The sequence below is a fragment of the Streptomyces sp. NPDC048637 genome, from assembly GCF_040650675.1.
Classification (GTDB): domain Bacteria; phylum Actinomycetota; class Actinomycetes; order Streptomycetales; family Streptomycetaceae; genus Streptomyces.
In genome coordinates, this window is sequence record NZ_JBEZHQ010000012.1 from 114,549 (window position 1) to 170,996 (window position 56,448).

Sequence of the window (56,448 nt, forward strand, 5' to 3'; positions counted from 1 at the left end):
CCAAGGGACTCGGGGACCACAACACCGGGCGCGCCGGTTTTCTGCGGCCCGCCCGAGTGAGGTGAACACCATGCAGACTCTGTGGACCGTGGTCGTGCTGCTGGCGCTGGTGGCGCTGGGGGCCCTGTTCATCGCCCGGGTCAACGCCCAGGGGGCCGGGCGGATGCCCACCCATCGGTACGCGGACTGGAAGCAGTCCGTACGGCAGCGGATGCACAAGCGGCCCCATGACGAGGCCCACCCCGAGACGCCTGCGGCCGGCCCGCCGCCGCCCTCCGGCAAGGCGGGAAACGACCTGTGACGTCCACGGCCCGCACCGTCCCGTCGTCCCAGGACTACGACGGGACCTCCCCGTTCCCCGACAGCGGCACGGTGTCCCCGCCGACCAGCGGCCGGCGGATGTATGTCACCGTGACCGGCATCATCGTCGTCGCCCCGTTCGTCGGGCTGGCCGTCGCGATCCCCCTCCTCTGGGGCAGCGTCGTCCACCTCACCGACCTCGTCCTCCTGGCCGTCTTCTACGTCCTCAGCGGTCTGGGCGTCACCGTCGGCTTCCACCGCGGCCTGACCCACGGCAGTTACACGGCCGCCCCCGCGCTGCGCATCGCGCTCGCCGTAGCCGGCTCGCTCAGCTTCCAGGGCGATGTCATCGACTGGGTCGCCACCCACCGCCGCCACCACGCCTATACCGACCGCCCCGGCGATCCGCACTCCCCCTACCGCTACGGCACCAGCCTGCGCGGTCAGCTGCGCGGACTGGTCCACTCGCACATCGGCTGGCTGTTCGGCGACGACCCCACCTCGCACCGCCGCTTTGCGCCCGATCTGCTCGCCGACCGGGGTATCCGCGCGGTGGACCGGGCGTTCCCCGTGCTCTGTCTGCTCACGCTCGGCCTGCCGTTCGCGCTGGGCTGGGCGCTCGGCGGCTCCTGGGTCACCGGGCTGACCGCCCTGCTGTGGGCGGGGTTCATCCGGATCGCGCTGCTGCACCACGTCACCTGGAGCGTCAATTCGCTCTGCCATGTCATCGGCGAACGGCCCTTCCGCACCCGGCGCCACGACCGGGCGACCAACCTGTGGCCGCTGGCCCTGCTGTCGTTCGGCGAGAGCTGGCACAACCTGCACCACGCCGACCCGACCTGCGCCCGGCACGGTGTCGACCGCGGCCAGCTCGATGTGTCCGCCGCCGTCATCCGGCTCTTCGAGCGCCTCGGCTGGGTCCGGGACGTGCGCTGGCCCGATCCCGAACGGGTGGCGGCCCGCCGGCTCAGGAGCACCGCATGACCACCGCCGGGGACCCTCCCCACCCAGGCCACGCCCAGCACCACGCGCCGCCCCCCGTCGCCCGTCTGACCATCGCCCCCCACACCGATACGGCCCGGCGCCTGGACGGTCTCTGGTGGCCGCACTCGACCGACCTGCTGGCCGAACTCCCGGAGCTGCTGACCGCGTTGCCCTTCGACTGGCCCCGGATCACCCATGCCACCGTGAACGGCGCGGGCTGGTCCGCCCTCCCCTCCCACACCCTCGTCGCCGGCCATGTCGTCCGCCTCCGCAGAACCACCGGCCGCCCCGGTCCGGACACCCTCTGCCTGGTCTCCGCCGGCAACGGCCGCTGGGACCTCCTGATCATCCCGCCCACCACCCCCGAGCCCGAGGCCGTCCGCATGATGGCGGAGATGGCCCGCACGGGGGAGCCGACACCGGCCTGAGCGGGGGCGCGGTGAAGGGGGCTACGACCTGCCTGCCGCCTGCCGCCTGCCGCCTGCCGCCTGCCCCCACGGCCCTCGGCTACTGCGGACGGGTGGTGTTCATCGGAAGAACGCCGATCCGGGGGCGTCGGTCCGTGAATCCGCTCATTACGTACTCATCATAAGAAAACGCAACAGAAGCGACGCCATCCCAGTGGTGCACCGGAAGCGGCGCAACTGAAGCGAAGCAACAGAGGAAGTGCAACGGAAGAAGACGCAACGGATCTCTCGGGGAGATCCCGACCGAAAGCGAGGGGCCATGGCTGCGACCAAGGTCATGAAGTTCTGGGCGGTGTGCCTGGTCATGCTGGGCAAGCTGCTGGCATCACTGGGGGTCTCCGCGGCGGCGTCGGCCGCGCGCCGGGACGCCGCACTGTACGAGCGGACCCTGGGCAAGGGGAACGCGGGCACCGAGGCCCCGGGTGGTGATGCCCCGGATGTGGGGCGCTGCGCGGTGCCGGATCACCAGCCGGATAGGGGGAGCCGTGCCGTACCTGCCCCCCGGACCGTGTCGCTGTACGGCCAAGCCGGCCCCGCCCGCCGGCTGTTCCCCCGCCCGGAGCTGCCGCCCACGATCAAGCAGCGCATCAGCGCCGAGGCTCATGGCACCTCGCCGGGGATGCGCAGCCGCATCACCTCCGGCGCCGAGCCGCTGACGGCCGACGGTCTCACCGCCAAGGCCGGGACCACGCCGGACGCCGACCGCGCCGACGCGGACACCGACCGGGCGCACGCCGACCGGGCGCACGCCGACCGGGCGCACGCCGACCGGGCCGGCGCGGACGCACGCCCCGCGGTTATTCCGGCGGCCCGCAATCGTGCGCACACCGCCCGCGTCGTCTGAACCGGGCGACAGCGCTTTCAGGCGTGATCCAGACGGCGGCGCACACCGGCGTGATCCACGCGGCAGCGCGCGCAGTGCACGCGACAGCACGGAGGCATGAGCCATCGCCGCAGCACGCAGCGGTGTTTCACCGGAGACGGACGCAGAGGCGGACGTAGACGCAGAGACGGACGCAGAGGCAGACGTAGACCCAGAGGCAGACCCAGAGGCAGACCCAGACGTAGACGTAGAGACGGAAGTAGTCGCAAGAGGCCGAGGCAGGTTCGGGCGCAGACCTGGGTGCAGGTGCGGACGAGGTGCAGAAGCCGACATGTTCCACGTGAAACGTACGTAGATGTGAATCACCTGAAGGCGCCGGGACGGACGCAGGCCCGCAGCAACGGGAGACCCGGCACAGCGACAGTTGCAGTAAAGGCGGCAGTGACCGCTTCAGCCATCGCACGAACACAGACCTGAACCACCCCCGCGTACCCCCGGAGTTCTACCGATCCGCCCCGACCGGGGCATCGGCTCCCGGGTCGCGACCTCGGGGCCCCACGACGAAGTGCAGTGCACTGCCACGTCGTTGGCCCTTGAGCGCCCGTGCTCTCCCCCGGGCGGGCGCATTACGCCGATGAGTGCCCCCGCGGGCCCCGGCGACCGTGTGGTGACGTATACCGGGCAACCGGTTTTCCGGTGCGGTGCGCCGGCTCCTTGTGGATGGTGTCCGCATTGCGCGCATCCCCTCGAAATGATCTCGGTGCGTCCGGCGAAGGCCGGCGAAGGCCGGCGAAGGAATCCGCATATTGGTCGACTTCTTCTTGACTGCTTGGTAAAGTCCCGAGCACTCATTGTGACTCGGCGATTTGAAGCAGCCGCCCGGGGTCATTCACCGTTCGAAATCCGGAGGGTTTGTGGAATGCCTGAGCTGGCGGACACCGGGAGGAGAATCAAAGAGCTGCGGGTCAGTGCGGGAATGACCCAGCACGACCTTGCCGGACCCGAAATGTCATCCAGCTACATTTCGTTGGTCGAGCACGGGAAGCGTATTCCCAGTGGCCGGGCACTCAAGATCCTTGCGGAACGCCTCGGGGTCGGTGTGGCGGAAATATCCGGAGCCGCCGCGCCCGCGGAAGAGACCGGCCGGGTCCGCCGGCTCGACCTGGTCGGACGATTGGTGGCGGCCCGCAGGCAATGGGACGGCGGCGACGTCGAAGGCGCCTTGTCCGAATTCCGTGCACTGGCCGAGGTGGAGCCGGCCCACCGGCAGGACGATGTTTTCACCGAGGCACAGCTCGCCATCGCGGAAATACTGGGCACGCTCGGCCGCGCCGATGAGGGCGCCGAGGTCCTGCAGCGGATGCTGGCGGCGCTCGCCCCCGAGCCGTACGCCGAGCCGCGGCTGCGCGCCCTGATCGCGCTCGCCGATCTGCTGGAGTCGGCCGGCCGGGTCCAGGACGGACTGCGCTACGCGCTGACCGGCCACCTCGAATGCGCCGGTCAGCGCCCCGGCACCGGCTTTCACTCACTGCTCGTCCTCGATGTGCTCACCCGCTGCGCCTACTGGAGCGGCTGCCCGGACTGGGCGCCCGATACCGACCACGGCCGGCCCTCGGCGGACGGTGTGCTCTCCGGGCCGCGCGCCTCCGTCGATCTGCACCGGGCGCTCGATCTGCGGGACCGGGGCGAGCCGGAGCGCGCCACCGAGCTGCTGGGCGAGTGTGCGCGCCGGGTCACCCCCGCCGCCGGGTTCCCGCTGTGGGAGAAGATCAACGGTCATTACGCGCTGCTGTTGCTGCGGTGCGGTGAGACGGCAGTGGCCCGCAGCATCGTCGAGCGCGGTCAGGTGGTCGCCTCGGTGGCTCAGGAGCCGGGTTTCCCGCTGTGGCTGACGACCGCGGACGCGGCCGGTGCGGAGGCGGCCGGTGACCCCGCCCGGCTCTTCTGCCTCGGCGAGGAGCTGGCCGCGCTCCCGGATACCGGCCGCAGCCATGAGAAGGCCGCCGCTCTCGGGGAGATCGCGGCGGCGTGTGCGCGGGCGGGCGACCGGGAAAGGGCCGTCGGGCACTTCCGGTATTCCGCGGAGCTGTTCCGGCGGGCCCAGGCGTACCGGCATGCCGAGCGGGCCCGGGAACGGCTGACGGAGCTCATCGAAAAGCGGGGCTGACGGCCGCCGGGTCAACGGCGCCGCCGCGGCACCTATTCCTTTGCTCCGCGCAAAGCGCGCTATTTCTTCGCCTTCTTTCCGAGCCCCAGTAATGCGAACAAGGCCTCCGCGGCGCCGATGATCGCCAGTATCATCCCGGCCTTGTGGAGTGAGATGACTGACGTCTCCACTTCCTTTGTGGTCAGCCAGAGGACCAGGCCTATGACCCCCACAACAATGCCTATGACAACACCCTTCATGGGTTTCCCTCGTTCCGTGTGATGGTGTCGGACTCCGTGTACGGACCAGCGTCCCGTCCGAGCGGCGCATTCGGATCATCCGCAGGTAGGCACTTTCCACCCGCCGACTGTCACTTTCTATGTACTCCCGGCCCTGTTCTCTGTACTCCCGGCCCTGTCAGGGGCGGCTAGGGGACGGTTAGGGGAGACCAGGAGGAAATCAGGGGCCGGTCGGGGCGGCCCCTGGGAGCGCTCCCCTTTACCCCCGCAGGGCTATCCCGTGCTGCTGCGCCAGAATCGCCGCCTGCACCCGGCTGCGCAGCTTCAGCTTCGACAGGATGCGGCTGGTGTGGGTCTTCACGGTGCCCTCCGCGAGATGGAGTCGCTCCGCGATGGCGCTGTTGCCCAGCCCGCCGGCGATACAGGCCAGCACCTCCAACTCCCTTTTGGTGAGGGCACCGAGGGCCTGCCCGGCGCCGTCCGGCAGGGTGGGGCCCGCCGGCGGTGGCAGCTCGGCGAACTCGCTGATCAGCCGCCGGGCGATGGCCGGGGCGAGGAACCCCTCCCCGTGCGCCACCTCCCGTACCGCGCCGACCAGTACGGCCGGTTCCGCGTTCTTGAGGATGAAGCCGCCGGCCCCGGCCCGCAGCGCTCCGAAGATGTACTCGTTGAGGTCGAAGGTGGTCAGCACCAGCACCTCGGCGAGGCCGCGCTCCACGATGGTGCGGGTGGCGGCGACCCCGTTGAGCTGCGGCATCTGAACGTCCATCAGGACGACATCGGGCCGCAGTTCGTCGGCCATACGGACCGCCGTCACACCGTCGCCGGCCTCACCGACCACGGTGATGCCCGGGTCGGTCTGCAGTAACAGGGCCAGCCCGGACCGCACGGCCGCCTGGTCGTCGGCCACCAGCACCCGGATGCCCGGGGGCCCGCCCGCCGGATGCTCCGCCGGCGCCGCTGCCGGCCCACCCCTCGGCTCGTCCGCCGCTAACTCCTTCACTGGCTGTGCCACCTTTCTCGTCTCCTAAGGGTTCTGGGTCAGCGGGAGCACCGCCCGCACCCGCCACCGCTCCGGGTCGGTGCGGTCGGGTCCCGCGGCGAAGCTGCCGCCGACCAGGGCGGCCCGCTCGGACATCCCGGTGAGCCCGGCGCCCGCCCCCGCCGTCAGCTGCTCCCCGGGGCGCTGCCGGGCCCGGCAGCCGGGGCGGGCCAGCGGGCTGTCGACCGAGAGGGTCAGCTGCTCGGCGCCGGCCTCACAGCGGATCCGCACCTGCCCCGCCGAGGCATGCTTGAGGACATTGGTCAGCGCCTCCTGCACGATCCGGTACGCGGTCACCTCGATCACCGAGGACACCTCGGGGAAGTTCTCGGGGAATTCGGTGTGCAGGGTCAGCGCCGCCGCGTCGGCGGCCGGCCGGGCCTGTTCGACCAGCGCGCCGAGCGCGTTCAGCTGCGGCCGGTCCCAGTCGTCGGACACCCCCCGGTCGGACCGCAACAGCACCACCATCCGGCGCATTTCGGCCAGCCCCTGCACACTGTTCTCCCGGATCACCGCGAGCGCCCGCAGCACCGGATCCTCCTCGGCCGCACCGTCCTTCGCCCGCTGTGCCTCGGTCAGGGAGAGCACGGCGCTGGAGTGAATGGCGATGGCACTGAGATGGTTGGCCACCAGGTCGTGCAGCTCACGGGCCATACGGGTGCGCTCGGTCTGCAGCACGGTCTTGCGGTCCAGCTCCGCCAGCCGGTCGATCTGTGCGGCGCGTTGCCGCTCGGCATCCGCCCGCTCCTTGTGGTTCCGGATCACCACCGCGGTCCATACGGGGGAGATGAGCAGCACCGCGATGATGACACCGGTCGTCACGCCCTCGGAGCGGTCGCCGACGAGGAGCAGCGTGACGGTGGTCGCCAGGGTGGCCGCCACGGTCCCGAACTGCAGGACCCGGCACAGCCACCGGGTTCCGTACAGGGCGGCCGCATAGAGCAGATCCGTATAGACGAGGACGGGGCCCAGGCCGCCGCCGGCGGTGAGCTCCACGGCGACGGTGAGGGTGCCGACGGCGAGCGCGGCCAGCGGCAGGACACTGCGGAAGGCGGTCGCGGTGCACAGCACGAGCACCGGCAGTACGGCCTGCCAGGCGGGGATGTCGCCCCCCATGACCGGTGGCCCGCCCAGGACATACAGGATCAGACAGCCGGCGAAGAAACCCACTGCCAGTCTGAGGTCACGGAGCGGTACGGGGCGGCGGCGCGCGTGCGTACTTGTGAGAGGACGTAACCACACCCAAGGACAGTACGTCGGCGGGTTACCCGTTCTCCTGGCCCTGGCGCCCGAATTCGGGGCGGTCCGTCGTACATCGAAGTATGTAGCCGTACATCAGCAGAAGGGATGACCCGAACGCTCCGGGGGATCTGCAAACTTGGGCTGTCCGTATCGGTCGGCGGAGGCGAAAGAAGGGGGAGGGGCCATCTGTATGACGGGTAGTCACTCACCCGGTATGGCCTCGGCACCGCTCAACTGCGGAGGACGGAAAGTACGTGGAAACGAACGCCGCTCTTCTCGATCTGTCTCCCCAATCCCTTGACCAGGACGTGGTGGACCCCGGGCACCACCCCGGCCGGGCCCGCCCGGCGCCGCCCGCTCGCGCACCCGGCCCCCCGGACTCCGCCGCCGTCCCCGTCCCGGTCTTCGTCGTCCCCGTAGGATCCGCCTCTCCCCACGGATCCGGCACGGGGCTCTCCCCCGACGACTGTCCGGGCCTCAACGGCCGTTCCCGGGCCACCCTCGACGGTGCGGCCCGCGGCCGGCTGCGCGCCCGGCTCCCCGGGCGGGTGAGCGCCGCGATGGCCGCCGCCGGCCACTGGGAACTGTACGGAACCCGTGGCCTGCTGGTCGTGGCATGCGGGGACGACGCCCGCCGGATGGGCTTCTCGGTGGAATCCGTCCGCCCTGAAACCTCCCCGCCGCACACCCCGTACGAGGTGCTGACCGCCCATGAGTCACGCCTCGCGGCCACCCGCCCCGCCGCCGAGCGCGACCGTCTCGTCACCCGCTTCTGGGTCCGCAAGGACGCCGCCCTGCAAGCCGTCGGCCGGGGGCTGTCCCTTGCGCCGGAGCGCATCGAGGCGGGTTTCCCCGGCGACCGCGGAACGGTCGCCGTGCCCGGCCCGCACGGCATCGAAGTCCCGGTATCGGTACGCAACTTCGCGTTCTCCCCCGCGTACGAGTTCGCCGTGGCTATCCCGGAACCCCTCGCGCTCACCCCGTCCTTCTCCTATTCGGCCGGGTAAGTGCCGGTTTCCGCAGGGCCGCCGGCGCCCGCACCGGCGGGCACGCGCCACTGCCTGCGCCACTGCCTGCGCCCACCCGGGTGAAACCCCCGCATGTCGCGGCTCCCCGGCACCGGGAAAACCATATTGCCGGGTTAGTTGGTGCGTGCCCACCGGTCGTGGCGAGTACGTGCGTCACGGCGTTGCCGGAGCACAGCGGAGGATTGCCGTCATGCCGTCGCCCCTCGCCAAACGGTCCGTCGAAACGCTCCTGTCCGTGCTGCTGGTCATGCTCAGCGTCCTGGGTGCGGCCGGCCCGAGTGCCGCGGCGGCCGGCCCGCCCGGCAGCCCGGGGCCGGACTGGGAGCGCATCGCCGCCTGCGAGAGCAACGGCCGCTGGCACATCAACACCGGCAATGGCTACCACGGCGGTCTGCAGATCGACCCCGCCACCTGGCGCGCCTACGGAGGCCGCCGTTACGCCCCGCGGGCCGACCTCGCCACCCGCGACGAGCAGATCGCCATCGGCGAGCGCATCGTCCGCGACCGGGGGCTGTCCGCCTGGCCCAACTGCGCCCGGACCACGGACAGCGGCGACAGCACCCCCCGTGCCATGGCGCAGACCTCGTCGGCCGCTCCGGCCCCGCAAGCGGCCCCTCGCACCCGCAGCCTCACCTCCCCCGGACACACCACGGCCCGCACTTATGTGGTGCAGCCCGGCGACTGCCTCTCCGTCATCGCCGAACGCGCCCACACCCCGGGTGGCACCACATCCCTGTACGACCTGAACAAGGACACCCTCGACCAGGGGCCGGACCACATCTACCCGGGGCAGCGGCTGCGGCTGCGGGCGTGATTCCGGCGCCGGCGTCCGCCCGGTCCGGTGCTCCTGAGGGCCGTCACGGTGAATCCGCTGATCGGTGCGGGTGAATGCGCGGGACGGGCCGTTGCTCAGGCTTGGTGGATGGGGGCGTGGCCGGTAGCAAGACCGCGGGGTACCAACCGCGAGGTGCAGGAGCACACAGTGAAGAACATGGCACGCATCAATGTGGTGATCGCAGGAGCTTGCGGCCTGCTCCTGGCGGTCGGCGGGGCGTCGCCCGCACAGGCCTGGGACGGGCCGTTCGACGGGGACGGCGTGTGGAACAGCGACACCTTCGCCAACTTCCATGCCGGGTTCAGCTGCCGCAACCGCGCCAGAATCTGCATCAACGGGCCGCTGAACAGCGGAAACGTCCGTAACTCGCAGAACGTCCACCTGTCCGGCAACAACAGCAACAGCGGCAGCCCGACCAACGTCAACGGCAACACCAACGACGATGCCGGCGGCACGACCGGGGCCGAGAACAAGACCAGCAACAACCAGCAGCACATCGGCCGCGGCGGCAAGCAGAAGCTGTGACCCGACACTGATCCGCCTCTCCGGCCCCGGCACATTCCGGGGCCGGAGTCGTGTCCGGGTGAGGCGCCGCCGGGCCTGGGGAACGGCAGAGCGCCCGGCGGAATCCGCCGGGCGCTCGGGGACGGCTGTCGAAGAGGCCGTGGGCCGTAGCCGTGTCGGGAGCGGGCCGGTATCAGTGGAGGAAGCCTCCCAGGATGCGCTGCACGCTGTTGGCGCTGCCCTGCGAAGCGCCCGTGACGGCGTTGCCGCTGTTGGTCGACCCGTTGGTGTTGGCGATATTGCCGCTGCTGTTCGGGTTGCCGCGGTTGATGAAGTTGCCGCTGTTCAGGCTGTTGCCGCTGCGCACCGGCCCGTTGATGCAGGGGTGCGGTGACCTGAAGACCGGCGAGTTGTAGTTGAAGTCGGCGAGGCGGTTGTTGCAGACCACTCCGGAGACCATGCCGGCCACGGTGCCGACGTCGGCGCCCGCGACGGCTGCGAGCAGGGAATCGCTCGGAATCACCTGGGCCTGGGCGACACCGCTGCCGAGCAGCACCAGCCCACACGCCCCGACGACAGTGCCCGCCTGCGCAATTCTTCTCACGTCGCTCCTCGCCTCGTCGTCCTTCGGATGCCAGACGTATCGTGCTGCCGCGGTCGGCCCGCAACGGCATTCAACCCGCGGGGAGCAAAACCCCCGGCGGCCACAATCAGCCGGGTGGCCCAACACCTCGCGGGGCTTTTCGCGGGACGGCCGGCCGGAGGGGGGCAGGCGGAGATCATCGGCGGTGGTGCCGGGCCGCCGGGGCGGGGCGGACCGGGCCACCGGGAGCGGGCCGCTCATCCGGCGGCCGCCGGCCGGCGCACCGGCGCTCAGAGCACGAGCCGCTCCGGCATGGGCTGCTCCACACCGTCCAGCTCCAGCGTGCACCGGGGCATGGAGGGGACGAGATGCGGCTGGCGCAGCAGGACCCGGAAGGGGTGGGCGGGCTCTTCGGGGAGTTCGCCGGTCAGCACATTCATGCCGGCGCTGTGTTCCTTCTGGTACGCGATCACCTTGCCGTCGACCAGGAGCTCGATCTCCCCGGACCGGCCGGGCCCGACGTTCACGGTGATCGAGTGGTCACCCTGATCCAGATGGAAGTGGTGGCTCTGCCCCATGACGCACCTCCGGCAGTTCGTCGGTGACGACCGGCGGCGGCGTCCGTACGAACAGCGTGCCGGTCCGTCCTTCCAGCGTAGGTTCCGCGAGCGACAATTGTGGTGGATGCCGGGCGGCCGGTTCACGGAGCGCGGGTCGGCGAGACCTGCCCGGAGGGACCGGGCGCCGGGCCGGCAGGAGACGACGATGAACGGCTCGGTCCGCGTGGGACATGTGGTCGGGGTACCGCTGCGTATGCACTGGAGCGTGCCGCTGCTGGTGGGCCTGTTCGCGTACGGACTCGGACGGCAGGGCCTGCCCGTCTGGACGCCGGGGCGCTCGGACGCCGTCTACGCCGTCGCCGGGGTCATCGGGGCCGCGCTGCTCATGGGCAGCCTGCTGCTGCACGAGACGGCCCATGCCGCGACCGCCCTGCGGAAGAAGATCTCGGTGCAGGACGTGACGCTGTGGGCGCTGGGCGGAACGACCCGGATGGGGCGGCCGCAGACCGCCGCGGCCGCCTTCGCGGTGGCGGTCAGCGGGCCGCTCATCAGCCTGGTCATCGGCGGTGTCGCGCTGGGGGCCGGGGCCGGGCTGCACGGGCTGTCCGGCTGGGCGGTGCCCTCCGTCGTCCTGGCCTGGCTGGGCTGGGCGAATCTGTTCCTGGGGGTGTTCAACCTGCTGCCCGCCGTGCCGCTGGACGGCGGCCGGGTGGTGCAGGCGGTGCTGTGGTGGCGCACCGGGGACCGGGAGCGTGCGGACCTGGCGGCCTCCCGGGGCGGCCAGATCATGGGGCTGCTGCTGGTGGCCGCCGGCTGGATCTCCGTGCTGCGCGGGGCACCGGGCGGGCTGTGGATCGTCTTCATCGGCCTCTTCATCATGATCGTCGCCGGTGCGGAGCGGCGCCGCGCGGCCCTGCACCGGGCGCTGCGGGGGCTCCGGGTCGGCGAGGTGATGTCGGGTCCGGTGGTCAGTGGCGCCGACTGGCTGACCGTCCAGCGCTTCATCGACGAGGTGGCCGTGCACTCCCGGCACTCCGCGCTGCCGCTGCTCGACTTCGAAGGCCGCCCCAGCGGCATCGTGCAACTGCGCCGGCTCGCGGCGGTACCGCCCCCGAGGCGGGAGACGCTGCGGGTCCGCGAGGTCGCGACCCCGCTGTCCCAGTGCGCGGTCGCCGCCCCGGACGATCTGCTGACCGAGGCGCTGGACAAGCTCAGCCTGCGGACCGGCGCCCGCGTCCTCGTCGTGGACGCGGGGCACCTGGTGGGGATCGTCACCGGGAAGGACATCTCCCGGCTGATGCAGCGCAACACCCTGGGCGGAAAGGAGAGCGCCTGACCGGCCCTCCCGGGGCGGCGCGGTGGGCGCGCGCCACCGCCGGGCGGCGCACACAATGGTGGTACGGAACGCCCGGGGGACACGGGGGCCGCCGGAGCGGAGGACCGGAACCGGGACAGGTGTATGGAGTACGTCACCGTGACCGCGCTGAGCCACCCCGGGCTGATCCGCGAGCACAACGAGGACAGCCTGGTGGCCGGCCCCTGGACGCTCTGCGGCACCGTGACCGAGAACCCGCAGACCCTGGTGTTCCCGCTCGGTACCCCGCTCGTCGTCGCGGTCGCCGACGGCATCGGCGGGCAGCCGGCCGGCGAGGTGGCCAGCGCCCTGGCCGTGCGCCAACTGGCGGCCCTCGGCCCGACACTGGACACCGAGGAAGCCGTCCGTGACGCCCTGAACCTCTGCAATGACGCGGTGTACGCGGCCGCCGGCCAGGACCCGGAGCTGACCACCATGGGCACCACGGTCGCCGGGGCCGTCGTCCTGGCGGAGTCGCTGCTGGTGTTCAACGTCGGCGACAGCCGGGTGCTCGACGCGACGGCGGACGGTCTGCGCCAGGTGAGCGTGGACGACAGCCCGCCGCTGTCGCCGGGGCGGCGCACCACCTCGCTCGTCACCCAGGCGCTGGGCGGCACCCCGGAGTTCAGCGCCATCACCCCGCATGTCAGGGAAGCGCCGCTGTCCGCGGGCGACCGCTACCTGGTGTGCACCGACGGTCTGACCGACCCCGTACCGGAGGACGCCCTCAACGACCTGCTGCAGCTCCACAGCGGCGGCCGGGCCGCCTTCGAACTGTGGAAGTCCGCCATCGAGGCGGGCGGCCCCGACAACGTCACGCTGGCGTTGATCAGCATCGGCGAGTAGCGGGGGCTGGACCGGAGCGGGCTGGACCGGACTGGACCTGTGCGGGCTGGAGCGGAGCGGAGCGGACCGGGCCGGAACGGAGTGGAGCGGGCTGGACTGGACTGGACTGGAACGGACTGGACTGGAGCGGGCTGGAGGGGACGGGACTGGACCGGACCGGAACGGACTGGAGCGGACTGGACTGGAGCGGACCGGAGCGGGGCACGGCCGGTGGTGCGCGCTCGGCGGTGCGCGGCGCCGCGTCCTCGGGGTAACCCCACCCCCGATCTCATGGCTGCCGGATGGGCGGCGGGGCACCGCTCAACCACCCTTGCCCCATGACGACTTACGCCCATCGCGCCCTTCTGCTCGCGCTCTCCGTCGCCACCGTCGCCACCACCGTGACCGCCGCCGCCCCGGTGGCCCGCGCCGACGCTCCCGGTGCCAACGGGCCCGCCCTCACCTGGCGGCCCTGTGCCGAGCCCGGCGGTCTCAGCGGCCAGGAGTGCGCCCGACTGCCCGTACCGCTCGACTACCGCGACCCGGACGGCCCGCAGATCGGCCTCGCCGTGACCCGGGCGCGCAGCGAGCGGCCCGCGGCACGGCGGGGGACGCTGCTGGTGATTCCCGGCGGGCCGGGCGGGTCCGGAGTGCGCCAGCTGAAGACCAAGGGGCCGGTGCTCCGGAAGGCGATGGCGGGGGCGTACGACCTGGTCAGCTTTGACCCGCGGGGGGTGGGCGGGAGCACCCGGGCGGGCTGTGAACTCGACGCGGCCGACCGGCATCTGGTGACCCTGCGGTCCTGGCCGGCGCCGGACGGCGGGATCGACGCGAACGTCGCCCGTTCCCGGCGGATCGCCGAGGCGTGCGACCGCCATGGCGGTGCCGTGCTGCGCAGCTTCACCACCGTGAACGAGGCGCGCGACATCGACCGCCTCCGCCGGGCCCTGGGCGAGGAGAAGCTGTCGGCCTGGGGGTCCTCGTACGGGACGTACGTCGGGGCGGTGTACGCGCAGAAGTACCCGCGGCACACCGACCGTTGGGTACTGGACAGCATCGACGACCCCGACCCGTCCCGGGTGGGGCGCGGGTGGCTGGCGAACATGGCGGCGGGTGCGGACGACCGCTTCCCCGACTTCGCGGCCTGGGCCGCCGATCCGGCACGGGAGAGCGCGGGGCTGCGGCTGGCGCGGCGGCCCGCGGACGTCCGGCCGCTGTTCCTCGCGCTGGCGGCGAAGCTGGACCGCGAGCCGAAGGAGTCCACCACACCGGGCGTCCCGCTGACCGGCAACCGGCTGCGGCAGGCGCTGCAGAACGCCCTGTCCAGCGACGCTCTGTTCGCCGAGACCGCCCGGCTCGTCCAGCAGGCCCAGGATCCGGCCGCCGAGCCGGTGCTGCCCGCCGCTCTCGCCGGGCCGATGCCGGACCAGGACGCGGCGCTCATGATGGCGACCGTCTGCAACGATGTGCGCTGGCCGGCGTCGGTACCCGCCCACCGGCGCGCGGTGACCGCCGACCGCGTCCGGCACCCGCTCACGGCCGGAATGCCGGTCAACATCACGCCCTGCGGCTTCTGGAAGGCCCCGGCGGAGCGGCCCACCCGTATCACCGCCGACGGCCCGTCCAACATCCTGATGGTGCAGAACCGCAGGGACCCCTACACCCCGTACTTCGGCGCGCTGAACATGCGCCGGTCCCTCGGCGACCGGGCCCGGCTCGTCACGCTCGAACACGGCGGCCACGGCGCCTACTTGGGCAACGGCACCGCCTGCGGCGACCGCACCGTCACCGCCTTCCTGACGACGGGCCGGCGCCCGCAGTCGGACATCCACTGCGCCGAGTGAACCACGGGCCGGGCAGGTGCTCCGGCAGCCGGCCGCGCCGAGGGCCGGACGTCCGGCGTCCGGCGCTCGGCGCTCGGCTATGCGGGGTCCGGCTATGCGGGGTCCGGTGTGTCCGGCGTCCGGCCCAGAGCGGCGAGGAGCTGCTGCGGCGCCACCGGCTGCTGCGCCCCAGGGGAGCGGGCCACCGGCCCGGACACCGCCACCGCGGCGCAGGAGGCTGCCAACTCAGCGGATGCGTACGGGACTTCAGCCACCCCGGGGGCGCCCGGTGACGCGGGGGCGCGCTCAGCCGCGCTCCTCCTCGGCCTCCATCAGCCGGATGCCCTGATGTGTCAGCGAGACCATGGCGGGTGTGTTGCCCGCCGCCCAGTCGACCGTGACCAGGCCCTCGCCCACCAGATAGGTGCAGGCCGCCGCCAGGTCCTGAGCGTCGATCCCGAGCTCGTCATGCAGCTTCGCACCGGTGATGCCCAGCAGACGGTTGCCCTCGGTGGCCTTGTACAGCTCCTGCATCACCTGTTCGCGGTAGGTCTTCCGCTCGCGCAGTGTGGCCATGGCTGCTGCCCTCTCATGCTCGGCGTGCGCGCAGCACCCCGTCGCGGCACGGTGTCTCAGACCTCGTCCGCCTGCGGCTGGCTGCCCTCGGACGACCGGCCCGACGCCAGCCAGGACCGCGCCGGCCGGGTCGGGCGCGTGGTGTCCACGGTGAGGTGGAGACGGGTGCCGCCGTCGCTGCCGGCGGGGTAGCTGCGCTGTTCGGTGGTGGCGTAGCAGCGGCGGAGAGTCTCCGCGACCTGGCGGGCGGTCTCCGGGGACGCGGCGACGATTCGTACCTCGGCGCGCCCGGCCGAGGGAAGGGGACCCAGAGGTTTCATGACGACTTCCCTGTGACGGGGGGAGGGAGGCCGCCGACGCCGCCCGGAAGGCGCGGAACGGCACCCGCCGGTAGCGGGACACGAGGCCTTCCCCGTCCCTTCACCCTACTCCGCCCCGAGGTCCCCGAGCGCGCGCGTGACCAGGCACTTCCCGGGTATGCGGGTCCCGGCCCGGCTGCCTGGCCGGGCCGTGCCGCCGGCCCGCGGAGTACGGTGAAGCCAGCGAGGCTTTGTGCGCCGGCTGCTCACGCCGGCGTCGTCACGGGCGATCAGCGGACGTACCGAACCGCGGACGGGCAAGCACACCATGGCCGACTCCGACACCCCGGACTTCCCCAAGCTTCTGCCGGAAGAGGCCTACCGGGCGGTGCAGCCCGGTATGGCTCTCCTGAGGCTGGGGACGACCCGGTCCCGCGAGGGAATCCTCGACGGCGCATGGTGGCCGCACTCCCGCAACATCGGCGCCGAGCTGCCCCGTCTGATCGCCGCGCTGACCGAGCACCTCGGCCCCATCGTGCGCGTCGGCCTGGACGCGAGTGCCTGGGAGGAGCTCCCGACCCGGCTGATCATCGACGACCGGGTCGTGCACATCGACTCCTTCCCGGTCGGTGACGACACGGTCCTCATCACCCGCGGCAATCAAGATCACTTCTCGCTGCTGGTGGTCCCGCCCCAGGCGACGCCGGAGGCGGCACACGCCGCGATGACCAGAGCCGTCCAGGCCGACAATGTCGCCCCGGCCGGACAGATCCTCATCGACACCGGCAGCAGCCCACCGCGGCCGGTCCCCGCACCGGAACCACCGGCCGGCCCGGAGCCCGGCGGTGCGGGCTGAGGTCGGGAACCCGGGGGTGCGGGCTGAGGTCCGGAGCCCGGCGGTGCGGGCTGGGGTCCGGAGCCCGGCGGTGCGGGTTGAGGTCGGGAACCCGGCGGTGCGGGCTGGGGCCCGGAACCCGGGCGGTGCGGCCTGACGCCCGGAGCCGTGGAGCGGCTGCCGTGGGCGGAGGCTAAGCGTCGAGCCGGATGCCCTTGACGGCGTTGTCGAAGACCGGCCGGTACCGGTTCCACTGGGCGTCCGGCGCGGAGAGGTAGACCACGTACTGCGTGCCGTCGGTGCTGCTGAACGCCAGCTCCACCGCGCGGTACTTGCGTTCCGAGCCGTTGAAGGTGAACTCCCAGTACCCCGCGGGCCGTCCCCGGAACGTCGTGGGGTCCATCCTGACCCGCTCATAGCCCGGGTTGTCCCGGCGTGTCTGTTCCTCTTCGGTCTCCTGCCAGTGCCGGATCGGATCGGACTGCCCGGCGAACTGGGCGATGTTGATCCGCAGGCCCGCCCGCCCGGACACATAGGCGACCTCGGAGCCCGGCGGATCCTGGCGGGTCCAGCCGTCCCGTATGGGAAGGGACAACCCCGGCCCCTCCTTCTTGAGGTGGTATCCGGCGGGAACCGGTGGCGGCGGGGAAGGGCTGGTGCTCGGGGGACGTTCGGCGGCGCCCGACCCGGCGGGGCGGGCGCTCGTCGGACCGGCACCGTCCCAGGGCCACAGCAGCACACCAGCGGTCACGGAGGCGGCGACCGCCGTCGCCGCGGCACTCCACAGGACCGTACGGCGGCCGCGCCTGCCCTTACGGGCGGGAACCGCGGGGACTTCGGCGCGGTGCGCCTGGGTGGGCTGATCGCCGAGAACGGTTCCCGTGCCGGCCGTGTGGCCGCCCAGGAGGCGTTCGGCCTCGTGGGCGGCCATGCGCGCCCCGGGTTCCTTCACGAGCAGGCCCTCGATGACCGGGGCCACGTCACCGGCGTTGCGGGGCGCCGGGTACTCCTCGGTGGCGATGGCGTACGCCGTCTCGATGGCGGTGTCCCGGCTGAACGGCGGGCGCCCCTCGACCGCCTGGTACAGCGTCGCCCCGAGGGACCACAGATCGCTGGCCGGGCCGGGCTCGGCGATTCCGCTGCGGAGGCGTTCCGGCGCGAGGTACTGGATCGACCCGACCAGCTCGCCGGTCCGGGTCAGTGAGGGCGTTCCGGACTGCACGGCGATGCCGAAGTCGGTGAGGACGATCCGCCCGTCGTTCCCGAGCAGCACATTGGCGGGCTTGATGTCCCGGTGCAGCACCCCGGCGTCGTGGGCGGCGCGCAGTGCGCCGGCCATACCGCAGCCGATCCGGGCCGCTTCGCCGGGCGGCAGCGCGCCCCTGCGCTTCACGAGGTCGCCCAGGGTGACCGAGGGGATGTACTCCATGACGATGCACGGCAGACCCTCGTCGTCGACGACGTCATGCACCACGATCACATGAGGGTGGGTGATCCGGGCGGCGCTGCGGGCCTCGCGGCGGGTGCGCTCGTAGAGCGTCTCGATCTCGTCGTCGTTCAGGTGCGGCGGTACCAACAGCTTCTTCACGGCGACCGGCCGCCCGAGCAGCTCGTCCTCGGCCCGCCACACCGTGCCCATGCCGCCGCGGCCGACCCGCTCTACCAGCCGGTACCGGTCGGCCACGAGCCGTCCCAGATCGGACACCGCGAGTTCTCCTCCGCCGCACGGGTTCAACAGTCTGCGGGAGCACCATAGCCCGCGCGTTCGAACAGTCCGGAAGGAGGCATTCCGGGTGCCGGTGCCGTGGGCCGGTGCCGTGGGCCGGGGCGCTCCGGCAGGACCGCTGGGGGCGGCGGCAACTGCCGTGGTGGCCGCCCCCGTTCGTCCCCGGGCGGCGACCGCGGCGCCCCCGACGCCGCGCGGGAGGGGTGCTGCGTGGGGGTGTATGGCGCCTCGGGTGGCATCATCGCGGCGCCATTGGTGCCATTCGTGCGCCATGGTGGCTTGCGATGGCGCCATGGTGGTGTCACTATGGCGTTATGGACCTCACGCCGTACGTCGACAATCTCCGGCACGAGCTCGCGGTCGCCGCGGACGCGGGCGGAGACGAAGCCCGAGCCCTGGCCGAGCGGCTCACCACGCCCCTGGAGTCGGCCGTCCGGCTCACGCTGCTGAACGCACTCTCCTCCGCCATGACCGAGATCACCCGCGACCTGGCGCCGGGGTCGGTCGATCTGCGGCTGCGCGGGCTCGACCCCGAGTTCGTGGTGACCGCACCGCCGGTCCAGGAGCCGTACGGGCAGGCGGAGTTGCCCGAGGCGGCGTCGGGCGAGCCGCAGGCGACCGCGCCCCCGGCCGCTTCGGACGCCGACGAGGGCGGCACCGCGCGGATCAACTTCCGCCTTCCCGCCCATCTCAAGGCCAGGGTCGAGGACGCCGCAGGACAGGAAGGCCTCTCGGTCAACGCCTGGCTGGTGCGGGCCGTCGGCACCGCCCTGGAGCCGGGCGCCACCAGCCGCCCCACCGGCCGCAGCTCCCGCCACCTGGGCCAGCAGGGCTACACGGGCTGGGTCCGCTAGGCGGCCTGTTTCCCGGGGGCCCGGAGAACCGCCCCACCCCTGCCTCGACGCACCGCACCACCTCTCACTACTCACTCACCCACTCACCCGCTCATTCACTCACCCGCCCTCCCGGCGGGACCCACACCAGTCATGAGGACGGCACAGCCATGCCTGCTTTCGACACTCCTGAACCGCTCTCCGTCACCGTCCAGCTCGACGTCGGCTCTGTCCGGATCGCCGCGAGCAAGCGCACCGACACGGTCGTCGAGGTGCTGCCGAGCGATGCCACCGCGGAGGCCGATGTGCGGGCCGCGGAGCAGACCAAGGTCACCTGCTCCGGCGGCAAGCTGCTCGTCAAGGGCCCCAGGAAGCGCTCGCTCTTCGGCAAGTGCGGCTCCCTCGACGTGACCATCGAGCTGCCGGCCGGCTCGGACGTCCTGGGCACCTCGCCCATGGCGGACTTCACCGGTGAAGGCCGGCTTGGCGAGTGCCGGCTCAAGACCTCGCTCGGCGACATCCAGGTCGACGAGGCGGAGGCGGTCCACCTGCGGACCGACTACGGCGACATCCGGCTGGACCGTGCGGCGGGAGACGCCGAGCTCGTCGGCGCGGGCCGGATCGAGGTCGGCGAGATCGCGGGCGCCGCGCTGGTCAAGAACGGCAATGGCGCGACCATGATCGGTGAGGTCACCGGCGCGCTGCGGGCGAGCGCGTCCAACGGCCTCATTTCCGTCGGTGTCGCGCAGGCCGGCGTCGATGCCAAGTCCGCCAACGGCGCCATCCGGATCGGCGAGGTGGCCCGCGGCCGGATCGTGCTCCAGGCCGCCGCCGGTGACCTGGAGGTCGGCATCCGTGCGTCCACCGCCGCCTGGCTGGACGTGACCACCGACGTCGGCACCGTGCGCAACGACCTCGGTGCCGCCGACGGCCCCGGCGACAGTGCCGAGACCGTCGAAGTGCACGCCCACACCAGCATCGGCGACATCCTGATCCGCCGCTCCTGACCAGGCCCGGCCGCTTGTGGCCGGCCACGACCACCACACCCAAGAAACGGGACTGCCATGATCATGACTTCCAGGACCGCCGTCGTCTCGCCGGCGATCAGCGCCACCGGGTTATCCAAGTCCTACGGCGACAAGGTGGTGCTCGACGGCATCGACCTGCGCATCCCCGAAGGCACGGTCTTCGCCCTGCTCGGACCCAACGGCGCGGGCAAGACCACCACCGTGCAGATCCTCTCCACCCTCCTCCCCGCCACCGCCGGCCAGGCGCGGATCGCCGGCCACGATCTGGTCCGCGAGGCCGATGCCGTACGCGCCGCGATCGGTGTCACCGGCCAGTTCTCGGCGGTCGACAACCTGCTCACCGCCCGGGAGAACCTGCTCCTCATGGCGGACCTGCACCATCTGGACCGCCGCGAAGGCCGGCGGCGGGCCACCGAGCTGCTGCGCCGCTTCGAACTGACCGAGGCCGCCACCAAGCCCGTCGTCACCTTCTCGGGCGGGATGCGCCGCAAGCTCGACCTCGCGATGACCCTGGTCGGGGACCCGCGCATCATCTTCCTCGACGAGCCGACCACCGGACTCGATCCCCGCAGCCGGCGCACCATGTGGGAGATCATCCGCAGCCTGGTCGCCGACGACGGCGTCACCATCTTCCTGACCACGCAGTATCTGGAGGAGGCCGACCAACTCGCCGACCGCATCGCCGTCCTGGACCACGGAAAGCTGGTCGCCGAAGGCACCGCGGACGAGCTGAAGCGACGGATCCCCGGCGGACACATCCGCCTCCGGTTCGCCGACGCGTCCGCACTCGCCTCGGCCGCCGCCCTCTTCGGCACCACCGCACACGAAAGCGAAGCGCTCACCCTGCACGTCCCCGGTGACGGCAGCCTCCCCGCCGTGCGCGCCGTCCTCGACGCCCTGGACGACGCGTCGGTCCGTGCCGAGGAACTGACGGTGCACACCCCCGATCTCGACGATGTCTTCCTCACCCTCACCGGCAGCGACCGGTCCGCCAGCGAGGCCAACTCCCTGAAGGAGAACGCCCGATGACCACTCTGTCCTACGCGGCCCGCGATGCCCGGACGATGCTGCGTCGCAATCTGAAGCATGCGCTGCGCTACCCGTCCCTGACGGTCTCGGTCGTCGCGATGCCCGTCATGATGCTGCTGGTCTTCACCTATGTCTTCGGCGGTGCCCTGGGCACCGGCATCGGCAAGACGGCCGGCGGCAGCCCCGAGTACATCGACTATGTGGCCCCCGGCATCATCCTCATGGCCGCGACCTCGGGCGCCCTGGTCACCGCGGTCGGCGTCTGCGTCGATATGACCGAAGGCATCGTCAACCGGTTCCGCACGATGGCGATATCCCGTGCGTCGTTCCTGACCGGGCATGTCGTCGGCAGCGTGCTCCAGACGCTGGTCAGCATCGCCTTCGTCATCGGCGTCGCACTCCTCATGGGCTTCCGGACCCACGCCACACCCCTCGGATGGCTCGCCGCCGCCGGCCTGCTCACCCTGCTCACCCTGGCGCTGACCTGGCTTGCGGCCGCCATCGGCCTGGTCGCCAAGAATCCCGAGACCGCCAGCAACATTCCCCTGCCGATGCAGTTCCTCCCGTTCCTCGGCAGCGCCATCGTCCCGCCGGAGTCCATGCCCACCGGGCTGCGCTGGTTCGCCGAGTACCAGCCCTTCACCCCGGTCATCGAGACGCTGCGGGGCCTGCTGATGGGCACCGGGGTCGGCGCCTCCGCGATCGCCGCCGTGGCCTGGTGCGTCGGCCTCACCCTGGTCGGCTACCTGTGGGCACGCACGGCCTTCCGCCGCAGCGTCACCCGCTGAACGGCCGCTCCACGGGCCGCTGAACGGCCGCTCCACGGGCCGCTCCACACGCCACCTCACCGCGCGCACTCCGCGCGCAGGCACCGCACTTCGCCACTTCGCCGCGCAGTTCGTCACGCGCCGCGCACTTCGCCGCGCACTTCACCACTTCACCGCGCAATTCGGCGCGCGCTTCACCTTGCACGTCGCCCGGCACTTCCCGGCACTCCCGGCACTTCGCCGTGCCGTCAACCTGCACCGGAGGACCCCATGCAGCACGAACCGTCCGCAATACAGCACGAACCGTCCGCACCCGCGACCCAGCAGTCGGCCGAGGAAACAGCGGCACACCCCGAACCGGTGACACTGCCGCTGACCCGCGCCGCGGGCTGCCCCTTCGACCCGCCCGCCGAGCTGGCGGAGCTGCGCGAGCAGCAGCCGCTGCGCCCGATGCACTACCCCGACGGGCACGTGGGCTGGCTGGCCACCGGCCACGCCGTGGTCCGGGCGATAGCCGCCGACCCCCGCTTCAGCTCCCGGTACGAGCTGTTGCGCTACCCCCTCCCGGGCGGGCCTACCGGCACCCTGCCCCCGGCACCGCTCGGCGACCTCACCGGGATCGACGCACCGGAGCACACCCGCTACCGGCGGCTGCTCGCCGGTAAGTTCACCGTCCGCCGGATGCGCCAACTCACCGCCCGCGTCGAGCAGATCACCGCCGACCACCTCGACGCCATGGAGCGCCAGGGACCGGTGGCCGATCTGGTGCAGGCGTTCGCGCACCCCGTCCCGGCCCTGATGATCTGCGAACTGCTCGGTGTGTCGCAGTCCGACCGTGCGGGCTTCCAGGAGCACACCGCGATGCTGAGCAGCCCGGAGGCCGGTCTGGAGAAGCAGATGGCCGCCATGACCGCCCTCGCGGAGTGCATCCGCGAACTGGTGGTGGCCAAGCGCGCCCACCCCACCGACGACCTGCTCAGCGATCTGACCTCCAGTGAACTGACCGATGACGAACTCGCAGGCATTGGCAGCTTCCTGCTGGCCGCCGGTCTCGACACCACCGCGAACATGCTCGGGCTCGGCACCTTCGCCCTGCTGAGCCACCCCGAGCAGGCCGCCGCCCTGCGCGACGACCCCGGCCTCGCGGACCAGGCGGTCGAGGAGCTGCTGCGCTATCTGAGCATCGCCCACACCGGGTTGCGGGCGGCCCTGGAGGACGTCGAGCTGGCCGGGCAACTGATCAAGGCCGGCGATACCGTCGCCGTCTCGGTGCAGGCCGCCAACCGCGACCCGCTGAAGTTCCCCGACCCCGACACCCTCGATCTGCGGCGGAAGGCGACCGGGCATCTGGCCTTCGGGCACGGCGCCCACCAGTGCCTGGGCCAGCAGCTGGCACGGGTCGAGATGCGGGTCGCGTTCCCGGCGCTGTTCCGCCGCTTCCCGACGCTGCGGCTGGCCGTCCCGCCCGAGGACGTACCGCTGCGCGACGCCATGAACATCTACGGGGTGCACCGGCTCCCCGTCACCTGGGACAAGGAGTAGTCCGGTGCACCTGAGCATCGACCGCGACCGCTGTATCGGCGCCGGGATGTGCGCCCTGACCGCCCCCGAGGTGTTCGACCAGGACGCCGAGGACGGCCTGGTCCTGCTCCGCACCGCCGCGCCCCCACCCGGGCTGCGCGCCACGGCCCGGCTGGCCGCCGGCCTCTGCCCGGCCGCCGCCCTCACCGTCATCGAGCAAGGCGGAGCGGGCAGTTCGCCCCCGGGCGGCCGTTAGGGCCTGTCCGGCGGATCATGGCCGGGCCGCACCGGTGACCGGTGGTCCGGCACCGCACCGCGCGCCGCCGCCTACCGCACGGCGGGGAACCCGACTGCCCTCCCGCACGTCTTTCGGCGTGTTGGCATGATCGGTCCGTGGAGGAACCCGGTGGAATACAGGATGTTGGGGCAGCGGTACGAGCTGGTGGAACAGCTCGGGCACGGCGGTATGGGGACGGTGTACCGCGCCGTCGACCACCGGCTGCGCCGTACCGTCGCCGTCAAGACCCTCTCCGCCGAGCTGGCGATGCAGCCCGAGTTCCTCACCCGCTTCCAGCGGGAGGCGCATGCCGCCGCCGCGCTCAACCACCCCGGAGTGGCCACCGTTCATGACGTCGGTGAGGACGCCGGCGGCGGCGCGGCCGAACCCTATCTGGTCATGGAGTACGTGGCGGGCCGGACCCTCAGCCAGGTGCTGGGGGACGGCCCGCTGACGGTGGCACAGGCCGTCGACATCACGGGTCAGGTGCTGGCGGCGCTGGATCACAGCCACCACCACGCCATCGTGCACCGGGACATCAAGCCCGCGAACGTCATGCTCACCGCCTCCGGCGCGGTCAAGGTCGTCGACTTCGGCATCGCCAAGGCGCTGAGCGAGGTGGCCACCCGGCTGACCGGGACGGGCGTGGCGGTCGGTACTCCCGCCTATCTCGCCCCCGAGCAGATCAACGGGGGCGACACCGACCACCGCACCGATCTGTACGCCGTGGGCTGTCTGCTGTACGAGCTGCTGACGGGGCGCCCCCCGTACACCGGCGACTCACCGTATTCCGTCATGCATCAGCATCTGGCCGCGGAACCGGTGCCGCCCTCGCAGCTCCGCCCGGAACTCCCGCCGGCCGTGGACGCTGTGATCGCCAGAGCGCTGCACAAGCGCCGGGAGGATCGCTTCGCGGACGCCGCCGCCATGCAGGCGGCACTCGCCGCGGCACCCCGCTCCGCACCGGCTCCCCGCGTCCCCACCCCCACCGCACCCGATGCCGTTGCCCCGGGCCCCGCCCCGGCGGTGGCCCCGGCCGCGCCCGCCGGGAGCGCCCCGGCGCGGCGGTCCGCCCGGCGGCGACCGGCGCGGGTGGTGTTCCGGCCGACGGCCGAAGGCGCGGTCGCACTGCTCGGCTGCTTTCTGTCCCTGGTGATATCCCGGACCGACATGATCGAAGTCGGTCAGTTCTCCCGGGTCGCGCTGCTCGCCGGCGTCGCCGGATCGGTGCTGCTGCTGTGGTCCGCACGGCTCGCCTGCGCCGTGGCCTGGGGCCCGGTGGCGGAGGCCGTGGCGGTCTGGTCCGAGCTGGCGCGCGCCAACATCGGCTGGGAAACCCGCTATGTCATCATCGCCCTGGTCCTGGGCGTCGTCTCCGCGCTGTGCCTCGCCGCCGGATACAAGGACGAGCGCACGGGTGGCTTCGCGCTCGTCGCCTTCTGGTTCACGTCCCTGGCATCCGTCTGGTTCTTCCTCGACGACCTCCGCAAGATCGGCGTCTTCTACGTCCTGCTGCTGGCCGTCACGCTCGCCATCGGGGCCCAGGTCCTCAAGGCACGCACCCGGACGTCGCCGTCCGGCGACGTCGCCGGGCCGTCCGGCGCGGCCCGGTCCGGGGGCGCCGCACCCCCGGCCGCCCCGGCCGGCCCGTCCGCACCGGCCTCCGCCGGGCGCGGACGACAGCCCGCCGGATAGCCGGGCCGCGCCTGCGGCCGGACGCATGCGCGGCCCGGCGCCGGGCCTGCCCGCCGGCGCCGGGCCTCAAGCCGTCGGCATCAGCCGACCCACACCACTCGGCATCAGCCGACCCACACCACTCGGCATCAGCCGACCCACACACTCGGCATCAGCCGACGCACACCACTCCCAGCAGACACACATGCGTCGGCGAGGACGGCTCCGCCTCCGGTGCGGTCGGTGCCGTCGGGGTGGTCGGCGCAGTGTGCGCCGGTGGGGTGTCCGCGCCGGAGCCTCCGGTGGCGGCGGGGGCGCTCGTCGCGGGAGTCGCGGCGTCGGTGTGCGCGGGGTGCGCCGCCCTGTCCGGTGTGGACGCGGCGGGCGCGCTCGCGCTCGGGGACGCAGCGGTGTGGGACGGGGTGACGGACTGCGGCTGCCGGGCCGTCGTGGCGGGCGGCGGCGTGGCCGCGGAGGGGCGCGCATGCCGGCCGGACGGGAGGGACGGGCGGGCGCCGGGGTGCCGGGAAGCCTGGGAGTCCGACCGGTCCGACGACGAGGCGGCGGGCTCCGTCCGGGGCGTGGACACGCTCTCCGGCTCCGGCATCGAGGCCGCGTGGGTGCCGTTGGTGGCGGGCTTGTTCTGCAGCATGCTGACGGTCAGACCGCCGCCGACGAGGGCAAAGGCCGTGGCGGCCGCGGCCCGGCGCCGGTGCTTCTTCCACCGCGCCAGCTGCCGGCGCCGGGCCGCCCGGCCCTGCCCGGTGGGCGCGGGAATCCCGGCACCGCCGGGCGAACCCGCGTCCGAGGCGTCCGAGGCGTCTGCGACGTCTGCGGCGCCTGCGGTATCGGCCGTCTCCGCCGGCGCGACTTCGAAGGCGCCGCCGCCGAACGGCGTGGCTTCGGGGCTGTCACCACCAATTGGCGCGGCTTCGGAGCTGTCACCGCCGAACGGACCGGCTTCGGAGGTGTCGCCACCGAACGGACCGGCATCGGCGTACCGGCCCTGACGGGGCCCCGGGGCGGGAGCCTTCTCCGGCTGCCAGGACTCCCACGTCGCGGCGGCGGCCATCGCGCTCTGCCGACGGTGGGTGGGCGGGGCTATGTCCGGAGCGTAATCGCCGCATCCTGGACATACGAGTGCCCCATTGAGACTCCGGCGGCACGACGAGCAGTAGTCCATCTTCGATCTTTCTGTGCTGGCTGCGCCGCCAGGGACGCCGACGACCTGATCAAGCTGATCCAGTTCGCACGCGGGATCGAGCGGGCAGTAACGCTAACGACACCCGTCGAGGTCCACGCGTAGGCCGTGTGACGCTTCCGTGCAGATTTCCCGGCGGCGCCGCGTGCACTCCGGACATGTCACGACGCGCACCGGACCGAGGAACCGGCCCCCCGCCGGGCGGGGCCCGCACGAACCCGCACCCGCTCTCGCACGCCTCCGGCCGAGGGTCCGGGGAGGAGGAAGGGGGCCCTATCTAATCAAGTTTGACTAACGTATCCGACGGGCATACCTTCCCCGCAAACGAGTAGGCAAATTTGACGACTGGTGGACTCGCCTGACGCCGGACGCATGGCATGTGGCATGTGACGACACCTGGTCGAAAACCGTGAGGAGTTCGTGTGACCTTCCTGCCGGATGCCGGGTACGTACCGACCGCCGAGGACCGCGCGAGCCTGGACGCCTGGTTCGCGGAGTACGACGAGCAGAGCGCGAAGCGCAACGTTCAGAGCATGGCCGACATGGCGGTGTTCCCCCTCAACCTCGTGAGCGACGACGCGGCCGGCAACGGTCGTTCGGCACAGTGGGACCGCGAGCAGTACGTCGCGACGATGACGCAGGTGATGGGGGACGGCAGCGAGGAGATCACCTTCGAGTCCACCCGGACGCCGGTCTTCCTCTCACCCGCCATGGTCGTGGTCTTCTCGGACTCGACCATGACGACGGAGGGCCGGAGCTGGCGGCTGCGTTACGCCGACATCCTGGTCCGGCGGGACGGCAGGTGGGCGTTCCAGACCATGATCCAGGGCGGCTGGGGCGACAACCTGTAGCTCACCGAATGACCGGGACGCGACCCATGATTGGCCCGCATGAGCCCGATCGGAGTGGCAGTCGTAGGCGCCACGCTCATGCTCACCGTTGCCTCCTGCGCTGCCGACGCTGATTCCGTCCGGTCCGAGCGCCGGCCGGCTCAGTGCGAGATGTCGTCCGAGGTGGCGGCGGCGCGGCGGAATTCGGCGTTGATGCGCTGAGCTTCTTCGAGCTGGTCCTCAAGGATGACGATGCGGCAAGCCGCCTCGATCGGCGTGCCCTGGTCGACGAGTTCCCGGGCGCGGGCTGCGATCCGCAGCTGGTAGCGGGAGTAGCGGCGGTGCCCGCCCTCGGAGCGGAGCGGGGTGATCAGGCGGGCCTCGCCGATGGCGCGGAGGAAGCCGGGAGTCGTGCCGAGCAGTTCCGCGGCCCGACCCATCGTGTAGGCGGGGTAGTCATCGTCGTCCAGTCGGCTGCCGAGCGAATCATCCGCTGTCATCTGCACCTCTTCTTGGGAGCGCGTCGAGGGGCCTTGGTGCCGTACGGCACCAAGGCCCCGAAGGAAATTCAACACCATCTGTCGGCCCTAGTGCTGCGCCGACCTTCTGTTTTCGCGGCCCCGCCCTGGAGAAGGGCGGGAGCGCGGGGTTCGTGAGGGCGTGACCGGGGACCACCTTCCCTTCCGGGGTCGTGCGTTACCCGGGGGAGTGCTCCTCGCCCGGGTGACCCTGATGGCGTCTGCTTCCTCCGTTCTTCCGCGGTGTCGATTGTGTCGATCGATCACTTGCCGATCCGCAGTCGCGTGCGTTCCGGCACTGCCGGTGGCGGCCCCTGAGCACCGCGGGCCACCCGGTACGGCCGTCAGCCCCGTCGCCGTTCTGCGACCACCCTGGCTTCGGAACTCCACCGCCGCACCGACCTGCGATCTGTGATCTGTGTTCTGTGTTCTGTGTTCTGTCTGAACTGCTTCCCGGCGACACCGCCGCCGGGCGTTCAATCTTGGCTATGAGAGATACCGTAACCACACGAGATCCCAATGTCTACTCTGACGAGAGTAGATTTTCGTGTCTTTGATGGGGAGGCAATCCGCCTCGAACGGCGCAGGCGTTCGGAGCCACCGGAGAACCGGGGACCGGAGAACCGGGGACTGGAGAACCAGAGACTGGAGATCCGGCTCTTCTGCCGATGCCCGAAGGGCGGGAGCGCGGGGGCGGCCCGTGCCGGGAGCACACCGATGAGCGCACCGAGGGCCCGAACGGCGTGTGCCGGTCGGGCCCTCATGGGTGTTCTGGTGTGGTCCGGTGCAGGCCTGCCCCGGACCGGCGGTCAGCCGGGCAGGGGGGTGCCGAGCATCGCGGAAGCGGCCTGGAGCGGGGTGAGCGGGCGTGCGGGGGCGGCGGTGGGAAGGCCGCGGCAGGTGAAGCCGAGGAGGGTCATGGCCCGGACCACCTCGCCGGCGCTGAAGTCGCGGCGGTCCTGGTGGGTGATGACCTCGCCGACCTGTTTGACGGGGTACTGGCGGCGGCCGATGATCACGGATTCGCCGAGGACCGGCTCGGGCTTGACGTCCTTCATCGACGCCTGCACCCCACTGTTGGTCAGGTAGAAGGGGAATCGGGCGATGACACAGCGCATGGTGCCTCACAGGGAGAAGGGATGGCGGGCCGGACCGGGATACGGCGGCTCACGGGGTGAGGGCGAGGGCGAGGACGCCCGGGGTACCGCCGTACTCGTCGGTGCCGCCGTGCTGGTCGGTACCGCCGCACTCGTCGGTACCGCCGTGCTCGTCGGTACAGCCGTACTCGTAGACGACGGGCGAGGCCGCGAGTCGTCGGTATCGCCTCGCTTGCCCGGCTTCGGCCTTCGTGGCCGCGGGTGCGGGTGCGGTGAACGCTCCGTGGGCGCCGAGGACGTCCCGCAGCTGCACCCGGTCCGTGTACGCGGAGCTGTCGCGGACGGCGGTGAGCCGGGTCCGGGTGATCAGACCGGTGCACCGGCCGTCGTCGTCGCAGACGAGGAGGTGCCCGGCGCGGGCACCGGCCATGACAGACAGGGCGACTTCGACGGTCATGTCGTCACCGACCCGCGGCTCCGACGCGTCCATGGCGTTGGTCACCGCCTGGGCCCGGGTGGCGGCATCCGCCGGGTGCGGCTGCGTCTGGAGCAGCGTCACGAGGTGCCTCCTGCGGTGGTGGGTCAGCTTTCTGGTTTCTGGTCTCTGGGTTCTGGTCCCTGGTCAGGTGTGTTCCAGGGCCTGTCCGGCGGGTCCCAGGGGTCTCTCCCCGGAGATACCCCCCATGCCGCCGGGCCGACCTATGCCGCCGGGTCGACGGCGGACCGCTGCGCGGGTGCCCGCCGGGTCGTGGCACCGGCGCGGCGCCGGCCTCGGGCTGCGGCGGTGCGGCGCTGCGGGCGTTCGGCCGCCGGGGCGGTGATGACGACCGGGATGCCCGACGGGGTCTGCGCGCCGGTGATGCGGCTCAGGGCCTCTTCGCCCGAGCGCACCTGCGTGGTCTGCGGCCGGATCCCGGCGTCCGACATGAGGCGGTCCATGTTGCGGCGCTGGTTCGGCAGGACCAGGGTGACCACGCTGCCGGACTCCCCGGCGCGTGCGGTACGTCCGCCGCGGTGGAGGTAGTCCTTGTGGTCGGTGGGCGGGTCGACGTTCACGACGAGGTCGAGGTGGTCGACGTGAATGCCGCGCGCCGCGACGTTCGTCGCCACCAGCACGGTCACCTGCCCGTTCTTGAACTGCGTCAGGGTACGGGTGCGCTGCGGCTGGGACCTGCCGCCGTGCAGGGCGGCGGCCCGTACGCCACTGCTCAGCAGGTGCTCGGTCAGCCGGTCGACGGCGTGCTTGGTGTCCAGGAACATGATCACCCGGCCCTCGCGCGCCGCGATCTCGGTTGTCGCCCGGTGTTTGTCGGCGCCGTGCACATGGAGGACGTGGTGCTCCATCGTGGTGACCGCACCCGCGGACGGGTCGACGGAGTGGACCACCGGGTCGGTCAGGTAGCGGCGGACCAGCAGGTCGACGTTGCGGTCGAGGGTGGCGGAGAACAGCATCCGCTGGCCTTCGGGACGTACCTGGTCGAGGAGCGCGGTGACCTGGGGCATGAAGCCCATGTCGGCCATCTGGTCGGCCTCGTCGAGGACCGTGATGCCGACCTGGTTCAGCCGGCAGTCACCCCGGTCGATCAGGTCCTTGAGCCGGCCCGGGGTGGCGACGACGACCTCGGTCCCGGCCCGCAGCGCACCGGCCTGCCTGCCGATCGACATCCCGCCCACCACCGTGGTCAGCCGCAGCATCACCGAGCGGGCGTAGGGGGTGAGCGCATCGGTGACCTGCTGCGCCAGCTCGCGGGTGGGCACGAGGATCAGTGCCAGCGGCTGCCGGGGCTCGGCACGCTGTCCGGCCGTACGGGCCAGCAGGGAGAGGCCGAAGGCGAGAGTTTTGCCGGAGCCGGTGCGTCCGCGGCCGAGCACGTCGCGGCCCGCGAGGGTGTTCGGCAGGGTCGCGCCCTGGATCGGGAACGGCACGGTCACGCCCTGGGCCCCGAGCGCGGCCAGCAGCTGCCGGGGCATGTCGAGGTCGGCGAACGACTCGACGGCGGGCAGGGCGGGGGTGAGCGTCTTGGGGAGGGCGAACTCGCCCTGGACCGTGGCGGGACGGCGTCCGTGGCCGCCCGAGCGTCGTGCGGCTCCGGCACGGCCACCGCCGCTTCCGGCGCGGCCGCCGCTGCTTCCGGAGCCGGCACCGCCCTGACGGGTGCGGGCGTAGCGGTCATTCGTGCGTGTGCGGTTCATAGGGAACCTTCCTCGATGCGGCACGTATCAAGGAATTCCCGCAGCAGTGCATGGCACGGAGAATTGCAAGAATGAGCCGAATGGAATACGAAAGCGAATCCGGCCGGCGGGAAAGCTCCGCGGGCGCAGGTGCTGAAATGTGTGGCGCGATCAGGGCGCACAATCCGAGGCGTCGGACGAGGGGAGCTCTGACGGAGTGACATCCGGAGCTTGCGGGGAGACATCCGCTGCGGTGCGGCTGCGGATTCCCCGGAGTCATGCCGCGGGTGAAATTGTCGCGGGATGACGGAGAGGGCGGTGCCCTGAAATGCGACGAGTGGGGGCCCGCACCCCGAGGTGCGGGCCCCACTCGTACGGCGTTCGGCGTCAGGCGGGAACGATGTTCTCGGCCGTCGGGCCCTTCTGGCCCTGCGCGATGTCGAAGGTCACCTTCTGGCCTTCGAGCAGCTCACGGAAGCCCTGGGCAGCGATGTTCGAGTAGTGGGCGAACACGTCGGCGCCGCCGCCGTCCTGCTCGATGAAGCCGAAACCCTTTTCGGCGTTGAACCACTTCACGGTGCCAGATGCCATGTCAATCTCCTTCGGGGCAGTGCCCGGAGTACGCACTGTGCGGACTCCGCGTCGCCGCGATGATTGCCCCGGCCGGAAATTGATCCGGAAATACCGAAGCGCTCCCGCCGGCACAAAAACCGACGGGGGCACTTGAAGTTTTTGGGAACCACAACTGCAACTGAGCCCGACGGTAGCACGAGGACATCGCCGCCACCTGCTTCATTATTTCGCTCCGCCTGTTGTGCGAGATACCCTTACGGCGCCTCGCGCCCATTTCTCATCCCGCGGTCACAGATATGTGGTCCGGCCGGGGCGCAGCGTTTCTGTCCCCGGACATCGCTGCCGGGCCGGACGGGCGAACGACGCCGCATGCCAGGGCCTGACCGGCGCCGCATGCCAGGGCCTGACCGGCGCCGCATGCCAGGGCCTGACCGGCGCCAAGGCCACACCGCTGGCCTCGCCGCCCCGTGGAGTGAAACGCTCGGCCGGTCACGCCATGACGAGCCCCCTCGGGCCATGGCCGCCCCCGCAGCACAAAAGGAACGCCGGATGAGTATGTGGACCACCAGGCTGGATGCCGCGGGCATTCACGACCCGCAGCTGCGCGACGAGTTCACCCGGCAGCGCTCGGTGGTGGCGCGTTACAAACGCGCGGCCTACACCGCGGTCCTTCTGCTTCTGCCGCGCCCCCTGGCCCCCCACCTGATCGCCGCCATCGCCTTCATGCACCACACCGACAACCTCCTCGACGACGGCCCGCTGCCCCAGCGCGCCGCTGCCTATGCGGCATGGGAGAAGGAGGTGAGCCAGGCGCTGGCCACCGGCACCAGCGACCACCCCGTGATCCGTCCGCTCCTGCACGCCGGCGCCTGTCACCCGCGCCTTCTCGGGCATGTCGAGGACTTTCTCCACACCGCGGCCACCGACCTCGAATTCTCGGGCTTCGAGACGGAGTTGGACTACCAGCGCTACCTCGACCACTACTCACTGCCCGCTTTTATGCTGGTTGCCTGCGTGCTCGTGCCGGGTGACGAACCCGCCGGCTACCGCGCTGCCTGCCGCACCTACATAGACGGCAGCCAGCGACTCGACTTCGTCAATGATCTCGCCGAAGATCTGGCCGACGACAGACTGACCATCCCTCAGGACACCTTGCTGAGCCACGGCGTGACCCGCGCCGACCTGGTCCGCGCCCAGGACACCCCCGGAGTCCGTGCTCTGCTGCGGCAGCTCCTCCAACAGGCCCGCACCGCCCTGGCGGCCAGTCACGGTGTGACGGATTTCCTGCCTCCCGCCAACCGTCCCTTCGTCCGGGCTCTGATAGCCCTGGAAGAGGCCACCGCCGACGCGGCCGAGGCCAAGGGCCCGGGCCTCCTGACCGCCTCTGCCCGCCCCGCCGTTCCCGCGGCGCTGAAGATCCTCACACGCGAATACCGCCACCTGCGCGGCCTGCGCCGCTCTCGTGCGGATCGCTGCGAGTGAGCGGCCTCGCCGGCCGGCTGAGCGGCCAAGCGACAGGTAACCGGATCACGTTGGCGCGCCCCGGCCACGTATCGGGAAACAATTTCGGCTGTGCGCGCTGCGAGAGGAACCCGCCGGCGAACACTGTCAGCCACCCGGCCAGCAAGAGCACGACCAGCATCCAGTCAGGGATCCTCGCTCGCCGTCCCAGCAGCTACACCAGGGAGGTCGGCATGACGAAAACGACAAACGCAGCGAACAGTAAGACCAGGGCCTTCATGGTCCTGTGACCATACTGATCAAAGGTCCGCCGGACAGGCCCTAGTCGGGTCGCACGGAATCGAGCAGGGTGGCGCACCGGGCGAGCAGGCCGACAAGCGCGGCCCGCTCCTCGTCGGTGAACTCGGCGGACAGTGCCCGCTCCACCCGTACCGCCCGGGTGTCGGCGTTCTCCATGACGGCGCGGCCCTCATCCGTGAGCCGGGTCTCCAGGACGTTCTTGTGCCACTCGTGGGGAGTGCGCACTATGAGGCCGCGCTCCTGGAGGTTCTTCAGCACCGTGTTCATGGTCGGCGGCGTCACTCCGCACGCCCGCGCCAGCGCAGCGGCCGAGATGCCGGGCCGCTCGGAGCTGTAAAGCAGCGCCGCGTACTGCGGGACCGTCAGACCGGACGGCTTCAGCGCCGCGTGCTTGGCGCTGTTCAGCGCCTGCTCGGCACGCTTGATGGAGGAGCCGAGGCGCTCGGACGCGGGCATGGACGTCATCCCCGCATCGTAACGGCCGTACATCAGGCAAGCCCTCACCCGAGAGTGAGTACCCATATGAAGATTCGAACCTTGACGATGATTAGGGTTCTAACTTAAGTTCGCCCCCATTCGATCGCCTGCGGACGACACCCGCATGCGCCGAGAACGGGGAGGACCCATCCATGTCCCAAGCGATCACCCGCCGCGCGCTGGCCTCGGCCGCCCTGGCGCTGACCGCCGTCGTCGTGCCGTTCGCTGCCACCGCGAGCAGCCGGCCCGCGCCCGCGTCACCGGCCTCGCACACCGCCGCCCGGCACGAGACCCGCGCCCGCGTCTCCACCGCGTACGACCTGCCCGGCGCCCGCGTTTACCCGGAAGGCATCACCGCCGACCCGCGCACCGGCGACATCTACGTCGGCTCGTACGCGACCGGAGCCGTCTACAAGGCGACTCCCGGGCACCGCACCGCCCAGGTCTTTCTGCCGTCCGGCACCGACGGGCGCACCACCGCGAACGGGGTGAAGGCCGATCGCGCGGGCCGGCTGTGGGTCATCGACTCGACCACCGGCGTCGCTGTCTACGGCCTGCACGACCGGAAGCTCATCGCCCGCTTCGATGTGACCGGGAGCGCCAGGTCGTTCGTCAACGACCTGGCGATCGCCCGCGACGGCAGCGCCTATCTGACCGACAGCTACCGAGGCGTCCTCTATCGCGTCACGCCCCGGCAGCTGACGCGGGCCGCCGCGCACGGCGGTCGTGCCGAGCTGACCACGGCCTACGACCTGACCCGTGGGATCCCTGACGCCCCGGCCGGCGGCGTCGCGCTCAACGGCATCGTGGCCGACCCTTCCGGCCGTTATCTGCTGACCGTCGACATGACCGCGGGCACCCTCTACCGGGTCGGCCTGGCGTCCGGAGCGGTACGCCAAGTCGCCCTGCACGGCGGAGACGCGCTGCACGGGGACGGCCTCGACCTGCGCGGCGACACCCTCTGGGTCGTCCACAACCTGACCCACACCATCAGCCGGTGGAAGGTCGGCGGCGACGGCGCCTCCGCCCACATGGAGCGCCGCATCGCCGACCGGGCGCTCCAGCTCCCGACCACGCTCATCCACAGCCGCGGCCAAACGCTCGTCGTCCGCTCCCAGTTCGACAAGGGCGGCCCGATCGGCCCCGGGACGCCCCAGCCGTTCACGGTGGCCGAGGTGAACGGCATCTGAGGTGTCCCCTACGAGTGGACCGCACAACCGGCAAGCCCCAGGCTCCTGACCTGGGGCTTGCTGCCGGAGCGGGGGGGGACGAGGACGGGACGGGGAGGGGACGGGGAGGGGACGGGGAGGGGAGGACGGGGAGGGGAATCGGAACCCCGCGCCCCCGAAGCTCTCCGCGAAGCTCAGATGCCTTCCGGCGTATCGGGAACCCGGGCAACGAGGGCTTGGGCCGGGGAACGTGAGGTCGGCAGGCTTGCGCCATGGCCGCCTTCGGAGTCCCAGACCGACACCAGGGACAGTTCCGTCTCCTCCGCGATCCGGCGTTGCTCCGCCTCGTCCATCAGGGCGCTCGCGGTGCGGGTGCCCAGCGGATCGGCAGCCTCGGTCATGAGCCGGGCGGCCGCGGCGGGGCTGGTCTCCGGCGGGATCACCAGGAGGTCCCAGCGGCCGGCGTTGTAGGAGAGCAGCAACAGCTTGTGGGGATCCTGCTCCTCCTTGAACCAGCCGACACCCACCACATGCCCGTCGACGGGCACCTTTGGCGGGATGACCGGCCAGAACGTGGGGTTCACCGTGACGTGGGTGATCCGCCCCCACCGGGGGTCGAGGGCGGTCGTCAGGGCGGGCAGTTCCGCCGTCAGGTCACGGGAGCGGGGCCACCACGCCCCGTCGAGCAGAGCCGGAGCGGTACCGGCCGGCGCCAGCATGAGCCGGAGGGGCAGCGAAGCGGTCCGGTCTTCGACCGCGGGCGGATTCCGAATGGTCGTGGTCATGACGCGGACCCTGCCCCGGGCCGACCGCAACCGGCCCGGTGTCGTGAATCGCCGAAAACGACACGAGCTTGGGAGCTGGTGTACGGGGTGCCCTCGGTACTTACAGCTTACTCCCGTTAAGGCCCGCCGGGCCGGTCCGGAAGCTACGGAGTGGACGGCAGAGGAGACCTTGCGGTGGCCGGCCGGAGAATTGCTTCGTCAAAGGGGGCGACCAGGTGCAGGGTCGTGGGTCAGCTGAGGAATGACAGCCGGACCTGGCGTTCCGGGCTGTCCCGGTCGGTGTTCACCAGGACCACGGACTGCGCGGCGCCCAGCTCCAGCTCACCATCGACCACGGGCAACGTGGCGTGTGGCGGGACCAGCGCCGGGAGCAGGGGGGAGCTGCTGTGGCCAGGGCTTCCGGGGCGGTCTTGCGAGGGGTCGTCCGTGGGAAGCAGGGCGCGGAGGGCCGCCAACAGGTCGTCGTCGCTGCCTGCGCCGGTCTCGATGACGGCCAGGCCGGACGTCGCGTGGCGGGTGAAGATGTTCAGCAGTCCGTTTCGCCCGTGAGCGGCCTCCCGGAGGAACGCGGAGCATGCGTTCGTGAGGTCGTGCAGGGTCTCGGTGGAGCCGGTGGTGACGTTGATCGTGCGGGTGGTGAAGGTGCCAGCCATGGTTCACCAGTACCCGTCGCACGGCCCGAGCGCTGACGGCCGGACGGGTTGTTCCTCCGCACTCCGCCGAAAGGGGCGGAGCGTCACCGCCCCCTCCGGCACGGTGTGAGAGCCGCTGCCTCCGGCACGGTGTGAGAGCCGCTCGGCTGTCCGGGGCCGATGCCGGAGGGAAACACCGGCCCCGGTCCTCACCGGCGCTCCGTCCACGCACCACCGGCACTCGGGGCGGTATGCCCCGTCTCCGTCCTGCCGACGGGCGGGCTGCCGAATGGTTCACCGGTAAGTTTGAGCCGGACTGTCCCCCGTCCTTCCACGACGGGGGACAGCCCTTGAGGGACACCCCCTTGCGGGGGCGGCCGCCTACCGGAAGGCCGTCAGGTCAGGGGCTGTACCGCGTGACCAGACCTGTGCGTGCGTACCGCAGCAGGACCCGTCATGCTCCCCCGGCCGAGTGGGCGCAGGCCGGTTACGCCGGCGGGAAGCAGGGCGTCAGGGAGCCGGTCGCCTGGACCGTGGAGCCCCCGACGGTGGCGACCGCCGTGTAGCTGCTGGCGCTGATCTGCAGGATGGACAGACCGGCGTTGTTGAGGGTGGCGACACCGCTGGCGTTGGTCACCGCGGTGCCCACCGGCAGGCCGGAGACGTAGAAGGTGACCGTGACTCCCGCTTGCGCCGGCGTGAGGGTGGCCTTCAGCGTCGCCACGAACAGGTGCGGAACCGGGAAGGGCAGGTTGAACCGCCAGCAGGCGGGCGACGCACTCAGCGGGCTCGTCTGCGGAGTGACGGTGACGGTGACGGGCGGGGAGACGACACCGGTGCACGAGCAGGCGGTGCCGGCCGCGGTGACGGTGGCGGTGACGGTGGCGGTTCCGGGGGTGTTGAAGGTCAGTGTTCCGGTGGCGACACCGGCCATGTTGGTGGTGACGGTTACCGGTACTGCGCCACCGTTGAAGGTCACGGAGGCACCCGGGACCGGGAGGCCGTTGCAGGTCACCACGGCGGACACGGAGGTCGGCTGGCCGGCGACCACCGGCCCGGTCACCGGCTGGACCACCACCTGGCAGGACTGCTGCGGAGTGACGGTGACGCTGACGGGCGGGGAGACGACACCGGTGCACGAGCAGGCGGTGCCGGCCGCGGTGACGGTGGCGGTGACGGTGGCGGTTCCGGGGGTGTTGAAGGTCAGTGTTCCGGTGGCGACACCGGCCATGTTGGTGGTGGCCGTTACCGGTACTGCGCCACCGTTGAAGGTCACCGAGGCACCCGAGACCGGGAGGCCGTTGCAGGTCACCACAGCGGACACGGGCTTCGGCTGTCCGGCGACGACGGGTCCGACCGGCTGGACCACCACCTGGCAGGTGGACAGGGCCGGCACGTTGACCGTGTTCGAGTCCAGCGTGACGGCGGCGCCGAGAGCCAGCAACCGGCCGTCCACGATGGCCCCCGTGGTGGCGGTGATCGAGGTGTTGGCGAGGATGCTGCCCCTCAGGGTGGAGCCGGCGCCGAGTGTCGCGGAGCTGCCGACCTGCCAGAAGACATTGCTGGACTGCGCGAGGCCGGCGAGGATGACGTTGCCGGCGGCTCCCGAGATGAGCGTGGTGTTCGTCTTGAAGATGAAGACGGCGTTGGGGTCACCCTGAGCGTCCAGGGTCAGTGGCCCGTTGAGGCCGAACGTGCCGGAGGCCGAGTTGTACACACCGGGGAACAGGGTGGTCCCGCCGAGTTCCGTCGCGACAGTGCCGGTGACCGGTTGCACAAGCGCGTTGCCGTACCCAAAGAGCAGGTCGGCCTGGGCCTGCGCCGCGGCAGCGTCGTTCACGTGGATGGTTCCGGTGACCGTTCCGGGAGGGAACCCGGACACGGCACCGGCGGGGCTCACTCCGAGGTCGCCGGCGACCACGGTGAGGCCGGTGTTGGTGATCGCCGTGTTGGCGAGCACGCCGTAGGTGGCGGCGGTGCCCAGAGGTACAAGTGTTGCCATCGTGGTTTCCTTTCCAAGGGTCCGGGGCAGCCCTGATGCCGCCCTGGAACTGTGCGAGAGCGGCGCGCTTGCACCGCTGGGCCCCGCGCCTCGGGCACGGGGTGAGCTGTGCCCTCTGCTGCGCGCCGGGATGAACAGGAAGGCTTCGACCGAGCGCGGTGTGCGCACTCGCCACAGCTGCCTGAGCGCACTCAGGCGTCGGCGCTCCTACCTCGTGCTCCTGGTGACGCCGCACCGGCGGTCGCCTGATGCCGGATCGTCGCCGGTGCCGGACGCCGAGGGTGTCCGCCCCATCCAGGTCTGACGGAGAACGGGGGAAGCCTGGAAACCGGCGGAGTTGTCGCCCGAGTCGTCACTTGGGCGTGCCGGCGGTCCGTGAAGACCGGCGTGAGACGGGATCCGCCCCTACCGGTACGGCCGGATGCAGCGGAGTCGGCAGCGTGAGTTGATTTCCACTCACCACGACTCAGAGAAGTTGATGCCTTTTCGGCTGAAAACCCTTGCCCATGTTGAGCCCTCGCGATCTAGGTCTGCATGGATCTAGTTCGGGGCTCCCCATGGCTGACTGGCAGTCAGCCAACAGCTGGTAGGGGCAACTGACCAGCCGTCCAAGGAGCACCCATCAGGCAATGCCGCTGACCGCTACCGGTCAACCGGCGGATCATGAGTCCCCGAGAGGGATGGGCGACCTCCGGACTCACTCTTGCTATTAAGGCGTCACCGGCGAGCCCCGGATAGAGGGAGGACCCAGATATCGCCCGAATGGCGCAGCGCGTATTCAGGGCCGCTGCGGCCACGGATCACGCGTGCGCATCACGCCTCGACGGCAGCGCAAACGCACGCCGGCGCACACAGGCGGGGAGGCCGAGGGGGCGACCGTGCTGCCCGCAGCCGGCCCCGGGGTGCCGATCCGCTGCCGGAGCAGAACCCCGTCGACGACCTGGCGGCGATCCCTCCAACGCCCGCTCCGCTCAACGCTCTTCGGCACGTACGGCTCCAGCCGGGCGAGACCCTTCTGGTTCGGGACGACGCTCCCCGTCTCCCCTATATATCGGAAGGCAGGATATCGTGGGTGCATGACTTCCAGAGGCATGACGCAAGCGGCGTTCTTCGTCCTCACCGCACTGGTCGACGAGCCACGGCATGGTTACGGGATCGTGCAGGTGGTCGACGAGCTGTCCGAAGGGCATGTGCAGCTCCGGATCGGCACGTTGTACGGCGTGCTGGACCGACTGGCGGCCGACGGGCACATCGAGCTGGACCGCGAGGAGGTGCAACAGGGCCGACTGCGCAAGTACTACCGCCTCACCGACGCCGGCGGGGCAGCCCTGTCCGCCGAGGCGGAGCGGATGGCGGCCGGGGCACGCGCTGCGACCCAGCGGATGGCCGTACACCGCCCCGCGACCGCCGGGCCGGCTCCCCTGAGCCGCTCCGCGCGTCGCCCGGGCATCGCCGGAGGCACCGCATGACGACCGTGCTCGAACAGCGTTACCGCACCGTCCTGCGCCTGCTGCCCTCCTACTACCGCGCTGAGCGGGAGGAGGAGATGGTCGAGACCTTCCTGGACGGGATCGACGAGCGGGACCGGGACGAAATGCGCCCCGCCTGGGGCGAGGTGGCCAGCATCGCCGCCCTCGCCATCCGCGCCCGGATGGGCGCCGCCGGCGCCCCGGCCCGCTACGCCACGCTCGGCGCGGTGGTGCGCCTGTTCGCGCTGCTGAGCGTGCTGCTGCAGGCAGCCTCCGCACTGACCGAACGGGCCGTCTTCCTCACCTGGGCCAACGGTGCCCCCGTCGAGGACCGGGAGATGATCCTGGGGGGCTTCACCGGCCATGGCACTCTGCCCGGGCTGTACGAGGCGGCGTTGTGGCTGCTCCCGCTGGCCTGGACGGTGGTCTACCTGGCGCTGCTGCGCGACCGCAGGCGCACCGCCTTCGTCTTCGCCGCCCTCGCTGCCCTTCCGGACCTGACGCCGGTCATCCCACACGCGGGCGGCGGACGGGACACCGTAGCGGTCTCCCTCTCGCTCACGACCGCGGCGTTCTCCTGGCTGACCGTCCTCGCTCTGTGCTGTGGCTTCCACCGCGACGCTCCGCCCGCCCGGCTCCCACTGGCTTCACCCGGGCCGACCCTCATGGGTACCTGCGTCCTCATGGGCGCGTCGATGGTGGTGTGGCCTGGGGGTGCGGACCCGGGATGGTCCGGCGGTGCGGCGTTCATCGCCGTGGCCGCCGTCTGGATGGTCGTCCGATGGCGTGCACCGAAGCACGTGGCAGACCCCGCACTGCCGCTCGCGCTGGCCGCGCTCGGCCTGGGCGTCCTCATGCAGCGGATCCTCCTCCTCGCGTTCATGGTCCAAGCCCACACCCCTGGCTCGGTCATCGCCGCCGCCACCGTGCAGGCGGCCGTCATCGCCCTCCTGGCGGCAGCTCTGACCACAACCGGCACCCGCGTCCTGACCACACGGTTCAGCACCATCTGAACCAGGCGGGCACGACCGCCCTCGTGCTGGTCGCCGCGGCAGGCCAATGGCCTCCTCACGGCCTGCGGCTCCTCCGCATGCTCGCCGCAGCGTCACTCGCATCACCCGCATCACCGACCGGGTTCGTCGTACCCGGGCCGCCACCGCTTCTTCCGGAGTTCACCTGGCGAGAGGGGACGCGGGGCCGCCTGCCCGCCCAGAGGGTGCGATCCCGAGTGCCTGGACCACGCGGAGGCCGACGGCTTCTCTGTACACCGGGGTGTGGCTCGATCGTCCGCATCAGGGCGGGACGACGGTGCCCACTGTCCGTCAGCACCCCCAACGTGCGCACGGGGAAACTGTCGTGTCCAGCTCACAGCATGCTACGCCCGCCTGCAGCAGGGGCGTCGGGTGCTGTGACACATGTCAGGCTCGGGCGTGACGTCTGTCATCGGAACCCGTGACATGCGGCACTGGAGGGTGCCGCTCGTTGCCTCGACGATGGTTCGTATGACTCAGCACTCCCAGGGGAATGTGATCGAGGTCGCTGATGTGTGGCGGCGATATGGCGTCGGGGCGAAGGCCTTTGATGCCGTCCGCGGTGTCACTTTTGCTGTCAAGGAGGGCGAACTGTTCGGTCTGCTCGGGACCAACGGGGCAGGCAAGACCTCCACCATCGAGCTCCTTGAAGGACTCGCCCAGCCCGCCAAGGGCACCATCCGCCTCTTCGGCCGGCATGACCCGTACAGCGACCGCAAGCACACCCGTCCTCGCACCGGCGCCATGCTTCAGCACAGCGGATTCGCCGAGCAGCTCACCGTCGCCGAGACCGCCCGCATGTGGGCCGGATGCACCACCCGCCCCCGGCCCGTCCGTGACGCCATCGCGCTGGTCGGTCTCGCCCACCGTGCGGATGTCCAGGTCAAGAACCTCTCCGGCGGCGAAAAGCGTCGGCTCGACCTTGCCTTGGCCACCCTCGCCGACCCCGACCTTCTCTTCCTCGACGAACCCACCACCGGCATGGATCCCGAAGGCCGCCACGACACCTGGCGCCTCATCAAGAGCCTCAAGGACATGGGCACCACCATCGTCCTGACCACTCATTACCTTGAAGAGGCCGAAGCCCTCGCCGACCACTTAGCGATCATGCACGCCGGGCGTATCGCCGCCCACGGCACCGTCCCCCAGATCGTCGGCGAGCATCCGGCGACGCTGACTTTCACCCTCCCCGTTACCCACCAGGCAACGGACCTTCCGCCACGCGAACGTCTCGCTGCCACGCGCATCCAGGCCCAGGGCCTCAGCCTGCGTATCGAAACGCCGCACCTCCAGCACACCACCACCGAGTTACTCCATTGGGCCCGGGACCAGGACGTCGTCCTCGCCGGCCTCAACGCGCGCTCTGCCAGCCTCGAAGAAGCCTTCCTGCATATCGCCCACAAGGGCCTCACCCGCAGCGAGGAGGCTCAGGTCGCATGAGCAGCCCTGCCCGCCAGCTCGTTTCCCTTGGCCGTGCCGAGGCCACCCTCTTCTTCCGCACCAAAGCCAACTTCGTCAATGTCCTCTTCATCCCCGTCTTCACCCTGGCTGCCCTTCACCTCACCATGGGCAAGTTCGACCTCGGCGACCTGGGGCTGTCCATGGGCCCTGTCATGGTTGCCACCGCCGTCGGCATCGTCCTCGTCTTCTCCCTCTACGTCCCCCTCACGACCACCTATGTCGCCCGCCGCGACGAACTCCTCCTCAAGCGCCTGCGCACCGGCGAAGTCGCCGACCCCACAGTCCTCACCGGCACCGCCCTTCCGTCGGCCGCCATCGTCTTGGTGCAAACGGCTCTTATCGCGGCTGTCCTGCTGCCCTTGACCGGAGCAGGCGCCCCGCCCGGCGCCCACTGGGCGCTCGCCGCTGTCGTGCTGGGCATCCTCCTGATGTGCGCCCTCGCGGCCGCCACCAGTGCCCTGGCGCGTACCACCGAGAATGTGCAGGTCGCCGTTCTGCCCCTGCTGTTCCTCCTGCCCACCACCTCCGGCACCTTCTTCCCCCTCGAAGCGATGCCGCAGCTCATGCAGGACATCTGCCACTGGTTGCCGATGACTCCCGTCATCGACCTCGTGCGCAATGCCTGGACCAACACCCTCACCCTCACCGAAGCCCTGCTGCGGCTCGCGGTGCTTGCCGGATGGACCGTCCTCGCTCTCGGTGCGGCCCGTCGCTGGTTCCGCTGGGAGCCCCGCACGTGATGACGGGCCCGCAGCATGCGGAGGTCCAGCGAGTGACTCTCGTCTCCCGCTGGGCCTTGGCTCTTGCCATCACCGGCCCTTCGACTGCTTTCGCCTGGCCTGTCGCCGGCCGGCTGGTCACAACCGTCCCTGGTCTGCTCGTCCTCACCGCCTATGTGGCCCTGGCCGTAGCCGCCATTCACGCCGCGACCCTCGCTCTGCGGACTCCTCCCACCCGGCCTCGCCCTCTCCTCCTGGCGGTGACCGGCATCGCCGCCGCCGCCGGGCTGGCCGCCGTCCTCCCCGCCTTGGACCACGGCTGGCTTCCGGCCACGCCCAAGGGCCCGATCGCCGCTTGTGCCCTCGCGGTCGTTCCCGCTGCTGCGGCCTGGGCAGGTGCCCACTGGCGCGCCAGCAGCGCCCTGGCTCTGGCCAGCGCCCTCACCACCGCCTGGGCGACCGGCCCCGACGCCTTGCGGGGCTTCGGGGCTGTCCTGGCTCTCTGGATCATCACGACTCTCGGCGTCCGCACCTCACAGTGGTCCTTACAGGTCATGCACCAGCTCAACGCTGCTCGTCAGGCCGAAACCCGTCTAGCTGTCGTCGAGGAACGCCTGCGGTTCGCTCGCGACCTGCATGACACTCTGGGCCGCACCCTGGCCGGGATCGCGCTCAAGGCCGAACTCGCCGCCCGCCTGCCCCATGGGCCTCAAGCACAGTTCGAGATGACCGAGATCCAGCGTTTGGCCCGGGAATCCCAGCAGGAGATTCGAGACGTCGTCCGCGGCTATCGCACCACCGACCTGGAAACCGAACTCGATGGCGCCCGCTCCGTCCTCGCCGCGGCAGGAATTACCTGCCGCATTCGCACGACCGGTCCTGAGCCTTGTGACGCCATCCAAACTGCCCTGGGGTGGGCGGTGCGTGAGACTGCCACCAATGTCATACGCCATTCCCAGGCGACCTACTGCACCATCGCCCTCACCCATGCCGCCGACGGCACGAGCATCTTGACGGTCACCAACAACCATCCCCGTCCCGCCGTCGACAGCACTGCCGGCACCGGGCTCGACGGTCTTGCCCAGCGCCTGGCCGCCCACGCCGGAACCCTTACCCACGGTCCGGGAACCGACGGCACGTACACCGTCACCGCCCGCATCCCCCCACAGGAGCACGCTTCATGAGCACCGTGATCCGCGTCCTGCTTGCCGAGGACGAGCACCTCATCCGCGAGTCCCTCGCCGCACTTCTGGCCCTTGAGATCGACCTCGAAGTCGTGGCCCAGGCCGCCACGGGGGACGAAGCCGTCACCGCGGCTCGGCGGCACCACCCCGATGTCGCCGTCCTCGACTTACAGATGCCCGGTACCGACGGCATCAGCGCTGCCCGCGCCGTGATTGCTCACGACTCCGACTGCAAGACCCTCATCGTCACCAGCCACGGACTGCCAGGGCACCTCAAGCGCGCCCTGGAGGCAGGCATCAAGGGGTTCGTCCCCAAAACCGTCTCCGCCGCCCAACTCGCCACTGTCATCCGCACCATCCACCATGGACACCGCTATATCGACCCCACCCTTGCCGCCGACGCCATCGCCGCAGGCGACTCCCCTCTTTCCGCCCGCGAAGCCGACATCCTCGCCCTCGCAGCCGACGGCGCCACCGTCAGCGAGATCGCCCATCGTGCCGCCCTGGCTCCCGGCACCGTTCGCAACTACCTTTCCCAGGCCGTGGCAAAAATCGGGGCGCCTAACCGCCACAGCGCTGCCCATGTCGCCCGCAGCCACGGCTGGATCTGAAGCGGATCCATCTGTCGCCCCTGTACCTGACCGAGTGACGCGGAACCGGCCGTTGCGGGCCGGGTCCGAATTCGCCACGCGAACGGCGTGTGTCACCCACGGCACGGCACGGCACAGCTGACCTACAAGGTGTCCGGCAAGGGCGAGTCCTCGGTCCGGGACTCTCTGCCCCGGACCGGTCGCCGGACGCCGAACCCGCGCCGTCGAAACCTCTCAACGACCCTCGTTCACCCGCCCATACCGTGGTGTTGCCGCATGTTCCGGCGCAGGTCAGCCCATTCAGGGGCGCCCACGCCGGCTGGCTCCCCGGCCTGCCAGAGTTTGGGTGCACGGTGAACCACTTTCGGGTCGGACACGTGGTCCGGAGTGACACCTGTATGCCGTACGTTCCGGGGAGATTCATGACGCGCAGATGGTCGCTCATCACCGCGATCGCCGTACTGACCGTCGCGCTGGCCTTTGTCGTCACCCAGCTGGTGCGCGGGCAGGGGGCCGCGGAGTCCGGGAAGGAGCAGGCCGGGGGGAAGCCGACCTCGCCGGGCCCGGGGGGCGACGCCGAGTCGCTGCGCGGCGTCGGGTGGTGGCCCCTGCACCGGTCCGGCACCGCGAAGGCGGGTGAGCACGACGCCGTCGTCAGCGGCGGCACGCAGTGGACCGACGGCCCCGAGGGCGGCGCCCTGCGGCTGGACGGCACCAGCGGATACGCGGACACCGGCTCCCGGATCGACACCGCCGGCAAGGACTACTCGGTCGCCGCGCGGGTGCGGCTCACCTCCGAGGACATGAACGGCTTCCACACCGCCCTGTCCCAGGACGGCGACCGGACCAGCGCGTTCTTCCTCCAGTACTCCGGCCAGGACGAGAACTTCGCGTTCAGCTTCACCGGCGCCCGTACCGTCGCGGAGAAGACCGGGCAGCCGCAGGCCGGCCGCTGGTACCACCTCACCGGCACGTACAGCCAGAAGGACCACCGGATGCGGATCTACGTGGACGGCCGGCTCGCGGGAAGCAGGGAGGCCGCAAGCACGGTGAAGTCCACCGGCGCTGTGGTGATCGGACGCAGCAAGTTCGACGGGAAAGCGGCCGACCACTGGAAGGGCGACATCGCCGATGTGCACGTCTACGACCGTGAACTGACGTCCAGTCAGGTGGAATCGCTTTCCTCCGGCGAACCGGGCTGACGGCGGTACCGGGGGCGGGTTCACCGCCGTCGCATGCCGGCGGACACGCCGCACCGAGTGAACGACCGCTCGCGGCGGCGCCCGCCGGCTCTGTCGCGTCCGGCTGCACCCGTCTCCCCACAGACGACCGGAGAGGAAACAGGCCTTTGTCGGCCAGTGCTTCGACCGAACACCGAATACCCCGCCCCCACACCGCGGAACTCCGCCCCGACGAGTTCCTCAGAGCCCTCTACCAGTTCCACGGCAGCGCGTTGCTGCAGTTCGCCGCACGGCGGCTCGGGGGCGACTGGCATCGCGCCGAGGACGCCCTCCAGGAGGTCGCGATCCGCGCCTGGCGCCACGCCGGGGAGCTCGACCCGACCGCGGATTCGGCGCGGCCGTGGCTGTTCACCGTGCTGCGCAACCTCGTCATCGACGGTCACCGGGCCCGCCAGGCCAGACCACCGGAGACCGGCGACCCGGAACTCGCCCACCTGCCGGTGTCCGACGACGTGGACCACATCCTCACCTCCCAGGTGCTCGTCGAGGCGTTGCAGGACCTGCTGCCGGCGCAGCGCGAGGTCCTGCTGCACGTGCACTACCTGGGGCGCAGCGTCAACCAGACGGCCACGGTCCTCGGCGTGCCGCCGGGCACCGTCAAGTCGCGGACGCACTACGCCGCCCGCGCCCTGCGGGAGGCGCTGCACAGCCGCGGGCTGCAGGCGGGCGGCCGTGACCGTGACGCCGGATGAGACTCATGCGAAACGCCCCGCGTGCCGGGTGATCTCCAGGCCGAGCGGTCCGGTGTCGAGCGATCCGCCCGCGCCGGCCCGCCAGCGCCACCCCGCGGGCGCGTCGCCGAGCACCAGCAGCGCGTCCCCGCGCCGCAGGGCGTCCAGCGCCCCGTCCCGCCGCGGGAGTTGTGAGGCGTCCACGACGAACAGGTGCGGCGCCTCGCCCTGGACGGCGAGCCGGCTGCTGCCCTCGATCAGCCGGAAGATCTGGGTGACCTCGGACGAGCCGGGCCCCGGCTGGTCCGGGCCGGCCGAAGCCGCCCTGGCGAACGCCTCCTCCAGGCTGGCCGCGGTGTGCAGACGCGAGGTCCGCGGCCCGTCACCGGCCACGAGCCCGTCGCCGGCCAGGGATCCCACCAGGGTGACCTCGGCGAGCGCCCCCACCGGGCCGGCGAGCGCCTCGGTGATGACGGCCCGCGCCAGGCTGCGCACCTCCTCGTCCGGGCCCGTCACGGAGACGGGCCCCGCCGCCCGGGAGAGGTCGACCAGCACCCGGTCGGCGCCGTCCAGCCCCACCGTCACCGTCAGCGCGTACGGCAGGGCCGGTTCGCCCTCCGGGCCGGGGCGGTGCAGGTCGTCGGGCGAGACCGTCCAGCGCTCGCCGTCCGCCCCGGCGGTCCACGGCGCGGGGGCGGACTCCTCCGGGGCGGCCAGCAGCAGTCCGAGGCGCTCCTCGGAGTAGACGACGGCGTACAGGTCGGGCAGCGACCGGCCGGAGCGCAGACACTCGCCCGTCAGCCGGCGCAGGCCCGCGTCGACCACGTCCAGCGCCTCCCGCCCCACGACGGCGGCCGAGGCGGCGACGGGCTTCGGCGGGCGGGGCCGCCGCTCGGTGACGACCAGCGCGGTCACCGCCCCGATCAGCGCCAGCCCCAGCACCACGGCCAGGACGTACCAGATCATCTTCTGACTCCTTGTCGGGACGCCCCGGCGGCGGAGCCGGGACGGTCGGAAGCGGGGGCGGCACCGCGGCAGCGTCGCGGCGCCGTGCACCCGAAGGCCACTACGGGGCGCGGCCGCCAACGGTTCACCGGCGCGTCCGGGAACCGTCCGTGAACCATCCGCGGGCGGGCTCCGTAGGTCCCGTCAGTGGCACGGGTGCCGCCGAGTCCGGCCCCGCGCCCCCGCATTCCCGCCGGCTGGAGGACGTTTCGTGTCGTTGATGTTGACCGTGGTCGAGGGGGACGGTGAGGCGTTCGACGTCCACCTCGACGCCGACCCCGACACGCCCGTGGGCGCGGTCGCGGAGGCGCTGGCCAGGGCGGGTGGGGGTCCCCCCGGCGACGCCAGGGGGAGCGTCCACCGGCCCCCGGAGGGCCTCGGCCTGTACGCCGGCGACCGGCTGCTGCCCGCGGACCTGCGGCTGCGGGACGCGCCGCTCCACCACGCGGCCATCGTGGGCCTGGGCCGCCCGGCGGGCACCGCGTCCGCCGAACCGGACGGGCTGGTGGAGGTCCGGGCGGTCGGCGGGACCGGGGCGGGCGCGGTGCACCGGCTCGACATCGGCGAGTACCGGATCGGAGTGGCACACGACGGGACCGCCCAGGTGCTGCGCGCCCTGCCGGACCGGCCGTGCGCCGTCCTGACGGTGGGCCCCCGAGGACGCTGCCGGGTGGCGCCCGACGCGTCCGCGCCGGACGGCGGCACCCTGCAACTGGACCGCGAGGATCTCGCCGGGGCCACCGCCTGGCCGGCCGGCGCGCAGCTCCTCGTCGGCGGCTGCCTGCTCGAACTCGCCCTGCCGCAGAAGCCGGACGCGGCCGTGCAGCCGTCGGAGGACGGCACCGGCTGGGACTACAACCGGCCGCCGCGGCTGCGCCCGGCTGAGAACGCCACCCGCTTCACCCTGCCCTCCCCGCCCGCGCCGCCCGCCGCCCGGCCGCTCCCGTGGATCACCGCGGCCGCCCCGCTGGTGATGGCGGGGGTCGGGGCGCTGGCCTTCGGCCGCATGGAGATGCTGTTCTTCGGGCTGCTCTCCCCGGTCGTGATCGTCGGCAACTATCTGATGAGCCGGCGCAACGGACACCAGTCGCACTCCGACGAGGTCGCCGCCTACGAGGAGAAGAAGGGGCGCATCGAGGGCGACGCGGAGCAGGCCCTGGCGGCCGAACGCACCGCCCGGCGCCGGGGCTTCCCGGACCCGGCCGAGGTCGTCCTGACCGCCGTCGGCCCCCGGCGCCGCCTGTGGGAACGCCGTACCTCGGACGCCGACTTCCTGGAACTGCGCATCGGGACCGCCGACCTGCCCTCCGACGTGGTGCTCCACGACCCGACCAAGGACGAACACCGCCGCCAGGACCCGTGGACCGCCTACGACGTCCCGGTGACCGTTCCGCTGCGGGAGCACGACGTCCTGGGCATCGCGGGCGAGGGACCGACCGCACGCGCCGTGGCACGCTGGGCGATCGCCCAGGCCGCCGTCCTGCACAGCCCCCGTGACCTCCAGATCCACCTGCTGACGACCGGCGAACCGGGCCGGGACGGCTGGTCCTGGCTGCGCTGGCTGCCGCACGTGCGGAAGAAGTCCGGCGACACCCCGGCCAGCATCGGCTACGGCACCGAGACCTGCGCCCGGCGGGTCGCCGAACTGACCGCGCTGATCGCCGAGCGCGCCGGAGGGGAGGACCGGCGGAGCCGGGCCGCCGGACCCGATGTGCTCGTCGTCCTCGACGGGGCCCGCAGGCTGCGTTCGCTGCCCGGCGTGGCCCAGATCCTGCGCGACGGACCGGCCGTCGGCGTCCGCGCGGTCTGCCTGGACGCCGAGGAGCGGCTGCTGCCCGAGGAGTGCCACGCCGTCGTCGCCGAGGAGCCCGGCACAACCGTGCGGGTGGGACGCTCCGGAAGGGGCACCGTCGGGGGTATCCGGCCCGACACGGTGTCCCTGGACTGGTGCCGCTCGCTGGCCCGCGCGATGGGCCCGCTGCGGGACCCGGGCGGGGCCGACGAGGAGGCCGCGGTGCTCCCCGGCTCCGCGCGGCTGCTCGACGTCCTCGCCCTCGACCCGCCGCAGGCCGCCGGCATCCGGGCACGCTGGACGGCCGGGGGACGCTCGACCCGGGCGGCCGTCGGCGTCTCCCTGGACGGCCCGTTCTTCCTGGACCTGAAGCGCGACGGCCCGCACGGGCTGGTCGCCGGTACCACCGGCTCCGGCAAGTCCGAACTCCTGCAGACGCTGGTCGCCTCGCTCGCGGTGGCGAACCGCCCGGACGCGATGACGTTCGTCCTCGTCGACTACAAGGGCGGCTCCGCGTTCAAGGACTGCGTGCACCTGCCGCACACCGTCGGCATGGTCACCGACCTCGACGCCCACCTCGTCGAGCGGGCCCTGGTGTCGCTGACGGCGGAACTCACCCGGCGCGAGCACATCCTGGCCGCGGCCGGCGCCAAGGACATCGAGGACTACATCGAGCTGCTGGAGCGGAACCCGGCGGGCCACACCCCGATGCCCCGGCTGCTCATCGTCATCGACGAGTTCGCCTCGATGGTGCGCGACCTGCCGGACTTCGTGAAGGGCCTGGTCAACATCGCGCAGCGGGGCCGCAGCCTCGGCATCCACCTGATCCTGGCGACCCAGCGCCCCAGCGGCGTGGTCTCCTCGGAGATCCGCGCCAACACCAATCTGCGCATCGCGCTCCGGGTGACGGACGCCGGCGAGAGCCAGGACGTCATCAACTCCGCCGAGGCCGCCGGGATCTCGCAGAGCACACCCGGCCGCGCCTATGTGCGCTTCGGCCAGAACTCCCTCGTGCCGTTCCAGTCCGGACGGGTCGGCGGCCGCCGGCCCGGCGCCGCGGCGACCTCGCTGCCGGCACCCTGGGCGGTGGCGGTCGGCTGGCAGCGGCTCGGCGAACCGCTGCCGGCGCGGCCGCGCGCCGTGGCCGCGCCCGCCGAGGTGGAGACGGACCTCACCGGGCTCGTCGAGGCGATCCGCGGCGCGGACCGGGAGATGGGCATCCCCGCGCAGCACAGCCCCTGGCTGCCGCCGCTGCCCGAAAAGCTGGTCGCCGGCGAACTGCCGCCGCCCCCGCCCTCGGACTACGACCTCGCCCCTGTCGCGTACGGCGTGGTGGACCTGCCCGCACAACAGGCCCGGCTCCCGCTGGTGATCGACCCGGCGACGCTCGGGCACCTGCACATCGTCGGCTCGCCCCGGCAGGGCCGTTCGCAGACGCTGCGCACGCTCGCCGGCACGCTGGCCCGCGTCCACTCCCCGGACCGGCTGCACATGTACGGCATCGACTGCGGCAACGGCGCGCTGCTGGCCATGGAGGGGCTGCCGCACGTCGGGGCCGTCACCCAGCGCACCCAGCCCGACCGGGTGGCCCGGCTGCTCGCCCGGCTGACCCAGGAGCTCACCCGGCGGCAGGAGATGCTCGCCGCCCGCGGCAGCGCCGACCTGCCGGAACTCCGCCGCGCCCTGCCGGAGGACGAACGGCCCCCGCACCTCGTGCTGTTCATCGACCGGTGGGAGGTCTTCGACAAGCAGCTCGGCGAGTACGACGCCGGGAACCTGCTGAACTCCGTGCTGACCCTGCTGCGGGACGGCGCGAGCGCCGGTATCCACCTGGTGATGACCGGCGACCGGGCGCTGTTCTCCAGCCGGGTCAACGGCTCCACCGAGGACAAGCTCGTGCTGAAGCTCAACGAGAAGTCCGAGTACGGCATGATCGGCATCACCCAGCGGAACGTGCCCGACGAGATCCCGCCGGGCCGCGCCTTCCGCGCCGCCGACAAGGCCGAGGTGCAGATCGCGCTCCTCACCGAGAACCCGGAAGGCCAGGCACAGGCCGCGGCGCTCCAGCAGATCGCCGAGCAGTGCCGTGAGCGGGCGGCCCACCTGCCGGCCGCCACCCGGCCGTTCCGCGTCGACACCCTCCCGGACCGGCTCACCTTCGAGGAGGCCGCCCGGTTCGTCCCAGCCAGTCGCTCCACGCGATGGGCACTGGCCGGCGTCGGCGGCGACGAACTCACCGCGCTCGGGCCGGACTTCACCGTCACCCCGACGTTCCTCGTCGCCGGGCCCGCCCGCTCGGGACGCAGCACCGTCCTGTCGACGCTGGCGGTGGCGCTGCTCGCGGCCGGCACCCCGGTCGTGGTCGGTGCCCCCGCCCGCTCGCCGCTGCGCCACCTCGCCGGACGGCCCGGTGTGCTCGCGGTGTTCGACGAGTCCGACATCGACCCCACGGCCCTGGAGGCGGCGCTGGCCTCCGCGCCCGACGGGGCCGTGGTGCTCCTCGACGACGCCGACCTGCTGCTGAAGACGAAGGCCGAGCCCGTCCTCACGCAGATCGCCAAGTCCGGTGCCGAGACCGGCCGGGGCCTGGTGATCGCCGGACAGACCGACCGGCTCTCCTCCGGGTTCTCCGGCTGGCACACCGAGGCCCGCCGCAACCGGTGCGGACTGCTGCTGAAGCCGCAGAACATGAGCGACGGCGAGCTGATCGGCGTCAAGGTGCCCCGCAGCCGGCTGGGCGCGACCCGCCCGGGGCGGGCGATCCTGCACCTGGGCGACGGCGTGCTGCGCACCGTGCAGGTCCCGGAGACGGTGCTTGCGGAGCCGGGCGCACCTGCCTGACCCGCCGTACCGGGCACGCCGTCCGGACACCGCAGAGGGCTCCCGCCGATGAGGCCGGCGGGAGCCCTCTCGTCTGCGCGCGGCGGGGCCTGGTGGCCGGGGAGACGAGGGCGTGCATTCATCTGGCCTCCGCCGGCGCACGCTGGACATGCTGACACATCAGCTGCTGCCGCTATACGGGGCCGGGAAGGCAATACCGGCAGAATCCCCGGTGTGGCATTCCCGCTTTCCGCCCGAAGAGCTGCCCCGGATGGAAACGCCCAGAACGGTGAATGAGGTCAGCGGCGGCGGAACCAGTCCGGAGTGTCGGCCTGGGCGGTTCGCTGGAGGTACTGGTCGAGGCCGTTGGCGACACACCTGCGGCTGTCGTCCTCGTGGTCCCAGACGTAGACATTCGTGCCGGTCCCTGTGCGCGCGAAGGCGAACTGATCGCCGCCTCCGTTGTCGCCGAAGAAGAGCAGCGAGTCGAACGGCATGTAGAGCTCGCCGATCGAAGCGTCCGTGCGCAGAAAGCTGTTGTCCTCTCTGATCCTCTTCAGGTCCCAGACGACGCCGCCGCCGAGGTCGTCACGTACGCCGTCACTCTCCAGCAGCAGCGCCTTGAGGTCGTCGGGGAACGGATGCCGCAAGACCTCCTCGACGGCCGCGATGTCGTCCTGGCGGGCGGGATCGGTGAGCTCCCAGCCGAGGCCGAGACGGCTGATGAATTCTCTCCACATATGCATCACCTTGCGGGTCGGTTGCCGGGACCGGGATCAGGCAGACACTAGCGAACGGGCGGATCGAACTGCTTCCCGTACTTGCCGTCGATTTCCGTTGCCTTGTCAAAGAAATCTTGCCGGGTCGCCTGAGGGTTGCTCTTGTAGAAGGCATCCCAGTCCTTGCGTATGAAGCTCAGATGGACCGTGCTGTTGATGGGCTGGGGAATTCCGCGCAGGTTCTCCAGAGAGTTGATCTCATCCCGCCTGAAGACGCCCGGGTATTTGTTGAGAACCTGCTGTTCAATGGCGTGATGGATCACCATCTGCTTCCCCTTCAGGGTGGGGTTGGCGTTGAAGAACGTTTCCCGGTATTTGTCAGAGCCGTTCTGGCCCACCGTCGCCGTCTTGTGCCTGGGGCGCAGGTTGTAATTGCAGGAGGGGGGAGCCAGCCCCAAGGGGTCTGTCGTCGTCCGGGGGTTGTCGACATAGGTGACGGGGTTGGGCGCCGGTTCCAGCCCCAGCGGGTCCGGTGAGACGTAGCGTCCCGTCTCGGGGTCGTAGTGGCGGAAGTAGTTGTAGTGGAGGCCGGTTTCGTGGTCGGCGTACTGGCCGGGGAAGCGGAGGGGGGTGGTGGCGGTGGCATCGCGGTTGCGGGTGGTGGTGCCCCAGAGGGTGGTGCGGGAGTGCCAGGCGATGCCGCCCTGCTCGTCGACGAGTTCGGTGGGGGTGCCCACCAGGTCGGTGACGATGGCGAAGAAACGGGAGTCCCACTCGGCCGTGGTGCGGCCATCGGCGGTGCGGGGCTTGCGTTCGAGCTGGGTGAGGGGGCGGTGGTCCTCGTGCTCCCAGGTGAGGGTGACGCCGCTCGCGGTGTCGGTCTGTTCGGCGAGGCGGGTGCCGTCCCAGGTGAAGTGCACCGCCTCCGCGACTGAACCGTCCGCGTGCATACGGTACTTGGCGGTGCGGCGGCCGAGCGGGTCGTACGTGTAGCGCCACCGGGTGCCGTCGGGGGTGGTGCAGGAGGTGAGGCGGTCCTCGGCGTCCCACTCGTAGCGCCAGGTGTCGGGCTTCTTCGACGGGCGGTGCTTCTGGCGCAGGACCATGCGGCCCGCGGCGTCGTGCTCGTAACGGACGTGGCCCGCCGTCTTGACGCGGGTGCCGGTGTAGGTGCGTTCGCCGCGGGCCTCAGCGCGGCCGGCCTTCTCCGGCCAGGTCGCCTCCGTCTGGTTGCCGGCCTGGTCATAGGCGTAGGACTCGGTCCAGCCGTCGGCCGTCACCGTCAACGGGCGCCCGGCAGCGTCGAGTTCCATCCGCTGTTTGGCGCCGGTGACCGCATCGGCGACGCCCGTGAGGTGGCCGTCAGCGCGGTAGGTGTAGCTGCGGCTGCGCAGCGAGCGGTCCTGCGCGACGAGGTGGTGGGCGACCGAGCGGCCGGCCGGATCCCAGGCGGTCGTCGCTTCCACGGGCGAGGTGTCCGGGCCCCAGACGCGGGCCAGTTCGCGGCCGAGGACGTCATGGGTGAAGTCCAGCCGGTGCCCCTCGACCGTGAGGGCCGCACGATTGCCGGCCGCGTCGTAGCCGAGCTCGGTGACGGCGCCCGTGGGCGTGATACGGGAAGTGCGGCGACCCAGAACGTCGTAGGTGAAGCGGGTGGTGCGGCCATCGACGGTCTCGGCCAGCACCCGCCCCATGACGTCCCGTTCGAACTCCAGGGTCGTGGCGGGGGAAGCCGCTCGGAGGAGTGCCCCGCCCAGGCCGTACGTGTACGACACGTGCGTCCCTGCGATGTTCTTGGCCACCAGATCACCGACGGAGTTGTGCTGGAAGGTGATCTCCTCGCCCAGGTGCGTGGTGCGGGAGACCACCCGGCCCACGGCGTCGTGTGCGTAGGCGATCTGGCGGTCGTCGAAGTCGGACTCGCCGGTCAGCCGGCCCGCATGGTCGTAGGTGTAGTCCCAGCTCAGGCCCTGCGGGTTGCGGACCTGCGTCAGGCGCAGCTCCGGGTCGTAGGCGAAGGTGTAGCGGACGCCGTCGGGTCCGGTACGGGCCGCGAGCTTGTCGAAGTGCGTGTACTCGTAGCTGGTGGTGGAACCTGCGGAGTCGGTGCGGGTGAGGCAGTTGCCCTCCCCGTCCCAGGTCATGCGCTCGTTCCGGCCGTCGGGCTCCATGCGGTCCGACAGGTGGCCCTCGACGGTCCATACCGCGCGGGTGATCGTGCCCAGTGGGTCGGTGACGGTGGTGGGGCGGCCGAAGGCATCGCGTTCGATCGTCGCCCTGCGCTCGGCCGAGTCGGCGATCGCCAGAAGAAGGCCCGTGTCGTCGGCCTCGTAGGTGACCACCGAGCCGGAGGGGTCCGTGGCCGAGGCGACCGCGCCGGTGCGGTGATGGGTGAAACGCTCTGTGGTGCCGTCGGGCGCGGTGACGGTCGTCAGGTTGCCCCGCTCGTCGAACTCCTGCCGCCATGTCGCCCCGTCGTGGCCCGTCGAGGTGGTGGGGAGGTTCAGTTCGTTGTACGTCGCCGTGGACCGGCTGCCGTCGGGGAGTTGGATGACGGTGGGGTTGTGGGCCCGGTCGTACTCGTACCGGATCGTGTGGCCGAGGGCGTCGGTGCGGGCCAGGAGGTTTTCGTAGCGGTCCCACTCGGAGGCCGTGGTGTGTCCCAGCGGGTCGGTCTCGGCAATGACCTGGTGCAGGTCGTTGAGCTGGTAGACGGTCGTGGCGCCGCAGGCGTCGGTGTAGTGCGTCCGGCGCTGGTCGGGGTCGTAGGCCCAGTGTGAGGAGAGGTAGCCGTCGGGGCCGAGGGTCTCGGTGACGCGGTCGGCGTCGTCGTAGACGTAGCGGTAGGTGGAGCGGTTCCGGTCCGTCCAGGCGGTGATGCGGGACCGGTCATCGTAGTCGAACACCAGCGCCTTGCCCGACGAGTTCACCACGTGCGTGAGGTTCCCGTCCGCGTCATGGCTGTAGGACGTGACCTCGACCGGGCCGTCCGGCGCGGAGACCGCCAAACCGGTTATCAGGCCGGCGGTGCAGTGGACGTCGACGTGGTAGCCGCCGGAGTGGACCAGTGTGGTCGGGGTGCCGTCCGCCAGCCGGGAGACCCTGATCTCGTTGCCGTTGCGGTCGTGCCACCGGGTAAGCCAGTGCAAGCCGCTGTCGTCGGCGGGGTGGTCCGCGAAGTCGCAGACGAGGCCCGTGTGGGGATCGCA

Annotated in this window: 52 protein-coding genes (1 of these 52 cut by a window edge); 31 read left to right on the forward strand and 21 right to left on the reverse strand. The window is 71.5% G+C overall.

Annotated features, from left to right (window positions below):
* Window positions 1–70: 70 nt before the first annotated feature.
* The 5 genes from AB0C46_RS17990 (at window position 71) to AB0C46_RS18010 (ending at window position 4,741) form a co-directional block, all read left to right on the forward strand.
* The gene (locus AB0C46_RS17990; RefSeq protein ID WP_362828752.1) at window positions 71–301 is read left to right on the forward strand and encodes a hypothetical protein; all 231 of its coding nucleotides are present in this window, start codon (window positions 71–73) and stop codon (window positions 299–301) included.
* The gene (locus AB0C46_RS17995) at window positions 298–1,284 is read left to right on the forward strand and encodes an acyl-CoA desaturase (RefSeq protein ID WP_362828753.1); all 987 of its coding nucleotides are present in this window, start codon (window positions 298–300) and stop codon (window positions 1,282–1,284) included. The genes AB0C46_RS17990 and AB0C46_RS17995 overlap by 4 nt, the downstream gene beginning before the upstream one ends.
* Window positions 1,281–1,712, forward strand: coding sequence for a DUF5994 family protein (locus AB0C46_RS18000; protein ID WP_362828754.1), 432 nt, complete (start codon window positions 1,281–1,283; stop codon window positions 1,710–1,712). Before AB0C46_RS17995 ends, AB0C46_RS18000 begins: the two co-directional genes overlap by 4 nt.
* A 298-nt stretch (window positions 1,713–2,010) precedes the next feature.
* The gene (locus AB0C46_RS18005) at window positions 2,011–2,595 is read left to right on the forward strand and encodes a DUF6344 domain-containing protein (RefSeq protein WP_362828755.1); all 585 of its coding nucleotides are present in this window, start codon (window positions 2,011–2,013) and stop codon (window positions 2,593–2,595) included.
* 898 nt (window positions 2,596–3,493) lie between these two features.
* Entirely contained in the window at window positions 3,494–4,741 is a 1,248-nt protein-coding gene (locus tag AB0C46_RS18010; protein ID WP_362828756.1) for a helix-turn-helix transcriptional regulator, read from the forward strand.
* Between the two features lie 59 nt (window positions 4,742–4,800).
* On the opposite strand, the gene AB0C46_RS18015 is transcribed toward AB0C46_RS18010, so the two are convergent.
* From AB0C46_RS18015 to AB0C46_RS18025, 3 genes are all read right to left on the reverse strand, one after another.
* Window positions 4,801–4,980, reverse strand: coding sequence for a DUF5708 family protein (locus AB0C46_RS18015; RefSeq protein WP_362828757.1), 180 nt, complete (start codon window positions 4,978–4,980; stop codon window positions 4,801–4,803).
* 238 nt (window positions 4,981–5,218) lie between these two features.
* Window positions 5,219–5,881, reverse strand: a complete 663-nt coding sequence (locus AB0C46_RS18020) for a response regulator transcription factor (protein ID WP_362828831.1) — start codon at window positions 5,879–5,881, stop codon at window positions 5,219–5,221.
* Window positions 5,882–5,986: 105 nt separating this feature from the next.
* Window positions 5,987–7,171, reverse strand: coding sequence for a histidine kinase (locus tag AB0C46_RS18025; RefSeq protein WP_362828758.1), 1,185 nt, complete (start codon window positions 7,169–7,171; stop codon window positions 5,987–5,989).
* A gap of 326 nt (window positions 7,172–7,497) precedes the next feature.
* On the opposite strand from AB0C46_RS18025, the gene AB0C46_RS18030 reads away from it, so the two are divergent.
* The 3 genes from AB0C46_RS18030 (at window position 7,498) to AB0C46_RS18040 (ending at window position 9,631) form a co-directional block, all read left to right on the forward strand.
* The gene (locus AB0C46_RS18030; protein ID WP_362828759.1) at window positions 7,498–8,250 is read left to right on the forward strand and encodes a hypothetical protein; all 753 of its coding nucleotides are present in this window, start codon (window positions 7,498–7,500) and stop codon (window positions 8,248–8,250) included.
* A gap of 211 nt (window positions 8,251–8,461) precedes the next feature.
* Window positions 8,462–9,085: a transglycosylase family protein gene (locus AB0C46_RS18035; RefSeq protein ID WP_362828760.1), complete on the forward strand. Its 624-nt coding sequence runs from the start codon at window positions 8,462–8,464 to the stop codon at window positions 9,083–9,085.
* 177 nt (window positions 9,086–9,262) lie between these two features.
* Window positions 9,263–9,631: a hypothetical protein gene (locus AB0C46_RS18040; RefSeq protein WP_202443735.1), complete on the forward strand. Its 369-nt coding sequence runs from the start codon at window positions 9,263–9,265 to the stop codon at window positions 9,629–9,631.
* Between the two features lie 172 nt (window positions 9,632–9,803).
* Here AB0C46_RS18040 and AB0C46_RS18045 read toward each other — a convergent pair whose 3' ends face one another.
* Together AB0C46_RS18045 and AB0C46_RS18050 are read right to left on the reverse strand one after the other, a co-directional pair.
* The gene (locus AB0C46_RS18045) at window positions 9,804–10,214 is read right to left on the reverse strand and encodes a hypothetical protein (RefSeq protein WP_362828761.1); all 411 of its coding nucleotides are present in this window, start codon (window positions 10,212–10,214) and stop codon (window positions 9,804–9,806) included.
* Window positions 10,215–10,483: 269 nt separating this feature from the next.
* Window positions 10,484–10,771: a hypothetical protein gene (locus AB0C46_RS18050; RefSeq protein ID WP_362828762.1), complete on the reverse strand. Its 288-nt coding sequence runs from the start codon at window positions 10,769–10,771 to the stop codon at window positions 10,484–10,486.
* 187 nt (window positions 10,772–10,958) lie between these two features.
* Between AB0C46_RS18050 and AB0C46_RS18055 the strand changes: the two genes are divergently transcribed.
* From AB0C46_RS18055 to AB0C46_RS18065, 3 genes are all read left to right on the forward strand, one after another.
* Window positions 10,959–12,089, forward strand: coding sequence for a site-2 protease family protein (locus tag AB0C46_RS18055; RefSeq protein WP_362828763.1), 1,131 nt, complete (start codon window positions 10,959–10,961; stop codon window positions 12,087–12,089).
* 123 nt (window positions 12,090–12,212) lie between these two features.
* A complete protein-coding gene (locus tag AB0C46_RS18060; RefSeq protein WP_362828764.1) occupies window positions 12,213–12,953 on the forward strand; it encodes a protein phosphatase 2C domain-containing protein in 741 nt (246 codons plus the stop codon).
* 317 nt (window positions 12,954–13,270) lie between these two features.
* Window positions 13,271–14,776: an alpha/beta hydrolase gene (locus AB0C46_RS18065; RefSeq protein ID WP_362828765.1), complete on the forward strand. Its 1,506-nt coding sequence runs from the start codon at window positions 13,271–13,273 to the stop codon at window positions 14,774–14,776.
* Window positions 14,777–15,061: 285 nt separating this feature from the next.
* Here the strand turns inward: AB0C46_RS18065 and AB0C46_RS18070 are convergent, their stop codons facing one another.
* A complete protein-coding gene (locus AB0C46_RS18070) occupies window positions 15,062–15,331 on the reverse strand; it encodes a hypothetical protein (RefSeq protein WP_362828766.1) in 270 nt (89 codons plus the stop codon).
* A gap of 56 nt (window positions 15,332–15,387) precedes the next feature.
* Window positions 15,388–15,651: a hypothetical protein gene (locus tag AB0C46_RS18075; RefSeq protein WP_362828767.1), complete on the reverse strand. Its 264-nt coding sequence runs from the start codon at window positions 15,649–15,651 to the stop codon at window positions 15,388–15,390.
* A 307-nt stretch (window positions 15,652–15,958) separates the two neighbouring features.
* Here AB0C46_RS18075 and AB0C46_RS18080 point away from each other — a divergent pair, with 307 nt between their 5' ends.
* Window positions 15,959–16,486: a DUF5994 family protein gene (locus AB0C46_RS18080; protein WP_362828832.1), complete on the forward strand. Its 528-nt coding sequence runs from the start codon at window positions 15,959–15,961 to the stop codon at window positions 16,484–16,486.
* A 172-nt stretch (window positions 16,487–16,658) separates the two neighbouring features.
* Here AB0C46_RS18080 and AB0C46_RS18085 read toward each other — a convergent pair whose 3' ends face one another.
* Window positions 16,659–18,170, reverse strand: coding sequence for a serine/threonine-protein kinase (locus AB0C46_RS18085; protein ID WP_362828768.1), 1,512 nt, complete (start codon window positions 18,168–18,170; stop codon window positions 16,659–16,661).
* 335 nt (window positions 18,171–18,505) lie between these two features.
* Between AB0C46_RS18085 and AB0C46_RS18090 the strand changes: the two genes are divergently transcribed.
* The 7 genes from AB0C46_RS18090 to AB0C46_RS18120 all read left to right on the forward strand — a co-directional run bounded on the left by AB0C46_RS18090 (window position 18,506) and on the right by AB0C46_RS18120 (window position 25,341).
* Window positions 18,506–19,045 carry a hypothetical protein gene (locus AB0C46_RS18090; protein WP_362828769.1) on the forward strand — a complete coding sequence of 180 codons (540 nt, stop codon included), beginning with the start codon at window positions 18,506–18,508 and terminating at the stop codon, window positions 19,043–19,045.
* A gap of 149 nt (window positions 19,046–19,194) precedes the next feature.
* Entirely contained in the window at window positions 19,195–20,031 is an 837-nt protein-coding gene (locus tag AB0C46_RS18095; RefSeq protein ID WP_362828770.1) for a DUF4097 family beta strand repeat-containing protein, read from the forward strand.
* Between the two features lie 57 nt (window positions 20,032–20,088).
* Window positions 20,089–21,081: an ATP-binding cassette domain-containing protein gene (locus AB0C46_RS18100; protein WP_362828771.1), complete on the forward strand. Its 993-nt coding sequence runs from the start codon at window positions 20,089–20,091 to the stop codon at window positions 21,079–21,081.
* A complete protein-coding gene (locus AB0C46_RS18105) occupies window positions 21,078–21,869 on the forward strand; it encodes an ABC transporter permease (RefSeq protein WP_362828772.1) in 792 nt (263 codons plus the stop codon). The genes AB0C46_RS18100 and AB0C46_RS18105 overlap by 4 nt, the downstream gene beginning before the upstream one ends.
* 249 nt (window positions 21,870–22,118) lie before the next feature.
* The gene (locus tag AB0C46_RS18110) at window positions 22,119–23,390 is read left to right on the forward strand and encodes a cytochrome P450 (RefSeq protein ID WP_362828773.1); all 1,272 of its coding nucleotides are present in this window, start codon (window positions 22,119–22,121) and stop codon (window positions 23,388–23,390) included.
* 4 nt (window positions 23,391–23,394) lie between these two features.
* The gene (locus AB0C46_RS18115; RefSeq protein ID WP_362828774.1) at window positions 23,395–23,625 is read left to right on the forward strand and encodes a ferredoxin; all 231 of its coding nucleotides are present in this window, start codon (window positions 23,395–23,397) and stop codon (window positions 23,623–23,625) included.
* A gap of 150 nt (window positions 23,626–23,775) precedes the next feature.
* A complete protein-coding gene (locus AB0C46_RS18120) occupies window positions 23,776–25,341 on the forward strand; it encodes a protein kinase (RefSeq protein WP_362828775.1) in 1,566 nt (521 codons plus the stop codon).
* Between the two features lie 151 nt (window positions 25,342–25,492).
* Here AB0C46_RS18120 and AB0C46_RS18125 read toward each other — a convergent pair whose 3' ends face one another.
* On the reverse strand, window positions 25,493–26,392 hold the full coding sequence (locus tag AB0C46_RS18125; protein WP_362828776.1) for a hypothetical protein: 900 nt from the start codon (window positions 26,390–26,392) through the stop codon (window positions 25,493–25,495).
* Between the two features lie 551 nt (window positions 26,393–26,943).
* Here AB0C46_RS18125 and AB0C46_RS18130 point away from each other — a divergent pair.
* The gene (locus tag AB0C46_RS18130; protein ID WP_362828777.1) at window positions 26,944–27,372 is read left to right on the forward strand and encodes a DUF4440 domain-containing protein; all 429 of its coding nucleotides are present in this window, start codon (window positions 26,944–26,946) and stop codon (window positions 27,370–27,372) included.
* 140 nt (window positions 27,373–27,512) lie between these two features.
* Here the strand turns inward: AB0C46_RS18130 and AB0C46_RS18135 are convergent, their stop codons facing one another.
* The 5 genes from AB0C46_RS18135 to AB0C46_RS18155 form a co-directional block, all read right to left on the reverse strand.
* Entirely contained in the window at window positions 27,513–27,851 is a 339-nt protein-coding gene (locus AB0C46_RS18135) for a MerR family transcriptional regulator (protein ID WP_362828778.1), read from the reverse strand.
* 827 nt (window positions 27,852–28,678) lie between these two features.
* Window positions 28,679–28,987, reverse strand: a complete 309-nt coding sequence (locus AB0C46_RS18140; protein WP_362828779.1) for an SCO5918 family protein — start codon at window positions 28,985–28,987, stop codon at window positions 28,679–28,681.
* 49 nt (window positions 28,988–29,036) lie between these two features.
* A complete protein-coding gene (locus AB0C46_RS18145) occupies window positions 29,037–29,525 on the reverse strand; it encodes a CBS domain-containing protein (protein WP_362828780.1) in 489 nt (162 codons plus the stop codon).
* A gap of 140 nt (window positions 29,526–29,665) precedes the next feature.
* On the reverse strand, window positions 29,666–31,159 hold the full coding sequence (locus AB0C46_RS18150; RefSeq protein WP_362828781.1) for a DEAD/DEAH box helicase: 1,494 nt from the start codon (window positions 31,157–31,159) through the stop codon (window positions 29,666–29,668).
* A gap of 366 nt (window positions 31,160–31,525) precedes the next feature.
* A complete protein-coding gene (locus AB0C46_RS18155; RefSeq protein WP_018529187.1) occupies window positions 31,526–31,729 on the reverse strand; it encodes a cold-shock protein in 204 nt (67 codons plus the stop codon).
* Window positions 31,730–32,260: 531 nt separating this feature from the next.
* Between AB0C46_RS18155 and AB0C46_RS18160 the strand changes: the two genes are divergently transcribed.
* Window positions 32,261–33,193 carry a squalene/phytoene synthase family protein gene (locus AB0C46_RS18160; protein ID WP_362828782.1) on the forward strand — a complete coding sequence of 311 codons (933 nt, stop codon included), beginning with the start codon at window positions 32,261–32,263 and terminating at the stop codon, window positions 33,191–33,193.
* Window positions 33,194–33,493: 300 nt separating this feature from the next.
* Here the strand turns inward: AB0C46_RS18160 and AB0C46_RS18165 are convergent, their stop codons facing one another.
* Entirely contained in the window at window positions 33,494–33,937 is a 444-nt protein-coding gene (locus tag AB0C46_RS18165; RefSeq protein ID WP_362828783.1) for a MarR family transcriptional regulator, read from the reverse strand.
* Between the two features lie 164 nt (window positions 33,938–34,101).
* Between AB0C46_RS18165 and AB0C46_RS18170 the strand changes: the two genes are divergently transcribed.
* Window positions 34,102–35,139 carry a superoxide dismutase gene (locus AB0C46_RS18170; protein WP_362828784.1) on the forward strand — a complete coding sequence of 346 codons (1,038 nt, stop codon included), beginning with the start codon at window positions 34,102–34,104 and terminating at the stop codon, window positions 35,137–35,139.
* A 173-nt stretch (window positions 35,140–35,312) separates the two neighbouring features.
* On the opposite strand, the gene AB0C46_RS18175 is transcribed toward AB0C46_RS18170, so the two are convergent.
* The 3 genes from AB0C46_RS18175 to AB0C46_RS18185 all read right to left on the reverse strand — a co-directional run bounded on the left by AB0C46_RS18175 (window position 35,313) and on the right by AB0C46_RS18185 (window position 38,537).
* Window positions 35,313–35,903 carry a DUF5994 family protein gene (locus AB0C46_RS18175; RefSeq protein WP_362828785.1) on the reverse strand — a complete coding sequence of 197 codons (591 nt, stop codon included), beginning with the start codon at window positions 35,901–35,903 and terminating at the stop codon, window positions 35,313–35,315.
* A 230-nt stretch (window positions 35,904–36,133) separates the two neighbouring features.
* Entirely contained in the window at window positions 36,134–36,556 is a 423-nt protein-coding gene (locus tag AB0C46_RS18180; RefSeq protein WP_362828786.1) for a YjbQ family protein, read from the reverse strand.
* Window positions 36,557–37,022: 466 nt separating this feature from the next.
* A complete protein-coding gene (locus tag AB0C46_RS18185; RefSeq protein ID WP_362828787.1) occupies window positions 37,023–38,537 on the reverse strand; it encodes an ice-binding family protein in 1,515 nt (504 codons plus the stop codon).
* A 1,091-nt stretch (window positions 38,538–39,628) separates the two neighbouring features.
* Here AB0C46_RS18185 and AB0C46_RS18190 point away from each other — a divergent pair.
* The 8 genes from AB0C46_RS18190 (at window position 39,629) to AB0C46_RS18225 (ending at window position 46,924) form a co-directional block, all read left to right on the forward strand.
* Entirely contained in the window at window positions 39,629–40,006 is a 378-nt protein-coding gene (locus AB0C46_RS18190; protein WP_362828833.1) for a PadR family transcriptional regulator, read from the forward strand.
* A complete protein-coding gene (locus AB0C46_RS18195) occupies window positions 40,003–41,019 on the forward strand; it encodes a hypothetical protein (protein WP_362828788.1) in 1,017 nt (338 codons plus the stop codon). The genes AB0C46_RS18190 and AB0C46_RS18195 overlap by 4 nt, the downstream gene beginning before the upstream one ends.
* A 489-nt stretch (window positions 41,020–41,508) precedes the next feature.
* Window positions 41,509–42,477, forward strand: a complete 969-nt coding sequence (locus AB0C46_RS18200; protein WP_362828789.1) for an ABC transporter ATP-binding protein — start codon at window positions 41,509–41,511, stop codon at window positions 42,475–42,477.
* Window positions 42,474–43,238 carry an ABC transporter permease gene (locus AB0C46_RS18205; protein WP_362828790.1) on the forward strand — a complete coding sequence of 255 codons (765 nt, stop codon included), beginning with the start codon at window positions 42,474–42,476 and terminating at the stop codon, window positions 43,236–43,238. The genes AB0C46_RS18200 and AB0C46_RS18205 overlap by 4 nt, the downstream gene beginning before the upstream one ends.
* Window positions 43,239–43,477: 239 nt before the next feature.
* Window positions 43,478–44,401 carry a histidine kinase gene (locus tag AB0C46_RS18210; RefSeq protein ID WP_362828791.1) on the forward strand — a complete coding sequence of 308 codons (924 nt, stop codon included), beginning with the start codon at window positions 43,478–43,480 and terminating at the stop codon, window positions 44,399–44,401.
* Window positions 44,398–45,012, forward strand: a complete 615-nt coding sequence (locus AB0C46_RS18215; protein ID WP_362828792.1) for a response regulator transcription factor — start codon at window positions 44,398–44,400, stop codon at window positions 45,010–45,012. The genes AB0C46_RS18210 and AB0C46_RS18215 overlap by 4 nt, the downstream gene beginning before the upstream one ends.
* A gap of 401 nt (window positions 45,013–45,413) precedes the next feature.
* The gene (locus AB0C46_RS18220; RefSeq protein ID WP_362828793.1) at window positions 45,414–46,193 is read left to right on the forward strand and encodes a LamG domain-containing protein; all 780 of its coding nucleotides are present in this window, start codon (window positions 45,414–45,416) and stop codon (window positions 46,191–46,193) included.
* Window positions 46,194–46,339: 146 nt separating this feature from the next.
* A complete protein-coding gene (locus AB0C46_RS18225; RefSeq protein WP_362828794.1) occupies window positions 46,340–46,924 on the forward strand; it encodes a sigma-70 family RNA polymerase sigma factor in 585 nt (194 codons plus the stop codon).
* A gap of 3 nt (window positions 46,925–46,927) precedes the next feature.
* Here the strand turns inward: AB0C46_RS18225 and AB0C46_RS18230 are convergent, their stop codons facing one another.
* A complete protein-coding gene (locus AB0C46_RS18230) occupies window positions 46,928–47,869 on the reverse strand; it encodes a hypothetical protein (RefSeq protein WP_362828795.1) in 942 nt (313 codons plus the stop codon).
* Window positions 47,870–48,128: 259 nt separating this feature from the next.
* On the opposite strand from AB0C46_RS18230, the gene AB0C46_RS18235 reads away from it, so the two are divergent.
* Window positions 48,129–52,541: an FtsK/SpoIIIE domain-containing protein gene (locus AB0C46_RS18235; protein ID WP_362828834.1), complete on the forward strand. Its 4,413-nt coding sequence runs from the start codon at window positions 48,129–48,131 to the stop codon at window positions 52,539–52,541.
* 278 nt (window positions 52,542–52,819) lie between these two features.
* On the opposite strand, the gene AB0C46_RS18240 is transcribed toward AB0C46_RS18235, so the two are convergent.
* Both AB0C46_RS18240 and AB0C46_RS18245 read right to left on the reverse strand, forming a co-directional pair.
* Complete coding sequence (locus AB0C46_RS18240; protein WP_362828796.1) at window positions 52,820–53,260, reverse strand: SMI1/KNR4 family protein; 441 nt, start codon at window positions 53,258–53,260, stop codon at window positions 52,820–52,822.
* 47 nt (window positions 53,261–53,307) lie between these two features.
* Window positions 53,308–56,448 carry the 3' portion of a DUF6531 domain-containing protein gene (locus tag AB0C46_RS18245; protein WP_362828797.1) on the reverse strand. 1,332 nt of this gene lie beyond the right edge of the window, so only the last 3,141 of its 4,473 coding nucleotides appear in the window; its start codon lies beyond the right edge, outside the window; the stop codon is at window positions 53,308–53,310.

Bases quoted from the DNA above. Each gene is read 5' to 3' on its own strand.
- AB0C46_RS18170 (WP_362828784.1), top strand. From the start codon at position 34,102: ATGTCCCAAGCGATCACCCGCCGCGCGCTGGCCTCGGCCGCCCTGGCG.
- AB0C46_RS18005 (WP_362828755.1), top strand. From the start codon at position 2,011: ATGGCTGCGACCAAGGTCATGAAGTTCTGGGCGGTGTGCCTGGTCATG.
- AB0C46_RS18135 (WP_362828778.1), bottom strand. From the start codon at position 27,851: ATGACAGCGGATGATTCGCTCGGCAGCCGACTGGACGACGATGACTAC.
- AB0C46_RS18150 (WP_362828781.1), bottom strand. From the start codon at position 31,159: ATGAACCGCACACGCACGAATGACCGCTACGCCCGCACCCGTCAGGGC.
- AB0C46_RS18055 (WP_362828763.1), top strand. From the start codon at position 10,959: ATGAACGGCTCGGTCCGCGTGGGACATGTGGTCGGGGTACCGCTGCGT.
- AB0C46_RS18205 (WP_362828790.1), top strand. From the start codon at position 42,474: ATGAGCAGCCCTGCCCGCCAGCTCGTTTCCCTTGGCCGTGCCGAGGCC.
- AB0C46_RS18180 (WP_362828786.1), bottom strand. From the start codon at position 36,556: ATGGCTGGCACCTTCACCACCCGCACGATCAACGTCACCACCGGCTCC.
- AB0C46_RS18080 (WP_362828832.1), top strand. From the start codon at position 15,959: ATGGCCGACTCCGACACCCCGGACTTCCCCAAGCTTCTGCCGGAAGAG.
- AB0C46_RS18050 (WP_362828762.1), bottom strand. From the start codon at position 10,771: ATGGGGCAGAGCCACCACTTCCATCTGGATCAGGGTGACCACTCGATC.
- AB0C46_RS18185 (WP_362828787.1), bottom strand. From the start codon at position 38,537: ATGGCAACACTTGTACCTCTGGGCACCGCCGCCACCTACGGCGTGCTC.
- AB0C46_RS18035 (WP_362828760.1), top strand. From the start codon at position 8,462: ATGCCGTCGCCCCTCGCCAAACGGTCCGTCGAAACGCTCCTGTCCGTG.
- AB0C46_RS18220 (WP_362828793.1), top strand. From the start codon at position 45,414: ATGACGCGCAGATGGTCGCTCATCACCGCGATCGCCGTACTGACCGTC.
- AB0C46_RS18070 (WP_362828766.1), bottom strand. From the start codon at position 15,331: ATGGCCACACTGCGCGAGCGGAAGACCTACCGCGAACAGGTGATGCAG.
- AB0C46_RS18140 (WP_362828779.1), bottom strand. From the start codon at position 28,987: ATGCGCTGTGTCATCGCCCGATTCCCCTTCTACCTGACCAACAGTGGG.
- AB0C46_RS18190 (WP_362828833.1), top strand. From the start codon at position 39,629: ATGACGCAAGCGGCGTTCTTCGTCCTCACCGCACTGGTCGACGAGCCA.
- AB0C46_RS18110 (WP_362828773.1), top strand. From the start codon at position 22,119: ATGCAGCACGAACCGTCCGCAATACAGCACGAACCGTCCGCACCCGCG.
- AB0C46_RS18215 (WP_362828792.1), top strand. From the start codon at position 44,398: ATGAGCACCGTGATCCGCGTCCTGCTTGCCGAGGACGAGCACCTCATC.
- AB0C46_RS18075 (WP_362828767.1), bottom strand. From the start codon at position 15,651: ATGAAACCTCTGGGTCCCCTTCCCTCGGCCGGGCGCGCCGAGGTACGA.
- AB0C46_RS18200 (WP_362828789.1), top strand. From the start codon at position 41,509: ATGACTCAGCACTCCCAGGGGAATGTGATCGAGGTCGCTGATGTGTGG.
- AB0C46_RS18125 (WP_362828776.1), bottom strand. From the start codon at position 26,392: ATGGCCGCCGCCGCGACGTGGGAGTCCTGGCAGCCGGAGAAGGCTCCC.
- AB0C46_RS18175 (WP_362828785.1), bottom strand. From the start codon at position 35,903: ATGACCACGACCATTCGGAATCCGCCCGCGGTCGAAGACCGGACCGCT.
- AB0C46_RS18160 (WP_362828782.1), top strand. From the start codon at position 32,261: ATGAGTATGTGGACCACCAGGCTGGATGCCGCGGGCATTCACGACCCG.
- AB0C46_RS18235 (WP_362828834.1), top strand. From the start codon at position 48,129: ATGTTGACCGTGGTCGAGGGGGACGGTGAGGCGTTCGACGTCCACCTC.
- AB0C46_RS18165 (WP_362828783.1), bottom strand. From the start codon at position 33,937: ATGACGTCCATGCCCGCGTCCGAGCGCCTCGGCTCCTCCATCAAGCGT.
- AB0C46_RS18040 (WP_202443735.1), top strand. From the start codon at position 9,263: ATGGCACGCATCAATGTGGTGATCGCAGGAGCTTGCGGCCTGCTCCTG.
- AB0C46_RS18090 (WP_362828769.1), top strand. From the start codon at position 18,506: ATGGACCTCACGCCGTACGTCGACAATCTCCGGCACGAGCTCGCGGTC.
- AB0C46_RS18240 (WP_362828796.1), bottom strand. From the start codon at position 53,260: ATGTGGAGAGAATTCATCAGCCGTCTCGGCCTCGGCTGGGAGCTCACC.
- AB0C46_RS17990 (WP_362828752.1), top strand. From the start codon at position 71: ATGCAGACTCTGTGGACCGTGGTCGTGCTGCTGGCGCTGGTGGCGCTG.
- AB0C46_RS18105 (WP_362828772.1), top strand. From the start codon at position 21,078: ATGACCACTCTGTCCTACGCGGCCCGCGATGCCCGGACGATGCTGCGT.
- AB0C46_RS18010 (WP_362828756.1), top strand. From the start codon at position 3,494: ATGCCTGAGCTGGCGGACACCGGGAGGAGAATCAAAGAGCTGCGGGTC.
- AB0C46_RS18155 (WP_018529187.1), bottom strand. From the start codon at position 31,729: ATGGCATCTGGCACCGTGAAGTGGTTCAACGCCGAAAAGGGTTTCGGC.
- AB0C46_RS18230 (WP_362828795.1), bottom strand. From the start codon at position 47,869: ATGATCTGGTACGTCCTGGCCGTGGTGCTGGGGCTGGCGCTGATCGGG.
- AB0C46_RS18095 (WP_362828770.1), top strand. From the start codon at position 19,195: ATGCCTGCTTTCGACACTCCTGAACCGCTCTCCGTCACCGTCCAGCTC.
- AB0C46_RS18015 (WP_362828757.1), bottom strand. From the start codon at position 4,980: ATGAAGGGTGTTGTCATAGGCATTGTTGTGGGGGTCATAGGCCTGGTC.
- AB0C46_RS18195 (WP_362828788.1), top strand. From the start codon at position 40,003: ATGACGACCGTGCTCGAACAGCGTTACCGCACCGTCCTGCGCCTGCTG.
- AB0C46_RS18000 (WP_362828754.1), top strand. From the start codon at position 1,281: ATGACCACCGCCGGGGACCCTCCCCACCCAGGCCACGCCCAGCACCAC.
- AB0C46_RS18100 (WP_362828771.1), top strand. From the start codon at position 20,089: ATGATCATGACTTCCAGGACCGCCGTCGTCTCGCCGGCGATCAGCGCC.
- AB0C46_RS18065 (WP_362828765.1), top strand. From the start codon at position 13,271: ATGACGACTTACGCCCATCGCGCCCTTCTGCTCGCGCTCTCCGTCGCC.
- AB0C46_RS18060 (WP_362828764.1), top strand. From the start codon at position 12,213: ATGGAGTACGTCACCGTGACCGCGCTGAGCCACCCCGGGCTGATCCGC.